Raw genomic sequence first — 56,031 nt, 5'->3', positions numbered from 1 at the left:
AGCTATGTACTTCCGCCACCTCGCGGTGTACTAGAGACTTTCACTCATTAGTCCATTGCGCTGCCAAGCGCACAAAAGGCCGTCCCAATAGTCATCGTAGATGACAGAGGGGCAGCCTTTTTGGGCTTCAGTAAAGTTAGTTACGTTCAGGTAACTATTGAAAAACATACATATAAATATATACTTAGTATATCAACAACAAGTTAGGGTGAATCGGATGGAAGGGCATTTATACGAACAGCTTTATAACCATATCCTTCACGAAATTAATGAGGGGCAGATGAAGGCAGGAGATCGCGTATCCTCCGAGAAAGAATTGGCCGAACGGTTTGGCGTCAGCCGAATCACATCCAAAAAAGCGCTGGAGAAGTTGGCCGAAGCAGGGATCATCAAACGCATTCAAGGAAAAGGGTCATTTGTGGCACATGGCGTCAGAGATGGATTGGATCACAAACGTCAGTCGGAAGAAAGCCCCCGTCTCGTATTCGATGATAAAGAAAGACCGCTCATCGGGTTCATTATTTCTAATTTTTCCGACGAATTCGGCCTGCAGCTGCTTCGATCGATTGAAAAGCAGAGCGCTGAGCTCAAATACGATCTGATCATCAAGCGTTCTCGTGGGAGCAGGGACGAAGAAAAACGTGCTATCCAATTGCTTGTAAGTCTAGGCATCAAAGGATTAATCGTGACTCCCATCCATGGCGAACATTATAATGCTGAGCTGCTTCGCCTCGTCTTGGACAAGTTTCCGGTTGTATTAGTCGACAGATATTTAAAAGGAATCCCGGTTTGCTCCGTCTACACGGACAATAAGAAAGCCGCCCAGGATCTTACGCTTCATCTGATCGGGAGGGGCCACGATAAAATCGCCTACTTGTCTCCGCCTGAGGAAAACACGTCAACCTTGGAGGAAAGGCTGCTCGGATATACGTTGGCCTTTACCCAAGAAGGATTGAAGTTAAATCAGGACTATTGCTTGACGAATTTGAAAGGGATTCTTCCCAAGAACCTGGACGGAAGCGAAATTGAAAATGACAAAAAGGCCATAGAACATTTTTTGGAAAAATACCCTGATGTGAAGGCGTTTGTTGTCTCGGAATTTCTGGTCGCAACCATGCTGACTCAGGTCATCCACTCGCTTGGAAAATCACTGGACGAATACGATATCGTCTGTTTTGATTCACTCAATGATTACCTGGGGAAGCCGATATTCACTCACATTCAACAAGATGAGAAGCGCATGGGCGAAGAAGCAGTGGACTTGCTCGCCTCACAGCTGATCGGAGAAGCTGTCCCTGAGCAGAGGATTATCGAGCATCGATTGGTCGTGAAGGAATAACTGGTAAAACGGTAACTGAACAGCGATTGAAAAACCATGGGTTGCACTCATGGTTTTTTGTTTTGTCCTCACCGGAAAGGCCATTTTCCCGGCGCAAAACGTCAGAAATTAAGCAATTTTAGGAGCATAGATGTCGCGATATTGAAGTTGACATGGTATGTTTGACGCATTAATATACTTAGTATATCTAGATATACTATTTTTTTGAAAAAGAGGTGAATCTTCTCGGTACACACGCAGTAGCGAATCAAGAAGAATCAATCGTTGAAAGCTGCACATCCTTTATAGTCAACTTCAATGTAAACGCATACATAATTGAGTTCGTCATCCTACTCCTTTTCGTCTCCTGCACATCGGAACTTGATAGAAGGTGAAATGAGTTTTCAGGACGGCAAGTTGAAATAACAAAACCAACCTTAAGGGGGATTTATGCATGAGAAAATCTAAAAAACTCGCATTTCCAACACTGGTATCCGTTGTTACTATTTCAGTACTTGCAACCGCTTGCTCATCGACTCAAACTACGGGTGGTTCTACTTCGACTAATCCTTCAGCCGCTCCGTCAACCAAAGCAACCTCAGAAGCTAAAGGCGCACAAGGCGGCGTTTCCACTGTCACGATGTGGCATGGTCTTACCTCCATTGATTTGGATAATATGAATAACGTCGTAAAGGCATTTGAAGCGAAAAATCCTACGATCAAAATCAAATTGGTATATACAGAATCCAGCGAAGGCGCCGATCAGAAGCTGCTTACTTCGGTCGCAGGCGGCAATCCGCCCGACATTGCCTATTTCGATCGCTTTAAGGTCGGCTCTTGGGCTGCGCAGGATTCATTGACTGACCTGTCCGCAATGGCGGCAGCGGCTGGAATTAACAAGGATTCGTACTATCCTTTTGCATGGGACGAGTCCAGTTATAAAGGCAAATTATATGCCATTCCGCTCGGAACGGACTCCCGCCTGCTCTTTTACAATAAAGATCATTTCAAAGAAGTGGGACTCGATCCGAACAATCCGCCCAAATCGATTGCCGAGCTCGAAGCTGCCGCTCAGAAGCTGACGATTAAAGAAGGAAAACGTTTCAAACGGATCGGTTTTATTCCATGGTATTCACAAGGGTGGCTGTACGGCTGGGGATGGTCGTTCGGAGGGGATTTCCAGGATAAAGCAACCGGAAAAATCACGGCGAATGATCCTAAAGTCGTAGATGCGCTTCAGTGGATGACCGATTTCGGTAAGAAATACAATGTAGAAGACATTGCAGGATTCACAAGCGCAGCAGGCACCGATGAAATGGACCCATTCATTGCCGGGCAAATCAGTATGAAAATTAGCGGAAACTGGACGGTAGCGGGTATCAAAAAATTTAAACCGAACCTGAATTATGGCGTTACACCGATCCCGACACCTACAGGCTCCAACTTCACAACATGGTCCGGCGGTATGTCATTAATTATCCCTAAAGGCGCCAAAAACGTAGAACCGGCTTGGAAGTTCCTTGAATTTTTAGGTAAAGAAGAAGGGCAATACTTGCTGAACTCCCAGTCGGGAATGTCGGTCATCGATTCGGTTAACGCCAAGTTCGGGTACAAGGACGATCCAATCATGAAAGAATTCGTTAATATTCTTCCGAAATCACACAACCGTCCGGTTATTCCTGAAGGACAGCTGCTCTGGAATGAATTAGCTTCCGCAACAGAAAAAGCCACTCGCAGCAACGGCACCCCTAAAGAAAATCTCGATAAAGTAACAGAAACCGTCAATAAAGCGTTAGAGAAATATAATAAATAAGATGCTCCGCAGGCAGGGAGAGTCCCTCTCTCCTTGCCTATTGGCGTTTTATATTCGGAAGGAGGATATACATGGCAAAGTTAACTAATTCTGTTCATGTGTTAGGTCAAGCAACAGCAAGAAGAAAACAAAGATCTTTTCGCACATCAAGCTTGATTGGGTGGCTCTTCGCTTCACCTTGGGCTCTGGGTCTCATTTGTTTTTATGCAATTCCAATGTTCGCATCCGTCTACTTCAGCTTCACCACTTACAGCATCCTTCAGCCTGGTGAATTTGTCGGTTTGGGTAATTATAAAGATCTTTTTAACGATCCTTTGTTTTGGAAATCCATCTACAACACGATCTATTTCGCCGTATTTTTTGTTCCTTTAAGCATATTTTTCGGTGTGGCGCTCGCGATGATGTTGAATATGAAAATCAAAGGGATGGCTGTGTACAGAACGATCTTCTTCTTGCCCACCCTTGTGCCGCAAGTGGCTTTGGCCGTTCTATGGATGTGGCTGCTGCACCCAAATTTCGGTTTAGTGAATGGCATGCTGGCAAGCATCGGTATCGATGGGCCCCCTTGGCTGGGTGGCGAAGCGTGGTCCAAACCCTCCCTTATCCTGATGTCGCTTTGGGGAATCGGCCATGCTGTCGTTATCTACCTCGCTGGATTAGGGGACATCCCCGATGAGTATTACGAAGCTGCGGAAATCGATGGCGCCAATTGGTTTCAGAAAACGAAAACCGTTACGCTGCCATTACTAACTCCTGTTATTTTCTACAATCTGGTTATGGGAACGATCGGTGCTTTTCAACAATTCACCCTCCCTTACACAATGACCAAAGGCCAAGGAACTCCTGCAAATTCCATGACATTTTACGTCATGTATTTATATGAGAACGGATTCAAATATTTCAAAATGGGCTATGCTTCCGCCATGGCATGGATCTTGTTTGTTATCGTCATGGCACTAACGGCGTTGATTTTCGTGTCGTCCAAACGCTGGGTTCATTATCAAGGAAAATAAAGGAGGCAATAACGGAATGAATCCTATCGCTGTTAAAAGAATTAACCGAACTTTAGCTCATTTATGCTTGCTTATTGCTTCATTCTTTTTCATTATTCCGTTTATCTGGCTGGTCTCAACGTCTCTGAAGCCGCTTACGCAAATTTTTACATTCCCTCCGGAATGGATACCGCATCCTTTTCAGTGGAGCAACTATTCCCGGGCGGTAGAGTACATTTCTTTTTGGACCTATTTAAAAAATACGGCGATTATTACCATCGCAAGTACGATCGGTGTTATCATCTCCTGTCCTTTGGTTGCATACAGTTTCGCCAAGTTGGAGTGGCGAGGCCGTGGCGTGATGTTCTTCGTCACCCTCGCCGTTATGATGATTCCCGGACAAGTCACGATGATTCCCCTTTTCCTATTGTTTACGAAGCTGGGCTGGGTTGGAACATCGCTCCCGCTCATTGTTCCCCAATTTTTCGGAGTGCCGTTTTACATTTTCTTATTGCGGCAATTTTTCCTTGGCCTGCCCGATGCCCTTCGCGAAGCGGCCCGAATCGATGGAGCCAGCGAGTTCCGCATTTATCTGCAGATCATGTTTCCGTTAGCCAAGTCAGCCGTCTTAGCTGTGGCACTGTTTCAATTTATGGGAAGTTGGACCGATTTCATTGGTCCCCTGCTTTATTTAACCAATGAGCCGTCCTATACGGTCTCGCTCGGATTGCAGCAATTCCAGAGTCAAAAAGGCTCCGAATGGGGCATGTTAATGGCCGTATCCACCATGATGACCGTACCGGTTATTATCCTTTTCTTTTTTCTACAGAAAACGTTTATTAACGGAATTACTTTTAGCGGTATAAAAGGTTAGAGAGGCAGCTTTTACGAAGAAGGCGAGGCAAGCTAAAGGGAAAATTGCTGCTAGAATAAATCTCCTACTCTATGGCTCGAATGATGGCCTTGAATTAGTTGCAAACCTCCCGCTAATTTGACCGGATTCCGAGCATTCACATGAAATCGACTCAAATAGTGGGAGGTCCAGCCTTCCTGTTAAAAGGATCTGGCAAGCTTCTGCAATCAAATTATAGGGAATTTTCCCCATACTTTGACTACAGAAGCATAGTTGTTCGGAAGGCTGTCCCACAAGTCGTAGAAATGACTGGGGACAGCCTTTCATTTTGCCGACAGACAAACATGTGGTCGTACTTCATGCGCGAAAGGGAACTTCAGGCCGCTATTCGATGAAAATCGTCGATTTCAACAGTTAGTGGGAACTCCAGGGCCTTATTCCCCCCAAAACAGCCAAATTTCGGGCGAAACGGGGAAATAGCGGATTATTGTTCCCACTAATTATCCCATTCACTCCTTTCTGCCAAAATAACGGACCATAGTTCCCTCCACCGCTCCACATCCCAGTGAACTTCCGTGAACTCGCCGCAAACTCAACCGGCGGCCACTTGAGCACCGGCCTTGACCAGCCGGATTCTCTCCCCTGGGGAGGTAGACAGCCGCACCACCGCATCATGGACGGTCACTTCGCCGGCAGCTTGCTTGCACACGGCCCCGTGCTTCCACGGATTGTACACCTTCAGCTCAGTACCGGCTTCGCTTACAATATCCACCCACTGCACTTCGCCGGCGGCAAATGATGCGCTTACCAGAAAAGCCCCAACTGCCCGCAACGTGGCAAATTCGGCTTTTTGCTCGCCGGGCCAGTTCGGGAACAGCCGGAGGATGCCGTTATAGCTCTGGAGCAGGCATTCGTTAATAACAACCGGCAGCGCGAAGTTCTCGAACCAAATACCGACTCTGCTCATAAAATCAAAGCTCAGCGTATCGCTGTACCGCCCGCCGGACAACAGAACACGGTCGGTGCACGTACCGTTAGGGAGCAGGCAGTAGGCGATTTGCCGTTTGAATTTTTCCAGATCCAAGCGCCCTAAACGGGCTCCGGCCAGATGGTAAAAAACAAGCTCGTTGCCGCCTTCGTTCCGATGATTCAGATAAGAATTGAGCGCGATCTGGTACTGGTCTTCCGCTGAATGAAGTCCATGCTCCTCGCCCGGAAAAATTGTCATAATGCCGTTAGGCGTGTTATAGACGACCTCGGCATCCTCTCCGGGAACGGACACAAATACAGGACCTCGCTGGGATTCAGCCCTTGCATATTCCGGGAATTTGCTCAAAATCTCCTGAACACTGCCCAGCAGCTCCTCCTCTTCCTGCTCAATTCCGAGCGTCTCACAAGCCGCCCCATAAGCATGAAACACGAATTTGGTCAGCGTCAGATCGACGAGGCAATCGTAATTTTTGGTAAAGCCCGGCGTCAATTCATACAGTTCGGGAACGACCGTCGGGAAAATATGATACCGGTCATCCCCCCACGCCTCGCCGTGCGTATCCGGTCTTATCATGTAATCGACGAGAAAAAGCACGGCTTCTTTGATCGGCCCAAAAGCTCGCTCCGCCAGAAAGTCCCGGTCCATCGTATACAGATAATGCCACCAGAGGCTTTGCACGGTCCATGGCGTTTCGCATACTTCCCAGCCCCAGTGCGGCACGGGATAGGGCATCATATTCATTTCAACCGGATACGCGGAGTGCGGATAATAAGCTCCCCGCATGCCGTAATATTCGCTCGCCCATTTGCGGCTTACCGGCAAAATATGATCGACCATGTTAACGTAAGCCAGATGCTTATCGACATGATTGCTGGAGAAAGCAAGCCAAAACGGCTGCTGCGTATTGTAATTCATATGATAGTCGCCATGCCATTCCGAGCCGATGGAGCGGTAGCTCCAATTCGCAAACAAGCCGGGACAGGTGGCTTCGGGTTTGACCGAGCAGTGGTAGAAGTATAAATTCCAATACCATATCCGTTCCAGGAATTCATCGCCGAGGCTCACGCCGGAGCAGTTCCAATAGGATTCCCAATTCTGCTCGCAAACCGTGAAAGCAGCGGCCATCCTATGCTCTGTAGGAGCCTCCATCTGCTGCAGCCCTGCCACGACCCCAGCGACCCCACCGTCCGCACCTTCCGTCAGCTCCACACAAGCAAGGAACGGAGCGGACTGGAGCAGCTTTGCCTGCACCCCGCCTTTACTATCCGCTGCCTCTATTCCCTCGGCTAGCCGAACATCCAGGCGGAACGCTCTATCCTTGGGATGACGCTCTTTGCCGTCAGGCATAAAAGGGAGGATCTGCCTGAAGCCAAGCTGCCTCAGCTCGGCATCTGCAGCCATCTGAGCAAGCGGCAGCTCCTTCGGTGTATCGGGATCGGGGATGAGCTTCACTCTGTCGAACAGTCCGGATGCGGCGCCTTCCGGCGAAACGAGCTTCAGCCACATCCGATCGGCCTCGGGCTCTATGAACAATTGCAGCGTCGCATAGCCGCCTTCAAGCTTGAAATACACCTCACAAAGGCCATTGTGTGTATGGATTTTATGACCCAGCACTTCCGCTTTGCGCCTGTCATAACCAAGCAGCAAGGAGCCGCATGGCATAGGGCGGGGGTACGGCTTGCGATAGTTTTCCTGTGTCATGTCGCAATATTCGCGATACCACTCGTTCTCTTGAAACGAGCCCAGCTCTTTCGGAATCTGCTTCAATTGAGTGAGGACATCTTGAAACGTCCCGATCTTGTCTTGATTATCCTCTGCGATTCGGATGTCCCACACATTGTTATGTCCATAATGGATGACAACCGCATCCGGACGTGTTGTGACAACGGCGCCTAAACCGCCGTTCCCCATCAATGCGCCCTCAAAAAAATCCGGCGCCGGCTTCTCATAGCAAATAGGATGCCGTTTCGCTTGTTCGCTTGCAATCATGGCTATCCGCTCCCCTGGTTATGGCGAAGGCAGCGCAGAAGATCCTGTACGACCGCCCGGGGCCGTACAGGATCAACGCCGCTTGCTCCGTTATTTTTTGAACGATTTATCGTAGGATTGCTGCATAATTTCCATGTAACGTTTTAGATTTAATTTATTTAAACCGGCTACATAGGCATCCCAATCCTTGTTCAAATCTTTGGCACCCGTGACGAACTGCAGCGAATTCTGATCGATGTAATTCTTAATGTTCGTCTTGAGCATGGCCGCTTCGTCCGCTGTGGACGGATCGATCCAGATCGCCCAGTGCGGGAACACGTCTTTGGGCTGCTTGCCGTCGTAGAGATGCGTCGCTTCCTGCAATCTGCGCTCGTAGCCTGTTGTGTCATAAATATCGGTAGCGGCAACCCAGCCGTCCCTGAACGCCTTCGGTTGGAAATACTGTGCCATCGCGCCCCACGACGAGTTATGCGGAGCTTCCCCTGTCGGCGTCGGAATCGTTGCCAGAATAGGAGTCGCTGACTTCTCAACAGGAGAATCGCCATCCTTCGGTTTTCTCCAGTCTTTTCCCTCCTCGCCGAAGTGACCGCGAATTTGGCCTTCCTGTGTGAACATATAATCGACTAGCTTAATGGCAGCGATTTGCGCCTCCTTACTTGCTTTATTCGTAAGAACGAAGGTCGCTCCCGGATCGCTTGGATAATTATAAGTCGCATAAGCGCCGTTCGGCCCTGTCAGCGGTGGAACGGGATCGTACGTTTTGGAGTTATCCGAACCGCCCGTTACGAAAATATAAGGATGCATCGCAGCGCCGGCGCCCAAAATTTGTGCATCGGCATTATCGCCGATTTTCTTATAAGCTGTTGCATTTTGCGTAAACGCACCCTTATCGATTAAACCTCCGTCATACATGGACTTCACGAATTGCAGGCCTTGTTTCCATTCGTCTTTATTAGCAGCTATATCCACTTTGCCATTGTTTAGCAGTAGATACGTTTTATCATCGTCATAGATGTAGCCGTTCATAAAGTACGGGATAATATGAACCCCAAAATCCTCAATGGAACCGCTGAGGGGCACCTCATCCGCTTTGCCGTTGCCGTTCGGGTCTTTCGTCTTGAACGCTTCCAGAACCTTCTTGTAATCGTCCAGCGTTTTGGGCATGGTCAGGTTCAGCTTCTTCAACCAGGACGAATTGATCCACATTTTATTCGGATAGGAGCAGTGGTAACATTCGACCAATTGCGTTAATCCGTAAATTTTACCGTCAGGTGCGGTGTTCATGGCCTTAAAGTAGGGGTATTTGTCCAAAGCCGCTTTGACATTCGGCGCATACTGGTTAATGAGATCGTCAAGCGGGAGAATCACGCCCTGCTGCGAGTAACGCAGGATGTCTGTTTGCGAAAATTTATCCACCCACGGAATCAGCATATACAGATCCGGATAATCGCCGCTGGCCAGTGAAATCTGCCTTTTCTCGGCTGCTCCGTCGAACGGAACCGTCTGCCATGAGAACTTGATATTAAATTTTTGCTCTGCCAGTTTTGAAAAGCTGTTTGTCGCCAGATCCGTTTTTTCATCCTGCTGCGCAAAAATTTTGATTGCTACCGGAGCGCCCGTGCCCTGTGATTTTGCCCCATCCGAGGCAGCCGGCGTGTTCGTATCAGAAGCAGTTGGGGATGTACAAGCCGTGAGAACCAGGCTGATCGTAAGCAGCATTATCCACAATGTTGAAACTGTTTTTTTCAAATGCGCCCTCTCCCTTTCATTGTCAAATGGTAACCCCTGCATGTGTTTGCTCAAAGTTCGTATGGCCAATCTCCGTCATACATCCATTTCTCCCCTGACAGCACCACCTCCTCTAATGACTGTTACTTACCGTTACTTACCCCTTCACAGAACCAATCAGCATCCCTTTAACAAAATACCGCTGCACGAAAGGATAGATCATCAAAACAGGCAAGCTGGCTATGACAATCAGCGAATATTTGGTCAAATCCGCAAACTGCTGCCTTCTCAGTTGCTCCGCCGCATCAATATTGCTTGACGCCGCTGAATTCAGGATGAGAATACTGCGGAGGATCAACTGCAAGGGATAGAGGCTCTGCGTTTTCAAATAAATCAACGCATCAAAGTAAGCGTTCCATTGCCCGATCGCATACATCAAAATCAGCACGGCGATGATCGGTTTGGACAGAGGAAGCACAACGCTCCACAGAAAGCGCAAATCGCTGCAGCCATCCATTTCGCTCGCTTCCGCCAGCTCCTCCGGAATGGACGAGGCAAAAAACGTCCTGGCGATAATAATTTGCCACACCCAAATCGCTTGCGGAATAAGCAGAGCCCACCTCGTATCGAGCAGCCCAAGCTGTTTGACGACCAAATACGTCGGAATCAAACCGCCGGAGAACAACATCGTAAACGTGATGAACATCATCAGCGCATTGCGGCCAAAAAACGTTTTTCGCGAGAGCGGATAGGCCAGAACAACCGTAAGCGTGACGCTAATGATCGTGCCGGCCACAGCGTAAAACAGCGAGTTTCCATACCCTTTCAGCACTTGCGGATTGCTCAAAACAACCTTATACCCGACGAGTGTGAGATCCACCGGCCATAACCACACCTTCCCCGACGAAACCGCCAGTGGACTGCTTAACGAGGAACTGACAATGAACACCAAGGGGTAAAGAACGGCGATCAATGCTATCCCCAGAAAGATATACACGCCTGTTAGGAAAATCCGGTCTCCCGTCGATTCACGAATGCCGCGACCCATCTTGATCATTTGGCGCGTCCTCTCCTTTCTTTTACCAAAGACTCGTACTGGAAATTCTTCGTGCAATGGAATTCACCAGCAATAGCAGAATCAAGTTAATGACGGAATTGAAAAGGCCGACCGCCGTAGCGAAGCTGAAGTTCGCGTTCAATAGTCCGATCTTATAGACATAAGTAGCGATAATTTCAGACGTTTCGAGGTTCAGCGGATTTTGCAGCAAATAAATTTTTTCGAACCCGACCGACATGATGTTGCCCACGCTTAATATTAAAATGATGACCGCCGTCGGCATAATGCCGGGAATATCAATGTGAACGATTTTCTGAAATCTGGAGGCCCCGTCGACCTTGGCCGCTTCGTAGAGCGACGGATCTACCCCTGCAAGCGCTGCCAAATAGATGACCGCCGAGTAACCTGCCCCCTGCCAAACGTCTGACCACACATAAACGCTTCGGAACATGCCGGGGATGCCGAGAAAGTTGATGGATTCTAAGCCAAAGCTTTGCAAAATCATATTGATCACGCCCAATCTCGGAGAGAGAAGCAGCATAATCATGGAAACCATGACAACCGTTGAAATAAAATAAGGCGCATAAGTAACGAGTTGAACCGTTCTTTTGAAAATGCCGTTCCGGGTTTCATTCAGTGCCAAAGCGAGCAAAATCGGAACGGGAAACCCGATGGCAATTTGAAATAAACTAAGAAACAGCGTGTTCTTCATCAGCATCCAAAATTGCGGGTTATTGAAGAACAGTTGGAAATGCTTGAATCCGGCCCAAGGGCTGTGCCAGATTCCTTTGACGACACTGTAATCCTTGAATGCGATAACAGCGTTCATCATCGGAATGTACTTAAAGATCATGAAATAAAGGACTGCCGGTATAATGAGTAAGTAGAACTGCCAGTGTTTCCTGAAGCTCTTGCCCGCTTCTATCCACAGCCTGGACTTCTTCGCCTTGGTCACACTCGGAGCGCGCGTTTCTCTGACTGATACGGTATCCAGAACAATCCCTCCTGTTTGGTAGCGCTTTCTATATCTACAAGACCACATTTCCCCCTCCAGCGTAAAGGTACACTTCAACATGCGGCGTACATATGCCCAAAATAAGCAAGGTACACTTCCATCCGGCAGGTACATTTCTCAGAGGAAATACTAAACGGCGGGTCCATAGGGAACCCGCCGCCATCTAATGAGATCTTATACGCTGCGAAGCGTGTATATTTGGCCTGCCTCCGTCTCGAAGCGGATGACACCGTCCGTCTCAACTTCATGAGGCACGCTCGCGCCCTCCGAATCGACCGAGAGCGCACCGCACTTCGTGCGAACGCGGCAGCTGCCGCCGGCGTGCGCTTCGATTTCCGCTTCCTGAAGCGAGCCTCCCTCCCACGATAGACGAACTTCAAACGCGCCTCTTGCGCGAAGCCCCTTCACGGAGCCCGACGGCCATGCATCCGGCAAGGCTGGCAGCAGCCAAATTTCGCCGGCATGGGATTGAACCAGCATTTCCGCTACCCCTGCGGTAAACCCAAAGTTGCCGTCGATTTGAAAAGGCGGGTGAGCATCGAACAAGTTGGCGTAGACGCCGCCGCGATGGTAGTTCGTCTCGTCCTCCTTCACCAGCTGAAGCAAATTGGAGATGAGCTGCAGCGTTCGGTTCCCGTCTTGGAAACGGGCCCACAAACATATTTTCCACGCCAGACTCCAGCCTGTCCCTCCGTCACCGCGCCGCTCCAACGATGTCCGGGCTGCCTGAAACAGCTCCGGCGTTTCGAGTTCCGTCCATTGTCGGCCAGGGTAAACTCCGAACAGATGCGAGACATGCCGGTGATGAACATCCTCGTCCTCCCAATCTGTCGACCATTCCTGAAGCTGGCCGTGCTTCCCGATTTGCATCGGCTTCAGTCTCTCGCGCGCTGCCGCCATCTCAGCTCGGAGGGGCTCGTCAACGTTCAACACGACCGAAGCCTCCATGCTGCTCGTAAACAAATCCCATATTAACGACATATCCATTGTCGTTGCTTGACTTACCGCGGCCTTCTGCCCGTCCGCAGTCACAAACTTATGCTCCGGCGAGGTGGAAGGCGATGTGATCAGATGGCCGTCCTCGTCCGGATGCAGCCAATCCAGACAGAAGAGCACCGCTTCCCGCATAATCGGATAAGCCTGCTCGCGAAGATAACGTTCATCTTGGGTGAACGCGTAGTGCTCCCAGAGGTGCTGGCTCAGCCATGCTCCCGACATCGGCCATAGCGCCCACACCGGGTCGCCGTGGCCATAATCCCCGACAGGCGCCGACTGGCACCAGATGTCTCCGTTATGATGCGCGACCCAGCCCCGGCATCCGTAATTCACTTCGGCCGTTTTCCGCCCGTTGCCCGCCAAATTCCGTATGTATCCGAGAAGCGGCTCATGGCATTCGGATAAGTGACACGTCTCCGCAAGCCAGTAGTTCATCTCGGCATTAATATTCAGCGTCCAATTGCTGCTCCATGGCGGGCGCAATTCTTTGTTCCATATGCCCTGCAGATTGGCCGGCTGCGACCCGGCGCGCGAGCTTGCGATCAGCAAGTATCTGCCGTATTGAAACAGCAGCTCCACGAGCCCCGCATCCTTCGCCCCGTACTCGGCGATCCGCTTGTCGGTGGGCATCCGCTCCTCCGCTTCGGCAGCGCCGAGCTTGAGCTCCACACGATTGAATAAGGCCGTGTAATCATCAATATGATCTCGCCGCAATTGCTCATAGGATTTGGCCAGCGCCCGCTGCAGCCGCTCCTCGTTAGCGGCGGCAATGTCGCTGCCGTCCCTGGCAGGCGGCTTATCATAGCCTTGAAAGCTGGTTTCCGCGCTGAACAGCAGCGTAACGGCATTGGCTTTTTGAATATGCAGTCCGTCATGATCAATCGCAAACACGCCATCCTCAAGCCGAACGCCAAGACGCCCTTCGAACCGCATGGCTTCCGTCGATTCAGGATCCCCGTATACGACGGGATGATCCTTATTGTAGTAATTAGGATCAACGTGCTCCGGGCAAATGCCATGCAAAAGCAGTCGATCCGCCGCAGAGCTTGTTCGATACGGATGCGGGCTATCGAGCCGCGCGGTAAAATTCAGGGCGCCTGGAGCGCTTGCCTCGATACGAATCACAATCACTTGGTCCGGAAATGAAGCAAACATCTCACGCTTATATTCGATATCTCCAATCCGATACGTGATTCGGCTAATGGCATCCGTCAAATCCAAGCTTCGCTCATAATTCCGAATTACGCCCCCGTGCCGGAACTTCAGGTGAAGATCGCCAAAGGGCATATAAGATTGATTGTATGGCCCCATCATCTCTTTGCTCTTTTTGTCCGCTTCCTCATAACGGCCTTCTGCAATCAGCGCACGCACTTCTGCGAGAACGTTCTTCGCATTGAGATTGTTTCCGTCAACAGGACCGCGGCCCGACCAAAGCGTATCTTCATTCAATTGCAAACGCTCGGCTTCCGGATCGCCGAAAACCATCGCCCCCAGTCGTCCGTTTCCGATCGGAAGCGCTTCCGTCCATGCTTTTGCGCAGCTTTGATAACGTAATTTCATGGCAAACAGCTCCTTAACAAGTAGAATTATGCCTACTCCCACTACATCACAAAATCACGCTCTGCAATAAGGACATTTCTAAGGTGTTTTTGAATAAAATCAACATTAATTGACCGTTTTTCGGTAAATGCTCGGCGACACGCCGGATACCCGTTTAAAAGCTCTCCGAAATGCATGCGCACTGTTATAGCCGACATATTGCGAGATTTCATCAATCGTATGATCGCTGTTAAAAAGAAGATCTGTCGCCTTTTTAATCCGGATTTTCTCCAGGTAGTCCGATAAGTTCTCGCCGGTGTGATCTTTGAACAGCTGTGAAATGTACTTCTCAGGCAGCTCGACAGCCGTGGAAATTTTATAAAGATTAAGGTCGGAATCCGAATAATGGCTATCGAGGAAGGTGACGATTTTGTTTATCATTTCACCTGTGCTGTCCTCTTTCTTCTTTAACACCCTGCTGCAAAATGCTTCCAGAAGACCTAGAACTTCATTGCGGAAGCGATCCAAGCTTGTCGACAGCTGCAGCTGCTCAACGCGGGGCTTCAATCCTTCGGATACCGCTTGATCCGTAAACGGACTATGCTGCAGCAGCTTAAAAAAGGTCCCTTTTAATTCGCCGAACAACTGCTGAACCATTTCCGCTGACAGCTGCCGTTCGGAGAAATTGTGCTCCAGCAGCTGCTCAAAAATACGATGCACCTCTTGAAGCTCGCCAATCTTGACCGCATTCATCATGCGCAGCTCCAGATCGATCGGATAATAGTACGTCGTTGACTCCTTGATCACGTCCCGGTACCAGATCGTCTCGGCCTCTTCCCTAAACAACGAATAATCCAGCGCGTCTCTTGCTTCCTCGAAGGAACGACTGCTGTCGGAGAGTGCCTGGAAGCTGCCGCCAATGGCGACGGTCATCTGAATCCGGTACCCCTCTCTGACATGTTCGCGCAACTGCTCGAACAGATCCGCAAGGCCAGCCGTCCATTCATCTGCTTCTGAACCGTCCGCGTGTTCGGTTAACGTGATGAGAATCGCAATTTTATCCGAATCGATGTCGGTCACATTAAGCTGAAAAACACCGGTCAAATCGTTCAGACTCTTTTTGATCAAAAGCCGCGCCGCATTCAGCTCGTGAATAATTTCTTTGCTGACCAAGCCGCTGTAGCCGTTAATTCGGATCATCGCGACATAGCCCCTTTCACTTTTCAAATTCAAGTTTGGCAGCGAGTGCATTAACGTTCTCATTTCCTGGAGAGAATCAAACTCCCCTTTTAACAGCCTCTTAACGAAAGCATCCTCTAATAAAGGCAGCTGGCGCTTAAGCTCCTCCTCCAACGTCCGTTGACTGGCCAACAAATGCGATATATTTCCTTGCAAAAAATCAAACGCATTCTTCCCTTTGTATCCGGCCTGGCCCGTTTGCTCCCGAAAAACCGTAAAGATTCGGTTAATAGGCGCACTATTCCTGTATGCAAATAACAAGGCTGCTACGATGCCTAGCAATAACGTTGAAGCCGTGATCGTCCAGGTCACCCTCGCAATAAACTCGGACTGCTTCATGACAACGCTTTTCGGCAGGCCGACGACATACCCCCATCCGTTATAGGTCGATTTTGTGGAAATGAGCAGCGTTTTATCTTTTACAAACGTATTGCCCGGTTTACGACTGATCAGTTCCTGGATGTTCATCTCTTGGATTTGTGCATCCTCAATGCCAATTCTGGCAATCGGATGACCGTCTTTATCACTGATATAAGCCCAACCCCCGTATTGCTTCGGTATTCGCTCCAACATTTTGGCAATTTCATTCTCGTCAATCAAAATAACCGCCGTACCGAGCGAGTGCTGGAAACTATCGAACGGAATCGACTGCAAATAAGTGATGACATTCGTTTTCTTGCCATTATTCATGAACGGCTGTGACGGCAGCGTCTCTCTGCGGTGGATTTTGCCCGAAATATTCTGCTTCCATTGGACCGGGTCTACATCCTGATAATGATACAGATCAAAATAATCGTCAGGGCGAATAAACACGCCCGATGGCGTAAAAATAGCCTGATAATTGTTCAGATAAATGTAGAAGTCCTCCAGAAAAGTGTTCGTCAAGCTGTATGCCGACGTATTCCGCCATGATTTCCATATCGCATATACATCATAATGATCGGCATCCACCTGTTCGTTAAGCACGTAATTCAGTTCCTGATCCAGAGAAAGCTGCCGCGTAATATTTTCAACCTCTTCCATTCTACGGTCCAGAATATCCTTGCTCTGGTTCAGCATCATGGCACTGGCATCGAGCGAACTGGACCTAATAATGTCGGAGGAGACATAATAGGAGATGAAGCCTGTGAGCATCGGAATAATCAGAACGAGCACATAGGAAATAAGAAAGCTTCTGAAAATGGGGGAATGCTCCAGCTTCAAATTGAACTTTAGCTTCATCACCACTGTTCACCTCATCTACTCGTATGCTCTCCCTCTTTCAGGAAAGCGTTTACATATCTGTACTTATCATAAAATATACGCTTAATTTTGTCTGTCGAAATATGTCGATTTATTAAAATCGCGGACAGGCGTGTTGGATATAAGGCTGGCTGCCCGTTTCCGGCTGAACGAATTTCAATTTGCTCCCAACGGACTAGTTGATGTGCAAATAAGAGCCTCCAATTCGAGCCCAATCCGCGCAAATAAGAGCCTCCAGAGACTTCTATCCTCCGAAAATTGGACTTTTCGGCTGGGATAGAAGTCATCTAGGGCTCTTATTATACTGAGTGAGGCTGGAACCGGGGGCGAATCCCCCCTTCATTGGATGATTTCCAATTTTATCCCTTGAAGCTATCGCGCCATTTCAACAGCTTCTTTTCCAATACCCGGACCAAAGAGTCGGAGCCTTTGCCGACGAAAGCAAAGATCAATATCCCGACAAACACGATCGCCGTCTGCGAGAACTGTCTGGCATCCAAGATCAAGTACCCAACCCCCTCGCTTGAGCCCATCAACTCCGCCACGACCAAGCCCAGCCAAGCCACGCCGATCGAAAGCCGCAAGCCCAGCAAAATGTTCGGCAAAGCCGCCGGCAGCACCAGTTTGGTAATTTGCTTCAACTTGCTGAATTCCAGCACTCTGGCTACATCGAACAATTTGGAGTCAACATTGCGGATGCCTAGAAAAGTCTGCACATACAACGGGAAAAAGGCCCCTTTCGCAATAAGCAATACCTTGGAAAATTCGCCAAAGCCAAACCAAAGAATAAACAGCGGCGTAATCGCCAAATGGGGAATCGTACGAAGCATCTGAACGGAGGGGTCAACCGTTTGCTCGAATTTGCGGAACAAGCCGACAAGCAAGCCAAATCCCAGCCCTAAACTGCCGCCAATCAGAAACCCTACGGCCGCACGCCAAATGCTGATTTTCACATGCCTGAAAAGCTCTCCGCTTATGAGCAGGTCATAAAAAGCCTGCCATATCGCATACGGCGTAGGCAGCAGTGTTTGGGACACCACGCCTAGCGAGCCGAAGATTTGCCAGAGGATTAGCACCGTAATCGGCAAAATGCTCCCTCTGACGAGGAGCTGCCATTTACCTTCCTTCCTTAGCTGCGGCGTTGAAAAGTTAGGCTGTTCGGACGAAACCGGCTGTTCCACGGCCTTGGGCCGGGAAAGGGGTTGATTCTGGCCAACAATGACTTCCGCTTGACTCATCGCTGCTCCCTCTCTTTCTTTTTCAATAGTAAAATCGTTTAAATACCCGAGCTGTCTATCAGCTCTAATTCCTCGACGGGCTCAAATTCGCTGAGCACCAGCTTGCGCAGCTCTTGGAACGAAACGGTAGTTTTTTTACGCGGATAAGGCAGATCGACAGCAATGATGTTACGGATCGTACCCGGACGCGCATCCATCACGACGACCCGGGTAGCCAAAAACACCGCTTCATCAATGTCATGCGTGACGAGAATCATCGTTGTCCGATTTTTCTCCCAGATATCGAGCGCCACCTCTTGCAAATGCGAACGCGTAAAGGCGTCCAATGCGCCAAACGGTTCATCCAGCAGCAGCACCTTCGGCTTCCGCAGCAAAGCCCTGGCTATGGCCACACGCTGCGACATGCCCCCCGACAGTTCTCTCGGATACGATTTCTCAAATCCTTTCAGCTTCACAAGCTCGATCAGAGCATCCACACGCGCCCGCACGTCCGGATCCTTCAAGCTGAGGTCTGCGGCGATGTTTTTCTCGACAGTCAACCAAGGGAATAAACGGTGCTCCTGAAAAATAAATCCTTTATCGATGCCCGGCTTCTCCACTTGCTTTTGTTCGAGAAGCACTTTTCCGTTATGCTCGGTGTCCAGCCCTGCAATGATTTTGAGCAGTGTGCTTTTGCCGCAGCCGCTTGGTCCGATAATGGTGATGAATTCGCCTTCTTTAATTTTCAGCCGAATGTTATGCAGCGCTTCGACACGGTGCCCTTGAGGCGTCTGAAACCATTTGCCCGGCAAATCAATATCTAGTGCAATTACGCTCATCAAGCTCTCCCCTTTAGGCCAATTTTTCTAAAAATAAAAAAGAGACCTCCGCAGCAGCCCCCTTTGCGGGGAAAGTTAGGAAGTCTCCAGATACCTGGTGGACTCGATTTAATTCATAGTGATTCACTTGGATATACACGGATCATATCACCACAAAATTTGGAAGTCAATCCTTTAATTCTTACATTACCCACTTGTTTTATCGGATTTAATATGCTAGCATAACTAATCAATAACCCAGACAGCCCATTGGTCCACCAACGGCTCTCCAGGCACTGCCCGCAGCGGCAGCTTGGAGAGCTTTTCTTTTTACCCGGGCCGCTTCGCTTTATCTGATCAATCATGGAGGGATGAAGAATGAGTACACCTGAGCACCGGCAGCTGCGCTTGGGCGCATTTCTTTTTCAAGTGGGTCACCACGTAGCGTCTTGGCGTTATCCGGAGACGGATGCGCAGGGCATTTTGCAGCATGCGTTCTATGAGCATTTTGCCCAAACGGCGGAACGCGGCAAGTTCGATATGATTTTCCTCGCAGACAACCTCGCTGTCATCGATCGTTTTAAAACAAACATCAAACATACGGTGACGATCCGGCCTGAGCCGATTACGCTTCTCTCCTATTTGGCAGGAGTGACCGAGCGTATCGGTTTGGCTGCAACCGTATCAACGACCTATCATGATCCGTACAATTTAGCGCGTGAATTTTCCTGCTTGGACCATTTGAGCGGTGGCCGCGCAGCGTGGAATGTCGTGACCTCCGGCCGGGACGAAGAGGCTCATAATTTCAGCCAACAGCGTCATCCCGCTCATGAGAAGCGGTATGAACGAGCGCGCGAATTCGTCGGTGTCGTGACGTCCCTATGGGATAGCTGGGAAGATGACGCCATTGTGGCCGACAAAGCCAGCGGCATTTTCGCTGACCCTGACAAGGTACACGAACTGAATCACCAGGGCGAATTTTTCGCCGTACGCGGACCCTTGAATTTGCCGCGCTCGCCGCAGGGCCGACCCGTTGTCATTCAAGCGGGAGCTTCCGAGACCGGGAAGCTGCTCGCCGCACAGACGGCGGAAGTTGTCTTCACGGCATGGCAAACGCTGGAGGAAGCCCAGCTCTTTTACCGCAGCGTCAAGGAGCTGGCTGTCGCTAACGGAAGAGCGCCGAATGACATCCTCATTATGCCGGGCATCTTCCCCGTCATTGGCGCAACGGAAGAGGAGGCCCGCGAGAAGGAGGCGCTCCTCCAGTCCCAAGTGCTGCCGGCCGTCGGATTATCCATGCTCTCCGCCTCGCTGAATGTCGACCTGACCGGCTATCCGCTGGACGGCCCGCTGCCCGATCTCCCGGAGCTGCAGCAGGTGAACGGCGGCAAAAGCCGCTTCCAGCTCGTCTCCGATATGGCGCGCCGCGAAGGCTTGACGATCCGCCAGCTCATGTACCGCGTGACGGGCGCCCGCGGGCACCGCACCATTAGCGGCACGCCGGTACAAATCGCCGATCAGCTCGAAGAGTGGTTCAGCAGCGGAGCTTGCGATGGCTTCAATATCATGCCGCCTTATTTGCCCGGAGGTCTGGAAGAATTCGTCGATCTCGTCATCCCCGAGCTGCAGCGAAGAGGGTTGTTCAGAACGGAGTACGAGGGCACGACCTTGCGCGATCACCTCGGACTGTCAAGACCGGCAAGCCGCTTTCGAGCGGCTGAATCTGCAAGTAGAAACTGAGGGGAGCATGCCGATGGGAACGAACAAGACGAACAATCAACAAAAACAGCTTCATTTGGGGGCTTTTATTTATGGCGTAGGCCATCATATTGCGGCTTGGCGCTATCCGTTGACGCATACAAGCGGACTTTTGAAGCTTGATTTCTACAAGCAATTCGCGCAGACGGCGGAACGGGGCAAATTCGATCTCATTTTTATCGAAGACATCCCCGTGCTTCCCGAGCCGCTGAACAGAGCCGTTCAGTACACTCTCCCCGTTCGGGCGGAACCGCTCACCCTGCTGTCTGCGCTGGCCTCCGTCACTAAGAACATCGGACTTGTCGGAACGGTGTCCACAACTTACAGCGAGCCTTTTCATGTTGCGCGCAAATTCGCCTCCCTCGATCATTTAAGCGGAGGGCGAGCAGGCTGGAATGCCGTCACAACGAGCATGGAAAATACGGCCAAAAATTTCGGACGCGACCATCACTTGGACCACACGCTCCGCTATGAGCGGGCGAAGGAATTCGTGGATGTCGTCACCGCGTTATGGGACAGCTGGGAAGATGGGGCGCTCCTCATCGATAAAGCGTCCGGCCAGTTCGCTGATCCGGATAAAGTGCATGAGATCAATCATGTGGGCGAGCATTTTTCCGTGCGCGGTCCGCTGAACGTCCACCGCTCCGTACAGGGACGACCGGTTGTCGTGCAGGCCGGCTCATCTGCGACAGGGCAAGCTTTTGCCGCTCAGACAGCGGAAGTTGTTTTCACGGCGTGGCAGACGCTGGAAGAAGCGCAAAGCTTCTATGCGTCGCTCAAAGGCCAGCTGTCCGTTTATGGACGATCGCCGGATGAGCTCAAAATATTGCCCGGCGTCCTGCCCTTCATCGGGGCAACGGAGGAAGAGGCGAAGCAGAAGGAAGCCGAGTTCCAGGAGCTTGTCCTCCCCGCGGTCGGACTGGGGATGGTGCAGAACATCCTGAGAGTGGATCTGTCGGGCTATCCGCTGGACGGACCTCTGCCTGATTTGCCCGATGCAGCCGATGTCAACGGCGGCAAAAGCCGCTACCAGCTTCTGCTGGATATGGCGCGCCGAGAACAGCTCACGATTCGCCAGCTGATCCACCGGGTAACCGGCGCCCGCGGGCATCGAACCATTACCGGAACTCCTGTCCAAATTGCGGACCAATTGGAGGAATGGTTCGTGCATGAAGCTTGCGACGGCTTCAACATTATGCCTCCCTATTTGCCCGGCGGGCTGGATGAATTCGTCGATCTTGTCATTCCTGAGCTGCGGCGGCGCGGCTTATTCCGCTCGGATTATACGGGTCGGACCTTGCGCGATCACCTCGGCTTAGCTAAACCGGCGAATCGCTTCGTAAAGCCAGCAGCGTCAGCATCACCTGTTCATTAATCATCTATTTCATTTAGTAGGGGGTCATGTCATATGAAAAAGAAATCATCTAATAAGATAAGTTTATCCTTATTCACGCTTATCACGTTGGTTCTGCTATCAGCCTGCGGAGCAAAAACGGCGGGCGCTCCGACAAGCGCAAGCACTACGGCTCCAAGCGGCGCACCCGCGGCGCAAAGCGCCCCTGCCAATGCCACTTCCACTCCCGCGGCCGCTCCGAAAGAGAAGGTCGTTGTCAACATAGGCATTCAAGGCAAAACAGGCGTCCTTAACTATGCGCGGGATAAGGGATATTTTGAAAAGGCCTTTAACGCTGTTGGCGCTGAAGTGAAATGGAATGAGTTCGCCAGCGGCCCTCCTCATTTCGAGGCCATTGCCGCCGGAAGGCTCGACTTCGGGGCTACCGGGGGGACTCCTCTAATTTCCGGCCAAGTCGGCGGGGTTGATTTTAAAGGCATAGCCGTTACGAGCGACGGGAAAAAAGGCAACATGATTGTCGTGCCAAAAAACAGCACCATCAAGGAATTGAAAGATCTCAAAGGCAAAAAGATCGCCGTAGCAAAAGGCAGCAGCGCCTATAACTTCCTCTACATGGCAATCGACAAAGCCGGACTGAAAGGCGATGACGTGAAAGTGATTCAGCTTCAGCCCGATGAAGCCAGACCTGCTCTCGACAGCGGCGCCATCGACGCTTGGTCGATTTGGGAGCCCTACGCGACTACAGCGGTGTACCAATCAGGAGCATCTATTCTCGTCTCCGGCGAGGACCTGAACATCAATGCGCCTTCCTTCCTGATTGCGAGGACCAAATTTACACAGGAGCACCCCAATCTTACCGTACTTTTCCTCAAAACTTACGAAGAAGCCCGCAAATACTACGTCGATCATCAGGACGAAATCGCCGACGAGCTGTCCAAGTCCCAAAAGCTGGACAAAGCGGTCATTGTGGATGTCTTGAAAAACACATTCCCGATTCTCTCTTCGATAACGCCTGAGTTCGCCAAAGCGCACCAGGAGCAGGCTGACTTCCTGCAATCCGTCGGCGCGATTCCGAAGAAGCTGGATACGTCGCAAGTGCTTGAAAGCAAATTCATCGATCAAGCGCTGAAGAAGTAGAGGTTTTGCAGCAATATAGCTAGAATCGCAAACTCTAGCCGAAAAAACTCCCACTATTTGTACCGATTTCGTAAGAATCTACTACATCCGGTCAATTAGCGGGAGTTTTCCCTTGTACTTCCACGTATGGCGATATTCCGAGCCATTTAGAGGGAGTTTTTCCAGTTATTTTCCTTCAGGTTATTTCCAAGCAAATTTCCTCTACCTCTCTGTATGCTACCGCACAGCAGCCTTCTCCGCCGCTTCCTGCGCCAACTTCTCCCGGATCTCCGCTTTGCGCGCCTCGCGATCACTCGGTTTCAACCGCGGACATGTGTAGCAGTAATAGCCGCCTTCCGTCCGGTAAAACATACAACAAGCGCTCTTCATCCGGATTTGCTTATCCGGTTCGCCCGGGGCTCCGGGATAATCCAAGGAGATGAATTTCACTTGCAGCGGATTCCCGGCACGACCGAAGACTTGGCCGCTCATACTTTGCGAAACGAACGTCCAATCTTCCTCGATGCGCAGTTGTTCCTCCTCGGAACCCGCTTGCTCCTTCATACTGTCGAACATATAGCGAAGCCGCATCGGAAAGAGCTTCCATAGATGATTGATATCCATCTCCGCTGCCAAAGAAGCAGCTTCCACCATCGGGCGAATATGAATGCCGTACCAGTGGTTCAGACGCTCTTCACGCCATGCGCTGCGCTCTCCAGCCCGAGGACCCTCAAGCTGCCGGATTTCATGGAGCGCATAGCGGAACTCGGCATGCCCTTTGTCGTGCTGATAGATTTGCAGCGTCCAAAGCTCCGGCGCCAAATCAATCAGCTCACCCTTTGTCAGCATATAATGCATGGCATTGTTCAAAACACCAAGCCGGCTGATCACATACGCACCGGCCGCCGCAGGTTCAAGTGCCTTCATTAGCGGTGAATAGGCGTTAATCAGCTCCTGCATGCCGGTCTTAGCCAGGAGACGGCTGCCTGCTATTTCAAATAACGGCTGCGGGTGCAGCTCCGTCGTAGCTCCGAACTGCTCCGCGATAACATGCTGCAAAGACGAACTCATTTCCATGCCTCCTTCTTCCTCTTTAGCGGGATGCACCAGCCGCAACCATGGTTTGTGGCGTTTCCGGAGCTTGCGTCTTCGTCTGCGCCTGCTTCTGCGCAATCTCAGCGCCTACAAGATCATAAGGGATACAAAGCGGCACACCCGTACGCGGATCCGCAACGATATCCGCCTCAATGCCGAATACTTCGCGAAGCACCGGCGCGGTAACAACCTGCTCCGGCGTCCCTTCGCTGACCACCTGCCCTTGTACGATCGCGACCATATGATGCGCATAATGGGTCGCATGGTTCAGATCATGAACGACCATAATAATGGTCCTTCCCTCTTCCTTGTTCAGCTTCTGCAGCAGCTTCAATACTTCCAGCTGATGCGCCATATCCAGGAACGTCGTCGGCTCATCCAGGAAAAGAATGTCGGTTTGCTGCGCCAATGCCATCGCAATCCAAGCCCGCTGCCGTTGACCGCCGGACAGCTGATCTACCGGACGATCGGCGAACGGCGTCATGCCGGTAACCTCAATCGCCCAAGAGATCGTCTCCTTATCTTCCTTCGTCATGGAGCCGAAGCCTTTCTGGTGCGGGAATCTTCCGTAAGATACCAGCTCGCTGACCGTCAAGCCTTCCGGCGCAGTCGGATTTTGCGGCAAAATCGCCAGCTCCCGGGCGACTTCCTTCGTCGTCCGCTGGTGGATGGACTTGCCGTCAAGATACACCTGGCCGCCTTTAATTTTCATAATACGCGCGAGCGATTTCAAAATAGTGGATTTACCGGAGCCATTGGCCCCGACAAGCGCTGTAATTTTGGCATCGGGAATGGACAAATTCAGGTTACTGACGATCAATCGATCGTCGTACGCGATATCTACTTGCTGTGTATACAAACGAGTCATGGGGACGCTCCTCTCAGGATCAGCTTGCTCAAGCTCCTGTTCATAAAGGCCATTATACCACAGGTGATAATGATTATCATTACTATTTTAGGATGAAAATAAACCGCTTATGCCTCTGGCAACAATTTTATTACGCCCACATTTTTGTAAGCGTTTGCAATACTATTTAAAAAAGGAGACCACCCGTTCTTAGCGTAGGAGCTCTCCTTTGAACTATCAAATTTAATAATCCAGCAAATATTGTGCCGTAAACTGATCGGTAATTAACGTATTGGTATATTTCCCGCGAATGGCACCGTAAATCGCATCAACTTTCGTTACGCCGCCTGCGACTAGGATCGATTTTTCTTTCTTGCTCAGCTCATTCAGATCGATGCCGATGGTTCGGCGGTCCAGCTCTTCACTACAAATAATGCCTTCCAAATCTATGAATCTGGAACAGATGTCTCCCACACCCTTCTCTTGAATAAGATCCAAATCCGAAGAGGAGAAATAATCCGCTTTTAGCAAAACTGAGTCTTCTGTCGGAACCCCGACCGTGAACACGGCTATATTGGCCTGCTTGCCCAAATCAAGAATTTTGCGAATATGCCGATCCGCTTCAATAGCCTGCTTCACTACGATATGATCGACAATGGCAGGCAGCGGCAAAAGATGCGGATTCGTATGAAACGCCTCGCCAAATAGATGAAGAATCTCCGACGCGTATGTATTGCATTCCGAATAGCTGATCCCGCCGTTTAGCTGAACAACCGTGACATCTTTCACATGTTTGTTTTGCAGCTTCACAGCTACTTCATAAAGCGTCGTTCCCCATGTAGTCGCAATGGTATCGCCATCTTTCACGACTTCACACAAATAGCCCGCCGCAGCCTCGCCTAAATACTTTTTGACGATATCTTCCAAGTACTGGGGAACTGAAACGACGACCGCCTTCTGCAGCTGGAACTTTTCCTCTAACTGTGCGGCTAAACTCTCATTTTTTTCAGTAGGGTCTGTAATCTTAATTTGAACGATGCCATCCGCTCTTGCTTGCTGTAGAAACTTCGAAACAGTAGGGCGAGATACGCCAAGATGCTTTGCTATCTCATGTTGACTGTAGTCCAATTGGTAATACATTCTGGCTGCATCCATGATTTTTTCCAGCTTGTCTCCGCTCATACGTCTCAACCCTTTATTTTATATTAAACTAGTACTGCTCCTAATTTCACAATAATTATAGGGAGAATCCCAATAAAAGACAATCTTTTTTAGAGATAGCCCCATTCAACTACAAGAAAAAGAGGAGCTTCGCCCCTCGCTCTTCCTATGTAACGACCGCGTTCGTTGGGTAATTATCCTTATCCATTCAGAAAATGATCCATGATTCCTTCTTTGGCTTCCTCCAAAGCCGGCAGTTCATGTGCCAAATAAGCCTCTAGTTCGAAAGCATGCAGAAGCTGTCTCAAATAATGAGCCACATGTTCGTTGCATACCCATATACCATTGGGAATGACTTGCATTTTATCGAAAATGTCAAATAAACGCTCAGCCATCTTTTTTGGCACTTCCGATTTTTCAGCTAAACCGAAATGAAGGATTTGTCCTGATTCATGATCAACAAACAAGATCATCATCGGGTAATAGGGCCTTCCGCCCTCGTCAATAGGCATCGGCATATAAAAGCAGTCGATCTCCCAAATGGCATCTACCCTTTTGAGCGACTTTTTCAGTTTGGCGACTCGCAATTCATCGATGAGGTCCGCCGTATTCGCCAATACCACCTCTATAGGCAATGGTTCTATCCACTCATTTGACCAAGTCAAATTCAACAGGTCTCCAGTCGAGACTCTTGTTAAAAAGGTATTTTTCCCTTCCAATAGAGCGTCGGGATTGTGTTTATATGCTTCGGAAACTTCTACCGCTTGCTGCAGCGCCAAAGTTAAAAATAAGACGTGCTCCTGATCCTCAATCGGCCATGGAAGAAACCCAGGTTCATATAATCTGAACGTTGGCCAAGCATTAGCTCCCCGAAATTTCAGCCCAAGCTCTTTCATTTGTTTATACTCGGCGGGATACAACTCCGTTCTATTATCGAAGGAAAGCATCAAGCAGTGCTGCGTAAACATCGGATCTTGATTCGGATCCCCTTCGAACATGCTCATCAAGGTTTCAAGCCCCTCTGTCCCCAAATAGACAGCCAGACCATAGAGATCGCCTCCGCCGCCCATGACACAGCAGTATCCAATCTCCCCGTTTAAAGGATTCTGCACTCCGAAAATATGGCCGTTCGACAGATGCTCCCAACACGCTGCTCTTTTAAATGCTGCTGCTGCCTCGTACAGGTTTGTCCATTGCTCCATTGATTGTAGATTCATTTGTTTCTCCTTTTCTGGCTAATCCGACTATTTACTCATCATTTTAGCATAACGATTCTGAAAGTCGAATATAGGACGTCACTATTCACGATAGTTCTTTTCAACACATGTTAAAAAGGGCAGCCCCCATAAGGAGCTGCCCTTTCCTATAAGACCTTGCAGCAAAATCACTAGCCGAGAATCATTCTTGCGATGATGGCCAAGTCGGCAATGTCAATTTTGCCGTCGTTGTTCAGGTCGGCTTTCTTATACAGATGCCAATCCGGATCGTCGGATGTTTTGCCGTAATAAGCTGCCATAATCGCTAAATCACCGATACTGTAAGTGTTATCTCCGTTCAAGTCACCTGGCATTTGCGTGTTCATGGATGCCCGGAAAATTTGCTGCGCAACAGTCAAGTCAGCTGCGGCTTGATCCACTTGGGCTTGGCTGGCTGCCGCGTTGTCCGCTACGGCTTTGGCGCTATCTATCGCTCTTTGCAGCGCAGCCTTCGATCCGGCCGGATATTGGCCCATGCCAGTCCCTTCCACGGCTGCATCATGCAGGGATTGCGCTTCGGCGATAAGGCCAATCAGCGATGCTTTGTCTACGCTGTTGATTTGAATAGCGTGAGCAACGCCAGCTACAGTGGTTTCCACACCCTCACCGTCTGCAATAATTACATTGGACAGCGTTATGGCCGTGGATACCGATGCAGCAGCGGGTTTGGCTTTCCATTGCAAGCTAAGCAAACCGCTAACGAGAGAATCCTTTTTGGCCCCGATACTTGCTGCAAGAATGCGAACTTGGCCCGGTTTTTCTTTCTTGTCTATGACGATGAACCCATCTTGCAGCGATTTCACGGAGATAAACTCCACAGCAGACGGGTCATACGTGAAGATAAGGTCTTGGGCATAGATGCTTGGGTTCACGCTGTGCAAATCGTAAATAAGCTCAAACGAAGCGCCGGAGAGGACATGATCAACGCCAGTCAAATGCACGGTGTTGCTGTCAGGCGTTTCTTTAATCTTAAAGTCTATCGTATACGTTTTCTTCGTAGAACCGTCTTCCGCCGTAACCGCGATCACGGCTCGACCCGGCAGGCTTTCCGCTTGAGTCACCTTCAACGTGGCATTCGAATCTGCCGCCGTTGCAGCAACGGATGGTACTTGGACTGTTCCTTCCGGCAGTTCCACCGTATACCCTGCCGTATCTTTATTAAAGCCGGACAACGGATCCCCATTGATTGTGATTCCGTTTAAATCCGCATTGTCATTTAACGGTACTTCGACATCGCCTAACGCAGTGACAGTAACGGTAAAAGTTTTCGTCATGCTCCAAGCGCCGCTGCTGATCCTAGCAGTCAACACTGCCGTAACATTCGGATCGCCGTAGCAAGGCCGCACGATTTTGCCATGGAAATCGATCACTTCCGAGTCTGAGCTCGACCACGTAATGACCACTTCAGGCATCCCGGGTATGCGGATGGGCAATATCACATCACGGGAAACGGCATGCGTATTCCCCAAATCAAGGACTGCCGCAGCTGATATTATTCTTTCTTCATCGGCGCTTAACGCCTTAACCGTGAAGGTAAACACCTTCGTTGCGCTCTCAGAACCTTTGCTTAGTGTCGCAGTGAGCGCGATGACGGCATCCGGCTGCCCGACACCAGGGCGATGGACTTGCCCCGTTTCACTGAATACGGCCGGATTCGAACTTGCCCAGGCTATTCTCGAACCGAATCGACCGGTCGTCGGCAAGTACACATTTTTGGTCACCGTACCGCTGCCGCTAAGCTCAAGCTCGGCTTGGTCTGCGGCCAAATCGCCTTTATCTCCTTGGGCGACCACAGTGATCGTGAACGCCTTGGTTGCTGCTGCCGATCCGCTCGTGATCTTGGCCGTTAAGGTCACCACAGCGTTCGGCTGACCCGCGTCTGGACGTGATACATGTCCGGTCTCATCAACCACGGCAGGATTCGATGAGCTCCATGTAATGGTTGATCGATATTTGCCTTTAGTCGCCAGTTTCAAAGAATCCGCTACAGCGCTTGTGTCTCCAAGTTGAAGGGCTGCCTTATCCAGCTCGACCGCTTCCGCGTCGTCCATCGGGAGCACTTTAACGAGAAACGTCTTCGTCGCGACCGAATCGCCTTTTCTTATCGCAGCGGTCAGCTCCACCTCGGCGCTCGGTTCACCTTGAATCGGTCTTGACACAATCTTGCCTGCATCGCTCAATACAAGCGGATTCGAGCTCACCCACGTAATCGTTGTTTGCTGCTCGCCTGCCGCAGGCAGAACTAAATCATGTGAAACTGCGGAAGTATCGCCTAGCGTAAGCGCGTTTTTCGCCGCATTCACTGCTCTTGTATTGATTTCCCCGACAGTCGAATCATGTTCAATGGTTATATCGTCAACAGAACCACGGAAAAATCCTTGGACTGTCCCGCTGGAATCAAATCCGAACAAAATTTTATCAATGTATTTTCCATTCGCTACCTCGCCAATATTGGTCGTAATGAAATTCCATTGATCTTCGACGACATAACCGCCTTTCCCTTGGGCATTCGGATGAAGCACAACGCCATGTTGATCTTTAGCCCCCAAATCATGCAAGTAGGTTCCATCGGTAAACAAAATGTCAAGGGCCACATATTTGCTTGTCGTTCTCACATAGGTTGACAGAACATCGGACTCCTTCTCCGGGAATACCCAGTAAGAAAGCGTAGTAGAAGGTTTAACGGCAATTTCCGTGTCGAATATTTGGTTATAAGCGTAGGATTGATTGGCATTCAAAGCATTTCCGGAAAACTGGAGAGCAGCCGCTCCATTATGAGCGCCGGTTCCTTTTTTGGACTCCATTCCGCCGATTCCGCAGCAGAACTCTCCGATATTTTTCGTCAACGACAACAGCCGGTACGTATTGGCCGGGCCTGTCGTATCCGTCGGGGAGATATCCTCCGATTCAAAGCCGGTGTCAAAATCAATCGCCGCCTCATATTGAGAGTCGGCCTCTCGCATTGCCAGCACATTCACATTAAACTGCTTGGTTTGTACGGCATTGCCCTTTTTCACCGTCGCCGTCAATGTGAGCCCTGCATTCGGCTGACCGAGCTCCGGGCGCTTCACCAACTTGCCCGCATTGCTGAGCACGGCTGGATTCGAGCTTGCCCACGTGATTGTTGTGCCTTTTCGATACGTTGTGGGGAGTAACAAGCCTTTCGTTAACGCGCTCGTGTCGCCCAAATCGAGGGCTGCCGCCGCTGACGCTACGGAAGAGCTGTCATCAAGCTCCACCGCGTACAATTTCCAATCGGCTAATTGCGTATTCGTCGACTCGCCGTTGTTATTCAGAATGAATAAACGGTAATACCCGTATTCCTTCACTTTGTCGTCTGCAATCGTATACTCTTTCGTTTGGAAACGCGCGCTGAAAGTTTGATTGCTTTGCTCATCCAGCACATTCCAATTCACGCCATCATTAGAACCTTCAATCCGCCAGTTCTTCGGGTCCCTTGTCGGCGCATCGTTGGCTGACACCATGCCGTACTTTTTGACCGCTTGGGTATCGCCAAAGTTGAATTGGATCTGCACCCACACGTTCGTTGTCTGCGCCCCAAGCCACTTCGTATTGGCATTATTATCAAACAATTTCACCGCTGTTTCACTAGGCGGGTTTTCTTTGCTGAACTTTACGGTCAGATTGTTAGCCAAAGCGACATTGACCAAATCTCCGGGAGCCGCTTGCACGGATAAAACCGGAAGCAGGCCGGCCATCAGCACGCTGCAGAACAGAAAATGCAACATATATAAAAGCCTTTTCCTCATTTTCCAGGAACCTCCTTGAACAATAAATAACAAGATTTGTACTTCTTCCATAGAGAGGAGCTATTCCGGAATCTCAATAAATCTCCAAAGCTGAGCATTATTGTACGCGCTGCTTCCGGTGATGTTGACAACGCTGCCGTCCGCGGTTCCCGAATTTAAGACGTTGAGGTACATTTTCTGCTGACTGGCATTAAGGAGCGCTGCATTTGTAACTGTAAAGGCGTTGGCAAACACAAAGTCGATTTTCCATTTCTGATAGCCTAAATTGGTATTCGCTTCGATAAGCGTTCTGGTAGCATTGGCGTTGCTGCCACCCGAAACACTAAGCACCTTGCCTGCAGCCGGGTTCCATAGCTGATAGCCGCCGCCCGTGGCTGGAATGACCTGCCATTTCTGGTTGTCACCGCCACGATCGGTGCCCAGCTGCTGTTCTCCGGTCGGAGACACTTCGAGCACTTTGCCGCTGTTGGCGTTGATGATCTTATACTTGGCGTTGGATTTTGGCGTTTGGACCATCTTCCACTTTTGCGCCTCGCTGCTGGCTGCTGCTTCGGTCGTTACAGCTCCGCTTGATGAAGTGACACTCAGCACTTTCTTCGTTTTCGTGTTCAATACTTTGTAGTAACCGTCCTCTGCGGCAACAACGAGCCATTTCTGTTCTTCATTCGTATTCGGGGATTTAACCAGTGGCTGCGTGCCGTCCGAACTGTTCACATCCAGCGCTTTTCGGGCACTTTCGTTGATCAATGTGTAGTTCGTACATGCAGCACCGTTTAGCGACCATTTTTGATGACTTCCGTCAACATCCGTTCCGAGCTGCAGGCTCGCTCCCTCTGAGCTGTTCTCAGCAGGAACCTCCAGCACTTTCCCGGTCAACTTATTGACTAATTTGTACGTCCCGTTATCTACAACCTGAGAGCCGAGATCTCCATTGGAAGGCGGCGCCTGCGGCTCCGGAGGATTCGTTGCCCAGCTTGTATTCGGCGTAGTACCGAGAGTAAAGTCAAGAACGGCTCCGTCCTTAATGAGATCGTAAGGCAGCCAAGTGCTGTCATAGTTATGTCCGTTCAGCTTTAAGCTCTGGATATACTTCGCATCTTCCGAGGCGCCGTTGCCGATCAGCTTAATTTGTTTGCAGTCGCCTAAATTAATCGTCGTTTCCTCGAATAGCGGAGCATTCATCGAGAAGCCGCCGATTCCCGGAATGGACGGATACAACCCTAGCGCCGCCAATACATACCATGCAGAGCCCGCTCCCAAATCGTTGTTGCCAATCATTCCAGCCGGTCCGTCATGGAACAGCTCGACCATCCCTTTACGCACAATTTCCTGCGTTTTCCAAGGCTGTCCGGCAAAGTTATACGCCCAAGGGATACCGTAGCTCGGTTGGTTGCCCAAGAATGAGTACGGCTCTGTCGATCCTGCGTTTAATTTCTGGAAAAAGAAATCAAGACGCTTTCTTGCTGCCTCCAGGCCGCCCATTTTCTCGAATAATCCTTTGTAGTTAAAAGGAAGCACCCATGTGTATTGTGCTGAATTCGCTTCTTGGAAGCCGTGTTCGCTAGCCGGATCGAAGCTGCTCTCGAAATTTCCGTTCGCCAGTCGCGGCTGGATGTAGCCGTCTTTGAACGAAAGCATCCAGCTCTGCGAGCGGTTCAAGTACGTATTGTATTTCTCATCGTCGCCTAGCGCTTTGGCAAACTGAGCGATCGCAAAGTCCGCATTGTTGTATTCCGGAATATACCCGGTCACCCATCCGCCTCTTTCGATCGGAATGTAGCCAAGCTGCAAATAGTCGGCCAAATTAAACCGGCCATTCAAGCTGGACGGCGTCGATGCGTGGAAATCCATGACCTTCAGAGCTTCTTGCAAATCGAAGTTTCTTGCCCCAAAAGCGTACATGTTGGAGATCGTGATCGATGCCGGATCGCCGTTCATCACATTCGTTTCGGAGTTGGCAATGCTCCATTTCGGCAAAAAGCCGTTTCTGCTTTTGGCGTCATCCACAAAGGATTGCGCGATATCCGAGCCTATTTCCGGATACAGCAGTCCGATTAACTGCATCTGCGTCCGATACACGTCCCACCCGGAGAAAGTCGAATAATGCGTGTAACGGCCTCCGGTATTATAAATCTTTTGATCAAAGCCTCTATAATCGCCGTTGACATCGCTGTACACATTCGGGTGGATCAATGCATGATACAAAAAGGAGTAGAGCATCCGCTTATGTTTGTCCGTGCCGCCGGAAACTTGAATTTTACTGAGCGCCATTTTCCATTTGGCCTGTGCGGATTGTTTGACAGATTCGAAGTTCCAGCCCGGATTTTCCGTTTTTAAATTCAGCTTGGCATGCTCGATATCGGTATAGGAGATGGCTACCTTGACGTACACTTCTTTCTGGTCCGTCGTATCGAATCTGACATAGCCTCCCACTTTACGGTTATTCGGAATTTCCGATGATTCAGATACGCTATCTTTTGTAATTTGCGAACCTTTGTACGTGCCGACTTCGGTGAACGGTTGACTGAACTCTGCCGCAAAATAAACGGTATAATTGTTCGTATTTTCAGCTAACGTACCGCCGCTCCCCTTGCTGCCGCAAAATCCGCCGGCATTCACATAACCCGTGACCAAGGAGCTGTTTTTATCAATGTTGACGTTGGCATCTCTAACGCCCGTGCCGTTAATGCCCGTATTAATCAGCATCATCGCCTGCGTAGACGAAGGATAAGTGAATTTGCCGATACTCGTTCTTTCTGTTGCCGTAAATTCGGTTTTAATGTTGTATTTATCCAACAGAACACTGTAATAACCGGGTATGGCCGTCTCATTCTCACGTTGAAAAGGCGACGCATAGTCCTCGAAATTCGTTGCCGGCGATTTGCCCATTTTACCTACGACAGGTAAAAACGGGATGTTCTGCGCACTATCGCAGCCGGGTCCGTCAATATGCGTTAAACTGAAGCCTGCGATCGATTTGCGGTCGTAATCATACCCCGATCCCAAGGGTGACTTGCCGGAGCCAAGGTCGTTATAGCCGGTATCCGGACTCCATTGGATCATACCGAAAGGGACGACCGCTCCCGGGAATGTATTTCCTCTGTTGCCCCCGAAGCCGACGATGTCCAGCTTATTGTTTTGCGAGCCTAACAGCGGATTGGCGTACACGGACGGATCGAATTCGGAGTTTCTAATCTGAATGTCATCGATAAATCCCCGGTATGTCCCCGCATTGCCGCTCTGTTCGTAGGAAACGAGAATACGTTGAATCGTTTTCCCCGCTGTGGCAGCTCCGACATTCGAAGTCACAAAATTCCATGTGTCCAAAATCAATTGATCGCCTTTGCCCTGCTCTTCAGGCTGCATAAGAATGCCGTGCTGGTCCACTGCTTGATACGTGTGCAAATACGTGCCATCGTCAAAAGCAAGATCGACAGCGACATAAGTGCTGTTTTTTCCATGGTTTGCCGTGCTGCCGTCCAGCGTTGACTGGCTTTGGGGATAAATCCAGTAGGACAATGTCGTATTGGATTTTACAGGAATATTCACCGCAAACACTTTATTGTAAGCGTAGGCCGTACTTGTTCCTGTCGCTTTACCGGCAAAAAGCAGTGCCTTTTTACCGGATTTGCGCATCTCGCTTGAAATTTTGGATTGGGCTTGGCTGACATGATCGCTTGCTTCGGATTCGTCCTCCCAATTGGGCTGCATAGCTTCTTGGCTTTCAAATCCCGCATAGAAGCTTGGCGCAGCAGCATCTGCGGTCTGATCGAATCCCGGCGGGATAAACACGATGCCCCACAGCAGCACAAAGCTAAGCAAAAGACTGAATAATTTCCTCATAGCCTTTCTTTTCATCGCGATGACCTCCAAATTTTTTCCATGTGAAAAAATCGGGAGGAAGACGTTTGCCGCCCGCCAACCTCCCGACATGTAGAAATTACTCTAGAATCTTTCTTGCCATGATCGCAAGATCGGTGATATCGATGATGCCATCATTGTTCAGATCCGCTTTTTTGTACAAGTCCCAATTCGGATCTTGCGAAGTTTTGCCATAGTAGGCGGCAACAATCGCTAAGTCACCGATACTATACATATCGTCACCGTTCATATCCCCAGGCAAGCCGGTATTCACCGATGCAAGGAAGCTTTGCAGCGCCGCATTCAGATCGGTCACCGCTTGATCTACTTGCGATTGCGTAGCTGCGGCGTTGCCTGCGATTTGACCGGCAGCGTCGATAGCCGCTTGCAGAATGGCTTTCGTGCCAGCCGGATATTGACCGGTTCGAGTGCCTTCGACGGCTGCATCATGCTTCGATTGCGCTTCTGCGATCAATGCGCTGAGTGCCGTTTTGTCCACGATGCTGATGACGGAGTTCTTGAACGTTTGCAGAGCTGTGTTCAGCTGCGCTCTCGCTTGATCTGCTTCCTCTTGCGTAGCTTGCGTGTTCGCCGCTACGGCTTTAGCTGCGTCAACAGCCGTTTGCAGAACTGCCTTGGAACCAACAGGATACTGACCGAATTTGGTTCCTTCCACAGCTGCGTCATGTACGGCTTGCGCTTCCGTGATCAGGCTGTTCAGCGCCGCTTTATCCACCGCTTTAACGCTGATTGTTTTGGAAATGCCCGGCAATTCCATCTCTTTGCCCTCTCCATCGGCAATCACAAGGTGAGAGACCGCGATGGTTCCGGTGGCTCCAAGCTCGGATGCCTTCACTTTGAAACGAAGCGTCAGCAAGGCTCCATTAGGCTGGGAAGCACCCGCTCCAACGTGAACGGCAAGGTATCTGCTTTGACCCGGTACTTCCTTTTTATCCACGATAACAAAATCATCTTTCAACGATTTACCGGATACCAATTCAAACAGGTTCGAATCATAAGTAACCGTGATATCTTCGCCATACACGTTTTGCGCCACTCCGCCTAGCCCGTAGGTCAAATCAAAAGTTTGACCGGCCGTAACGGCTGAGCTGCCGGTTAATAAGGCTCCTGGCTCGCTTTTCGCGTGCTCGATGGAAATATCGTCGAAATAGCCGCGTGAGTATCCGGTTTTGCCCGTGGCGTTAAAGGAAATAAGAATTTTATCTACCGTTTTCCCGGCAGCCACTGCACCGATATTGGACGTAACGAAGTTCCATTGATCCGAAATGAGTTTACCGCCATTTCCTTGCGCCAGCGGACTGAGTCCGACGCCGTTTTGATCGACGGCACCCAGATTGCGCAGATACGTTCCGTCAGTGAACTGTAAGTCAACCGAGTAATATTGACTTGTCGTTCTTACGTTGCCAGGCAGTACGGTTCCTGCGCTGCCTTCCGGATTGATCCAATAGGAAAGCACAGTGGAAGGTTTAATGTCGAAATCAACATCAAACATTTGATTATACGCGTAGTTCTCTACGGCACTTGTCGCATTGCCGGAATACAGAATAGCGCTTGTGCTGCCGTTTCGTCCTGGTGTGCCAACCTTGGTTTCAACACCGCCGATTCCGCAGCAGAACTCGCCGATATTCTTCGATTCGATGGTACGGTTTTCCCAAGTTGGCATCACATCGCCCGGTTCGACCCCTGTTTTGAAGTCAACGCCGGCGCCGTAGCTTAGATCTGCTTCATTGATAGCAAGCACCGTTACCGTAAAGGTTTTCGTTGCGCTTATCGCGCCTTTTGTCACCGTTGCTGTCAACGTTAGGCTTACATTCGGCTGTCCGAAATCCGGACGCTTCACAATTTTTCCGTCGTTATTGACAACAGCCGGATTGGAGCTTTGCCATGTAATCGTTGTACCAAAGTCGAAATTGCCGTTAGGCAGGGTCAACTTTTTGGTTACAGCGTTGGTGTCGCCCAATTCCAAGGCTTTCACAGTCTCCGCTACCGCTGTATCATCGCTCACCGGAGGTGTCGGGTAGCCCAGAAGCTCGATTTCAGCGAATGAAGTGGTGGCGGTTCCCGAATTCTCCGTAACCTCTAGTCGGTAGTATTCGTATTTACCCGGACTTTGGATGGTGAATGGACGGGTATACAAACGCCAAGCAAAAGTTTCGTTCGTTCTTTGATCGAGTACGGTCCAATTCTTGCCATCGTTCGAGCCCTTCAGCATCCAGCTCTTCGCATCGCCATCCGTATTGCCTGAAGTCAGCGTATACATGGCCGCCTGCTTCTTCGAGCCAAGGAATTGATATTGAATCCATGGCGTCTTGCTGTTAAACGTCACCCGCGTAGATGAGCTGTTATCGAACAGGTTGCCGATTGTGGAGCTGTTTGTGCTATCGGTCGCTTTCGCTAAGCCTTGCGAGATCAATTTATCCGTCAGATCTTTCAGAGGTGCAGGAACTTCCGATCCTTTGGTAATGGATGACGGCACATCGTTCTCGCCGCTTCCCCATGTCGAAGGCTTAGGTCCCATATCAAAGTCCAACGTAGCGCCGGCAGCCAGAATCGCATGCGGCAGCGAAGTTTGCGTGTAGGCTTCGCCATTCACTTTCAAGCTTTGAACGTACTTGTTCTCCTTGCTGTTGTTTGGCGCATTAACCACAAGTTTTTTGCCGTTTTCAAGTTGAATCGTCGCTTTTTTGAACAATGGCGCGCCGACGGCGTATTCCGGACTGCCCATTTTGAGCGGATAGAAGCCTAAAGCTCCGAAGATATACCAAGCGGACATTTCGCCGTTATCCTCATCGCCCGCATAGCCTTGGCCGATTTGGCTGCCGAGGTAAAGGCGGTCTAGAGCTTCACGAACTTTCTCCTGCGTTTTCCAAGGCTGCCCTGCGTAATCATACATGTAAATAATATGGTGGGACGGTTGGTTGCTGTGCCCGTACTGACCCATTCTTACATCTCTGGCTTCTGTCATTTCATGGATGACTCCGCCATAAGATCCGGCATTTGAGCTGGAAGCAGGCTCCGGTATGCTGAAGAACTGATCCAGCTTCTCAGCCAGCTTCGCTCTGCCGCCGTACAGATTTGCCAAGCCTTGACCGTCTTGCGGCGCATGGAAGGCCATATTCCAAGCATTCGTTTCCGTATAGTCGCCGCCCCAATTTCTAGGATCGAAATTAGCAGGTGTGTTTCTCCAAGCGCCGCTTGCGGTTCTGCCGTTGAAGAATCCGAGATTAGGATTAAACATGTTGACATAATTTTGTGCCCGGTTAATGTAATATTGTTGATCTTCTTTGTAATAAGCGTTATAAGGATCGCTGGTGTCATTTTTCTTCGCGAGCGCATCCGCCAGGTTTGCAATGCCATAGTCATTGATGTAACCATCCACGGCCCATGACAATCCTTCGCCTGTATCCGTATTGGTAAAGCCATCGAAAACAGAAGTAGCCATCCCTTTTCTGCCTACATTGGCATTTGGCGGAGTGACCGCAGCGTCTTTCAACGCGGATTGATAGAAGCTTTTAACGTCGAAGTTCGTAACACCTTTCAAATATGCATCAGCAAAAGCGACATTCGCGCTAGTGCCGACCATCAAGTTGGCATAGCCCGGAGAAGACCATCTGGAAATCCAGCCGCCATCCCGGTAGTGCTGAACGAAGCCGTCAATAAATTCCCCGGCTTTACTCGGCGTCAGCAGCGTATAGGCCGGCCAAGCCGTCCGGTACGTATCCCAGAAACCGTTGTTGACATAAATTTTGCCGTCATTGATTTTCGCGCATGACACAGTTGCCGTGCTCGTTGTGCATGTCGTAATTGGCGTTTGGTCCGCATGCTTGTATACCGGAGCATCATTCGTGCCGACATTCTCAAACGCCGAGTTAGGATACAAGAACAAGCGGTACATGTTGGAGTACAACGTGATCAACTGATCCTCTGAAGCGCCTTCAACCTGAATAACGCCCATTTGTTGATCCCACTGCGTTTGCGCCTTTTCTTTGATCGTTTCAAACGTATCGGCAGGGCTGATTTCCAATTCCAAGTTTTTCTTGGCTTGATCCACACTGATCAAGGATGTCGCAATCTTCATCGTAACCACTTTATTCGACGTGGTGTCGAATTTGTAGTAGGCCTGCACATTTGTTCCACCGCCGCCGCTGCCTGTCAATTTGCCGCTTTCCTTGACCGGCTTATCGAAAGTAGCATAGATGAACATGCGCGTTGCGCCTGTGGAAAGACCGCTTTTTTGATCGGAGTAGCCAGAAATGGCATTGTTGGCTGCATCCAGCGTAATCCCACCACTGTTGCTTTGGTTGTCAAAAAGCAGGTTAGACGAGTCCCCGGCAAACGTGAACCGGAACATAGCTGCATGATCCGTTGGCGTAAATTCCGTTTTGAGACCATTTTCAAAAGTCACGCCGTAGTAGTACGGTTTCGCGATCTCGTTAGCATGCTTGAATGGCAAGGCCCGTGTTGTCCGGCTAATATTCGGAGTGCCTACTGTGTCGGAAGGCATAACGTGGAACGTTTGCCGGTCTCCCATCCAAGGACTTGGCTCATGGCTCAGTGCAAAGGCTTGAATGGTTGGCAGGTTGTTCGCGTTATTGCTTTGATTGTAATAGTAAGCCCAGTCGGAACTGGCGTTTGTTTTGGGTATCCAGAAATTAAATCCGTGAGGTACGGCAACGGCAGGAATATTATTGCCTCTGGAGAAGGTACCGTTGGATTGCGTGCCTCTCAGGATGTTGGCATAATCGGAAAGCCGGCTGTAGTTGGCAGGAGTTGGATTGCCTTCGATTTTGACATCATCAATCGTTCCTTTGAAGCTTGTTCCGTTTATCGCTGCCGGATTATCGTACGCAATCAGAATGCGCTTGATCGTTTTTCCGGCAGCGACAGCTCCGATATTGGATTTTTTGAAATTCCATTGGTTGTTATAAAGCGTCTTGGAGTTTCCTTGATCCTGCGGATTGAGCTTAATGCCATGTTGATCCAGAGCACCTAGATCATGCAAATAAGTGCCATCGGAGAAGGCGAGATCGACCGCAGCATAGGTGCTGGAATAATCCATCTGCGCTTTATCCGTAAATTCAGGAGCGATGTAATAGGAGAGTTCGGTATTTGGCGTCACCGCAATGTTGGTATCATACACTTTATTGTAAGAATACGCTCTGCCGTCAACCAAGTGGGTTCCGGAATACGTAAACCCTTTTAAGCCGCTCCACCCCGCATTTGATTTCGCATTGTAGAGACCCGACGGACCGTTCGACACATACGACTTCATATCCGCCGGAGGAGGCGGAGGGAGAACAATGCCATTGGAAATTTGGAACTCGGACAATTGAATATAGGAATCGCCGTTGTTCGCCGTAATGTTAATGCGGTAATAGAGATAAGGCTTATCATTCGCGAAGTCATATACTTTCGTCTGAAAACGTTCGCTAAAAGATTGATTCGTTCTCGTATCCAAGGTCGTCCAAGTGCTTCCGTCATTGGAGCCTTCGAACTGCCAGTTCTTAGGATCCCTTCCAGCCGAATCGTTCGCAGAGGTCAAGGCATATCGGACGACCGTCGATGCTTCGCTAAGCTTGAATCTTACCCAACTGGTCGAGTTCGTATCCAGCCATTTGGAATTCGTGTTGGAATCGATCAGATTGATGGCTACTTCACCTGAGGATGCATATTCTCCTCTTGCCGTTACTTCAACGACCTTACTCGTAATGCTCCCCGGGATGCCTGCAAAAGGCGTGTTGCCGTCGATGCCGGCAATCAGGCGAGTTCCGTCTTTGTCTGACTCCACGGTATTTTCCCATGTCACAGGGGGATCATTAGCCTCGAATGACGAGAAAAAGTCGGCTCCTTCAGTTGCTGCAAACGCCTGGTTATTCGAAGGTGTATAAAATGCTCCTGTTAGAAGTGTAAAGCTCGTTGCCATAGCCAGAAACTTCCTAGCTTTCCGGTTACCCATTCCAGAAAACCTCCCATTTTTGTTTTCAAAGCAAATCTGTTCTTGAAAATCCAAACAGCCTCCTTTCGAAGAACAACTGTAAGCGCTTCCCCATAAACATCTTACTGAAAGAGCTTGGCTTTAACTATGCGGTAAATCTATCTTTTCTTCCGAAAAAATAATCACATTTGACTCCCCTCCCACGATATGTGCCTTTGACGAGGCATCAATGACTGCCTGTCACTGCCTATGTTCAAGCATTTTTTAGTACAAAAAAACGCAGACCCGTCAAGTCTGGCGTTTTTCTGATGATCAGCCTTTAATGGAACCTGCGAGCAGACCGCGAATAAAATATTTGCTTAAGAAAATATAAACGAGCAGCGTCGGCAATGCGGCCAAAATCGCTCCGGCCATCTGGACGTTCCACTGGACGATTTGACTGCCGGACAAGTTTTGCAGAGCAACCATGATCGGCTGCTGCTTCTGTGTCGTAAGCGTTACGGCAAACAAGAACTCGTTCCATACGCTCGTAAACTGCCAGATGCCGACTACGACAAATCCCGTTAACGAAAGTGGAATAATGATGTACCGGTAAATCCCGAAAAATCCGGTTCCGTCAATTTTGCCCGATTCCAGAACCTCCGTCGGAATCCCGACGTAAAAGTTGCGGAACATCAACGTACAAATGGGCAGCCCATACACGACATGTACGAGAATTAATCCAGGAATCGTGTTATACAGCTTAATCGATTGCAAGAATTGAATTAACGGAATAAGAATACTTTGGTAAGGGATGAACATCCCGAACAGCATGAGCGAAAAGAGTAAGTTCGATCCTCTGAATTTCCATTTGGACAGGATGTATCCGTTTAAAGATCCGAGCAGGGACGATAACAGCGTAGCCGGAATGGCCAGCAAAAAGCTGTTCGTCAAATTGGGAATCAGTTTCTTAAACGCCTCTTGATAGCCCTTCAAGTTAAAATACTCCGGAAGCGCCCACATTTTATCGAGTGTAATCTCGTTCAGGCCCTTAACGCTTGTAATGAGCATGACATAAACCGGAACCAGATAAACAATCGCCAAAACGATTAGCACCACATACATCAGCGTACGATTCACGCGCTCCAGCGACATGTTAATCCTCCCCCTTGCGCAAGTTGGAAACCAAGTAAGGAATGATGAGCAAGGAAACTAGCAGCAGCATAATCATCGCGATACCTGCACCTTGAGCATAATGATTTCCACGGAATGTCGTTTCAAACATGTACACGCCGGGCACATCCGTAACAAACATGGCTCCCGGTCCTGTCATCGCATACACCAAGTCGAAAATCTTTAATGAGATATGCGCCAAAATAATAATTAAGCTCATCGTGATCGGCTTCAGCTGCGGCAGAATCACCTTCCGGAGCACCTGCCATTCCGTCGCGCCATCTACTCGCGCAGCCTCCCGCAGATCCTCGGATATGTTCCGCAGGCCAGCCAGATACATTGCCATTGCAAATCCGGACATTTGCCAGATCGCTGCAATTGCAACGGCAATAATCGCTACAGGGAAACCGAAATCAATTTGCCCGATATGGATTTTAGGGATAATTTCTGTGCTTACAAACCAGCTCGGCACATTCGTTACACCCAGCGATTTCAACAATAAATTGACTCCGGTCGTCGGATTCAGAATCCACTGCCATACGACCCCTGTCACGACAAAAGAGAGCGCCATCGGAAATACGAATATATTTCGGAAAAAGGCTTCCCCCCGTACTTTCCGGTCTACCATAACGGCCAGAAACAAGCCAACAAGCATCCCGCCTGCGATAAACAGAGCGGTAAACATAATCGTATTCCTTAAATCCGATTGAAAGCGGAAATCGTTAAACAGAAACGAATAATTGCTGAATCCGGCGTAAGTCAGATTTTTGACGAGCGTGTTCCACTGCGATAACGAAACGTAACCGGTCCAAGCTATAAAGCCATAAACAAAAATAGCAATTGCCGCTACGGAAGGCAGAAGCATTAAAATGGGAACAAGCTTTTCCGATTTCCAAATACTGCGCCTGCGCAGCGCAATACTAGGTTGATCTGTATTCAATTGTTCTTTTGTACCGATAGCATTCATCTATTCACACTCCAGAAAAACAGGGTCAGATGCCTAATTCGTCATCTGGCCCTGTCGATTTTTCCTTATTTTTTCATACCGTTGGCATCTTGTGCTTGTTTAAGCGCTTTTGCCGTTTGCTCTACATCGCCTTGGGTTACGAAGATATTGATCGCTTGGTTAGCCTGTGTTGTGAAGCCTTCAGGCGCTGCGGATCCGTGAGCCATACTCGGTGTGAGCTTGCTCTTCTTGAAATCTTCGATCGTCGTTTTACCGTATACATCGTATTTGGAAGTATCCGCATCAACCCTTGCCGGAATAGATCCTTTCAGCGGGTTAAACACGTCTTGACCTTCTACAGAGCCAAGAACCTTCAAAAACTCCTTAGCTGTCGCTTGGTCTTTGGAATCCTTAGGCAGAGCAAAGGTATCCGTTACGACCATGAACGTGCCGTCCGTATTCGGTGAGGCAACCCAGCCGAAATCTTCATTCGCTTTCAGTTTCAAATCCGTCGTGAAATAGCCTTTTGCCCAGTCACCCATATTGTTCATAGCCGCTTCGCCTTTGGCCACCAATTGGGCGGCGTCCTGCCAGTTGCGGGCAGCATGGTCCTTATTCACATAGGTCAGCATCTTTTTGAACGTTTCCAGCGATTTTTTCACACGGGCATCGTCGAACGGAATTTCGCCGGTCCACAGCTTCTTGTAATCGTCAGCTCCAAATTCGCCGAGCAAAACATTTTCGAACAACATCGTTGCTGTCCATGGCTCCTTATCGCCGAGCGCCAGCGGAGTAATGCCCTTCGCTTTCAATGCATCGGCTACTTTAATAAACTCATCGAAAGTCGTAGGCGCTTTCAAACCGTTTTGGTCAAAAATTTTCTTATTGTAGAAAATCACGTTGCCCCGGTGAATATTGACCGGAACGGAATAGATGTTTCCATCCTTGCTGACCATGTCAACCAGGTCTTTCGGGAACTTATCCTTCCAGCCCTCTTTGTCGTACAGATCATTCAACGGGCTGACCTTACCGGCAGCAACCCATCCCGTATTCAGCTCCGCACCGCCGTGAACTTGGAACGCTGAAGGCGGATCTCCGCCCTGCATGCGGGAAGCGAGAACGGCCTTCGCATTGGTTCCGGCGCCGCCGGCTACAGCGGCATTAATGACTTCGATGTCCGGATATTTATCTTTGAACAATTTAATAAGACCTTGAAGTCCCGCTTCTTCACCTGCGCCCGTCCACCAGCTAAAAATTTCCACCTGTTTTTTGGTTGCCGCCGGAGCCGGAGTAGCAGGCGCTGCCGTTGCGGCAGGCGTGTTCGCAGCCGCAGACGGAGCCGGGCTGTTATTAGCCTCATTGGTGCTCGAGCTGCATGCTGTAAGAAGTGAACCCGTTAATGTTACAGTAGAAAGAATGATAGATAATTTACGTTTCACAGTACTTCCCCTTTCAGATCGCTTTTGTATGAAACCGCTTTACAAAATTATCTTACTCAATTGGGGAAATACTTTTAATGAGGTAAATCTATCTTTTCTTCCGTTTTTTTGCACAATCGGCGCCCTGCCTGTCTTTAGGCTGTCTTTAGGCTGTCTTTAAGCTGTCTTTAGGCCCTCCTTGATCTGTAATCGCCCGGCGACATGCCCATTTGCTTTTGAAACCATTCGCTGAAATACCGGGGGTTGGGATAGCCGACGGCCTCCCCAATCTGATAAATCTTGAGGGTGCTGCTGCCAAGAAGCTCGCAGGCTTTCTCGATGCGCAAATGCGATAAATAATCACTGAACGATTTGCCCGTTTCTTGACGGAACAACCGGCTTAAGTAATTCGAAGTGACGAACAATTCTTCGGCAATTTGATGAAGATGAAGGTCCTCCGTGAATCTGGCGCCCATCATCTGAAGCGCTTTTTTGATCAAGTACGAGCTGGGCTCCTCCGATACTTTGGGTTCGAGGGCGGGTTTGTCCGGTTGAGTGTCCGGTTGAGCCGCTTCTTTCGTGCAGATCATCTTGGCTTTCTGCAAAGCAACTTCGATCTCTTCCACATCCGACGGTTTGAGCAGGTAATCCACAGCTCCTAATCGCAGCGCTTCTTGGGCGTATTTAAAATCGCCGTATCCGCTGAGGAAAATAACCTTGGTGTTCGACAGCAAGCGTTTCTCATTTTCCATTTCACGCAATCTGGCGACCAGCTCCAGCCCGGTCATATTGGGCATGCGAATATCCGACAAAAGGATATCGACGGGGTGGTCCTCCATATAACGGATAGCTTCCAGTCCGTCTTGAAATACTTGGACCAGATCGATCCCCAGCATCTCCCAATTGATATGCTCACTCAAGCCTTCCCGAATCCAAGTTTCGTCATCTATAATAACGGCACGGCAAACGGTCGCGTTCATCGAGGCATCCTCCGTCCTACTTCGAATTTCCATTCATTTTCCTGGTAAGCTGGCGCAGTTCACTCGCCGCATCTTTAAACGATACTTCCGGCTTGGCGTAAGAGGTAATGATTTTGGCCAAAGCCTTTTCTTCGATTTCGACCATAGCCGGATAATAGCTAATCGAAGGCTCATTTTTAGCAATGTCCATACTTTTCAAAATCAGCGCAAAATCCGGTCTAGTCTTTTTAAAGGAAGGGTCGTCTAGAATAGAACGCCGTGCCGGCACTCCGCCCTGCTGCGCATAGATCATCCCTCCGCGTTTCCCCGTCGCATACTCGAGAAACTTCCAGGCATCGACGGTATTTCTGCTGCTGGCATTAATGGCGAGCGTCCAGCCATGCTGGAACGGAACGCGCCTGATATTCCCGTCCCGATCTCGGGTACCCGGGATTAAGGCAATTTTTATGGAATCCTTATTGGGGTCGCTGTTCTGTTTAATCATGGGATAGGCCGCATTCCAATAGGGAGCTGCCATAGCGATTTCTCCCGCTATTAAAGCGTCCCGGGTTCTGGCAAAATCCCAGCTCAGCAAATCCTGCGGAACCAGCTTCTCCTGCACCAGCTTTTCCATATATTTGCCGGCTTGAATCGACTCCTCCCGGTCCAATAAAACTTTGCCGTCCTCTTCGTTCAGCACATCGCCGCCGAATGACCACAACAGCGACGCGAAGATCTTGGATCTTTCCTCCGGTATGACAGCAGGCATCGCGAGGCCCCATCTCGTCGGGGAATTCGGATTATTGCTTTTCGTATACGTTTTAGCCAGCTCGAATAATTCGTCCCAAGTTTCAGGCGGATTCGGGATTAAATCGCTCCGGTAATACAGAAAATGGGTGCTGATATCCGTTGGCAGCGCATAGGTCATATCTTGGTATTGGTAAGTGGACAGAAAATCGCTAACATCAAACGACGGCATATCGGTTAAATTTTTATTATTCATGAAAGGATCTAAAGGTAGAATCGCATGGACGGAGGCGAATTGGGCGATCGATGTATTAGGAATAGCGACGATATCAAACGATTCTGTCCCCGCTAACAGCTGCGTACCTACCGAAGTAAAATACACATCTCTTCCCAGTTCGATAAACTCCACTTGGATCCCCGTGTCCGCTTCGAACGTCTGCGAAATTTGACGCATCGCCGTAGATTCCGTCCCCGTTCGAATTAACACTTTGATTTTTTTGGTGCCCGCCAAAGCCTTAGGCGGATCCACCGTGACCTGGTCCAGCAGCAGCAAGCTGCTTAACGCCCAGACTAGAAGCAGAACGAACGAAACCAACATCAGCCTGTTAAAATGCAGCAATTTCAATGTTATGCCCCCTCTTGATTCTCACGGTACGAAGACAATCGATAAGGGATCGTAACCGTTACCACCGCTCCTTGATCCTCGCCTGCCGCAACCTCGATCCCGTATTCAAGCCCGAATGCCGTCTGTATTCGCTGCTGCACATTCCGAAGTCCCACATGGGTGGCGTTTGAGGCGGATGGCTGCAGCAAAAGGCGGACGCGAGCCAAATCGATCTGCCTGCCCGTATTCGATATGACGATATGCACCTTATCCTCTCTTCTGCCGGCTTTAATCGTCACTTTACCGCCATCCTCGCTTTTCGATACGCCATGTTCTAAAGCGTTTTCAATAAGCGGCTGCAAAATGAGCGGCATCACATTGATGTTTGTAACTTCGGGATCCATGTCAATTTCATAATACAGCTTGTCCCTGTATCTGAAGGATTGAATTTGCAAATAGTTTTCTACATGCTCAAGCTCTTTCCCCAGAGTCGTCCATTCCTGTCCGGCATTTAAAGTAAAACGGAAGAACCGCCCCAAAGCCGTAACCAGCTTGGAAATGGAATCCGCTTTGTGCTTCTTGGCCATCCAATAAATCATATCCAGCGTATTGTACAAAAAGTGAGGATGGATCTGCATTTGCAGAGCTTGAAGAAGCGCCTCGCGCTTTTCTTTCTGCTGCCTTTCATTCTCATGAATCAGATACTGAATACGGTCCATCATCCGGTTGAAGCTGAATTGCAAGATGCTGATCTCTCGAATGGGTCCCTGCGTTTCCCGTACATGAAGATTGTCTTTCGCTGCGAAGGCCATTAAGCGGGCCAAATTAATAACCGGCTTGGAAATGGCGGTAGCCAGAAGAAACGAGACAATGACGGAGACAAGAGCTCCGATTGCCGACATGATCAACAAGTAGCGCAATATTTTCTGATTGGGGCCGATTAATTCGTTGATTGGGACGACCGCCGTCATCTTCCATCCGCTAATTTTGGAAGTGTCGTAAGCAAGCAGCCATTTGCCATCGACGGTCTGCAGTCCTTGCCCCTGAGAAGGCAAAGCATTGATCGCTTGGCTGATCTTATTCGTAAGCGGCAGCTGGGGGTCCTGCTGGTAAATCACATCCCCGGACGAGTCTGAGACTAATAATGACCCTGTTGCACCAATTTGAACGTTCCGCAAATATTCGCTAATAAACAGATCGTTAAATTGAACAAATAAATAACCGCGAAGCTTTGCCGTATTGCTGTCTATAAGGCGTCTCGCAGCCGTGACAGAAGCGCGAACCGGCGTTTCGAAACCGTCCTTTGGGCGGTAGATCGATTTTTTGTCGGTAAACCAGTTCATTTTCAACGGCTGATTCTCAATTTGATCCAGAACAATTTTGTAATTCTCGCGATCCACTTGGTCATAGGAATAAAACAAATTTTCTGTAGAAAGAACATCATGATTGGCCGTTATAAAATAGATGGCCCGAATATGCTCCAGCCTGCCTCGAAACAAATTGGAGTACACCATATTTTTAAACTTCTGATTCGCTTCAAACAATTGAAACGAGGAGTCCAAGGGACCGTTCAAAAAATCCAGCGACTGCTCGTACAGCAAAGTCCAAGTGAGCCGGTCGATTTCTGACAGATTGGCATCCAAAGCCCGCTGAGTCTGTCCAACCGTTTGCAGCAGATAATGGCTCATCTGCTTTTGGAACAATTCATTTTCCTTTTTATAGGTAATATAGGTTATAACTACCAAAGGGAAAATCATGAGCAGTAGAAAGACGGACAGCAAGATCGTGCGAATCGAAATCAGTTTGCTGACACTGTTGATAGCGCTCACCCTTCCTTCCGAAGCAATACACGAATAATCTAACACGTTCCATTTGAAATGTTTGTCGAAACAAGTGAAAGAGCACATAAAAAATAAAAAAATGTAGGACAACTGATTTTTTTGCCAGAAAAAAACCTTCAATCCCGCGTCGATCGCGGCCTGAAGGTTTTCAGACAGGAGGTTATTCAAATAGCTGCTCAAGCTCGTCTATTAACGATCCGATGTAGCTGACAGCGCTCTGGATAGGTTTCGCTTCCGACATGTCGACACCGGCCAGCTTCATCAAGTCAAGCGGACTCATCGTTCCGCCAGCCTTCAACACATTCAGCCAACGATCGACAACCGGCTGCCCTTCCTCTTTCATGAGCTGGGCAACCGCTGTAGAGGCAGTTAAGCCGGCAGCGTAGGTATACGGATAGAGGCCCATATAGTAATGAGGCTGTCTCATCCAAGTCAGATGAGCCCCTGCATCAAGCTCCACCGTATCTCCCCAGAATTCGGAAAGCACCTCGCCTTTGAGGCTGGACAGCTTCTTCGCCGTCAGCGCTTCTCCTCGTTCCGCAGCGGCGTACACTCTTCTTTGCATGTCGCCTTCCAGCAAATGCGTGACGAAGTTATGATAATAGGTGTTCAATAGTTGTAAAATAACCCAACGCTTCATCCTCGGTTCGTCCGACTGCTTCAGGATATGCTCTGCCAGCAGCAGCTCGTTCATCGTAGATGGCGCTTCAATGAAATATAAAGAAGGACGGAAGTTGGTATAGGTCTGATTCCGGGCTGCGAGCATCAAATGACCTGCGTGCCCAAGCTCATGCGCTAAAGTAAAGGCGCTTCGCATATTGCCGCCCCATGTTATGAGAATATACGAATGCTTGCCGTATGGCGACGCACAGAACGCGCCGGTCGACTTGCCTACGTTGTCCGCGTAGTCAATCCAGCGCTGGGATAAAGCTTGCTCCATGAGCGCCGTATACTCCGGTCCCATAACACGCAGCGCTTCAAGAATCGTTCGGCCTGCTTCCTCGGTCGTTACCGAAGGATTGAAGTCCGGGTCGAACGGCGCCTTCAGATCGCAGAACAGAAGCCGATCTAGGCCCAGCACCTTTTTCTTCAACTGCATCAACCGCCGCATATGCGGCGCAAGCTCCGCAAGAATAACATCATGGATGTTATTGTACATTTCCTTCGTCACTTGCTGGGGCTGCAGCAGCATATCCGTTGCCGAATCGTAGCCACGCAAACGGGCGGTTACGACTTGCCGCTTCACTTCCGTGGCGTAAACGGCGGCAAAGGTGTTCTGGTACATCGCGAGCGTCTTGCTGAACGATTGGTAGGAAGCCCGGCGCAGCGCCGTATTCGCTGAAAACTCATAGTCCGTTTCAAACAGGGCAAAGGAAACCGGGTGCGTTACCCCCTCCGCATCTTGGACGGAGTCAAACGCGAGATCGGACAGCTTGCTCCGCTGATAAATCGTATACGGCGCTCCCAGCACTTCGCCGAGTGAGGCCAAAACGGCTTCCGTTTCTGCGCTAAGCTTGTGCCGTCTGGTTTCGAGCAAGTCGTTTAAGCTTTTGCGGAACGGCTCTAAGCGGGCTTCCTCCTTCAGGTATCCTTCTACCGTTCCTTCCGGCAGCTCCAGGATTTCGGAACGAATGAACGAAATCGCAGCCCCGATCCCCGACATGACATCACCGGAACGTGCGGAATTCGCTTGGTTGAGCGGATTGGTGGAATCTTCCGAGAAACGCAGCCTTGCATAGGCCGCTGCCAGCGAGCTGCGAGCGAGCAAAGCCTCCTGCGCCTCTAAGCAGTCTGCCAGCTGATTTGCTCCTGTATGTAATGTTCCCTTGTAAAGCTCTAATCGCGCTGCTTCCGCTTGTATGTCTTCCAGTTCATCTTCCCAGGCCTGCACACTCGTAAATAGCTCCTCCAGATTCCAAGTGAGCTCTACAGGTACTTCCTCTCTAAGTCGGCGTTGTTTCATGATTGGATAGCGCTCCTTCCTGCTGATGGTAGATTAGCTGCTCTCATCCCATAGCCATCAAGTTAATAATTAGAACATACCCCCCAAACAGGAAAAAATCAAATTTTCTTCCTTTAGGGGTGCAATTTGTCCTTAGCTTTGAGCAAGGGGTACCGCCAGAGTCAAATCATAAATATCACTTCACTTCCACTTTGATAACAAATGCAACATTTCCTTCAGACCATTCAGCAGTGTAATAGTATGTGTGCATTCCTTCGGAATATGGAACAACTATTTCATTTTTTGAATTGTCCAGTACAACTGATTTTTCTTTATTAAAAACTTCCTGAATAGTACCAATTTTTTTAGGACTTCTATCAAACGAAATGACGATTTTTGAATGAGGCGGTATGACGACAGGTTCAACATCAACATCAATGGCTGCCGAATCACCATAATCCGTTTCTGCTCCCCAGCGGTAAGTATGATATTTAGCAGGAATGGCAATATCCGTGTTTTCAACATGTGCTGTAGAAGTAGGCAGTGGTTTATTGTGAATATTGCTAAACATCGATTCGCAGGAACTGAGAAGCAAACAACAACATATCCACAAGCTAAATAACATGATTCTCATTAATTGATGTCCTCTCTCATAAGTATAAAGAAGAGGGAAAGCAGACTTCCTCTTTCCCTCTTCTAGCTAATATTAAAAACTTAATTCTATCGCTTATTATCTAAGAACAATCATCTCTCCAGCTTGAATTTTCGCTGCAACACGATTTTGCAAAGTTTGATCTGATGTCCATAGAATACCGTCTGTGAGAATGTTCCAGCAATCTCTGCCTTTTTCATTATTGTGCAGGTCCATGTTTTTATGTTGTAATCCCATTGCGGGTTATTAAGAACGTCATCTACGGTTAGAGATTTTTGCTTTTGTACATTGGAATTCTGCTCCAATTCGTTGGCTGTAGCAATTTTTTCGCTAGATTCAGCAAAGGCAGTCATAGGCGGGATACTTGCAACCAACATAGTGACAGCGGATAAAGTAACTAATGATTTCTTTAAATCCAACATTACCATTTCCTATTTTTACTAGATTAGGATTTTATAGTAACATAGATTTACCGAAAATATTGTAGAATCGTAGATTTTTAATATAAATTTTAGCAAATATGTATATATAGTGAACATTAATTATGATGTTTCTGTGACCCCCTATCGTTACAAGGGATCCGGAGGAAGTTCTCATACGGCAGGTAAGAAAATTCAACTTGAATACGAGCTAATCGCCGGAGAATTTTTACAAGTTGAGGTTGGACCAGGAAAAAACAATGATGATCTTGTATGGTGAAAAACGAGCGAAAACAGTGAAAAAGAAGGATCTTGCATTCGAGATTTAGGATACTTTTGTTTAGATGACTTCGAAGAAATGGAGCGACAAGGCGCTTTTTACGTTTCACAGTTAACGAAGCCTCAAAGACTTATTTAAGCTGTTCAAAATCCATTTCTTACTAAATGATTTGGATCAGATGATGAACTGTAGTATATGATACTTTATCTTTGTTCTTAGCTTGATGGGCATGTGCTCTCATCCCAAAAACATATATTCTATAATGTAAAAAAAGTCTGCCTCATCTCCAGCGTAGCCGCGGGCAGATAGCGACAGACTTTATTAAACGCTAACTAAAACATATTCTTGGGCGATGAATTTGGTTGTAATACATGCTGTCTTGAATTTGATTGGGTGACAAAAGCAAAGCGGAATACGGCTTTATTTCGCAAGGTGATTGAACCGCTAACCCGAAGAGAACGCTATGAACCACTGACTCCGATCGTGCTTATTCGATTATTTTGGCCACCGTATTATTTAATGCTTCTTTGGCTACGCCAAAACCCCAGAAATACCAAGAGTTACCACGAACTGCATAACTCATGGCATTACTATGGATACTAACAACGTACCTAGGATTAATTTAAATGAATGATCGTCTCTTTATTAAATTGAAAATGCTCTCGCTCATTTTCACGTGCAGGATACTTAAATTGTAAATCATTTGAATACTTTGGAATTTGAAAAACTAGTTTCCCCGCTACAATCTCACCTGGGTCAATCTCCTTCTTAATAAAATTTCCATTTTTCTTTAATTGTCTATGTACGTCGAAATCAAGTATATAAGTATCAAACTTTTTGTATAGTACATAGTCATCGATCAAATACTGGATAGATTGTTTGCCAACATTTTTGAGAGAGACATCAAAAGCTATATAAACATATCCCTCTTCAGCTGACCTTCCATTCATCGCAGGGTATTCACCATAGCCTAAAATCGTGGTTGCAAGCTCTCCCGTAATGACAGATTGCCCAATATTATATACTTTTGTTTCTGGCTTTATAACAAAATCTTTATTCACTTGATACAACCGGTACCCATAGAAGCCAGCTAATAGTACAATACCTACAAAAATAAGTATTCGTTTTCCTTTTAACATGATGACACTCCCAATCAGCACTATCTTTCCAGAAGAAGAATTTGTTTTTTGGTATTTGCGCTCTGACCTTCAAAATCCTCAACAGGTATATCTAATAACAGTTTTTTTTCGTTTTGATTGACATAATAAGCTATAGTTAACTCTAGTTTTTGATTTGGCGATAAAAGTATAATTTCTTCTTTCTTTTGATCGTAATAGTTTTTCTTGGTTAAAAAATTTGTCGCCCCGATATCAAGATCATAGTGAAAGTTTTCTTGCGTTGTGCTGACATCAAAACTACCAAAATTAAAGGTTAGATTTTCATTCCCTTTATTTTCAATATGTAAAGTAACAATTATGAACCCCCAGCCGCTACTTTTGTGTTCATTTACGAACCCCTCAATTTCGGGTGCAATTTGGAACTTTTCCACGGTAGTCTGAACGTTCCCTGACATGAGGGGCTCGCCCACTTTTCCTATAACTACAGGGGTGGATGCTTTCAAACTATGTTGTAGTTGTGCGCCTCGTTGTGCAAGCAATGTATTAACAAGCCAAACCGAAACAATAAGCAATACAATCGCAATCAGTAAACCGCCCCATTTCTTATTGTTAATCATACTGTGAACACTTCCTTATCCACAATAGTTCCGTTGCTTAAAAGAAACTTTTCGTCAACAAGCATTTCCAACTCTTCTTTTACATGACTGGCAATTAAAATGGTCTTGCCCCTATCCCGCAATTCGAGCAGCATCTGTTTGATAAGCTGAACACCTTCCTCATCCACCGCATTGGTTGGCTCATCTAAAACAATGAGGTCCGGATCTTCCATAATAGCTTGTGCAATACCAAGTCTTTGTTTCATACCAAGTGAATATTTCCGATATTTTCTCTTATCATCCGGATCCATTCCTAGCCGCTTTATCGCTTCACGGATTGCTGTATCATCAATTTCCCCCTTGATTGAAGCCAACACTTGTAGATTTTTAAATCCTGTATATCCACCCCAGAAACCTGGCTGTTCAATAAGCACACCTAAACTCCGGGGGAATGAAATATCTTGGCCCACTTTTTCACCATTTACTATCACTTCGCCATCAGTCGGCAAGATCAAACCGCAGATGGCTCGAAATAGCATCGTCTTTCCCGAACCATTTTTGCCTTGAAATCCATATATTCTACCACGATTCAATTGTAAATTAATGTCATGAAGGATCGTAGCACCTCGTATTCTTTTGCATAATTGACGAACTTCAACATAACAGTTCAAGTATATTCACTCACTTTCCGCTAGTCTTCTCTAAGAATTCAAGCTTGCTTACTATTAACAATCCAATGGAGATAAAGGCTAGTGTCACTCCTATGTTATACGCGTAGCCAAAAGCAAGCGTTAACTCTTTGTTGGAGAACTCATCGTATGCCATCAAATTAGAATGGGTTGTTAGCACAAATCGGCTTGGAATAAAAAATGCTGCTGTATACATCATTGTAGTGATCATATAGGCTGGAATTGAACCTATACTTAGGCTAATCAAAAACTGAACAAGAATTATAGCGATAGAAGTCGTTACAAAAATAAAAAACAAGTGCAATAAGAAATAACCTGAGTCTATAGATTGAAAATCTAGATAAATAATACCCGAAAGGCGGACATCTGAATTAACAAAAACGATTTGGTGCAGTAAGCTGGCCCCAACCACGGTTGTGAAGGCAGTTAAATAATAAACTACCGTGTAGAATCCAATGGTTATTACCTTCGAGATCCACCAATATGTCCTGCTGCCTATTCGAGTCATATGGTATATAAGCGAAGGTGAAAGCACGTTACTTACGTAGTTTCCGCCTAGAAAAGTCAGATATAATTGAGGAAATAGCCAAGTAAACGATAGTCTCTTAGCGTCTGGATTAAAACCGCCAAAAACAGATAATAGCGCGGTCCAGATACTGTTTCCCCCAGTTTGATTTGCAATTCCAGTCGAAATAAAGATCAGTATAAAGAACAGCAGCTGCCCTACCATATACACCCTATAATTAATTCGCCAAAATAACGATATATCATAAAAGATAAGCCGACTAATCTTATGCAAAGGATTCGATACCTTTCTATCATTTATTTATCATCAACATTCCAACGACGAAGCGCTAAATAGTCTCTACGATTTACGAAGTATTTTCCAATTAGGTACATAATTATGCTAAGAACAATCAAATAAGTGATACTGGCAATAAAAGATTTCCAATCGAACCAATAAGTCAAATAAAAAAACGAGAATCGGTATAACACCGAAACAAAGGACAAATAGGTATCAGAAATCGAAATGAGAATGAGCAGTATAAAGGCGATTACCCTGCTGTTTGCCAACATATACAACACAAGCAGTGTCATACCGGTCGCCCAATAAGACGCCCAGCCCATGAGAATAGACATTACAAGAACCACGGGTGTAGAAAATCGCCATGATTCATTTTTCCACACATCTACCAATTGTGTATTTTTTATATTTCTATATATAAAGCCCTCATTTGAAGTCCAATAATTTTCTAAAAGTATATTAAAAGAGGCAGCTAGTAACGTTACTCCTAATGTAAGAACAATAAATACAAAGGAATGGAATAATAGGCTAACCGATAACTGCCTCCAATAATTTACCCGACTTTCAAATCTTGTTATATAGCTATCATCTTTTTCTCTAGTGATCAATCCGATACAAAGTACAGCAAACATTGGTGAAACGATCAGGGAGAGAGACGGAGCCTGAAAGAACCTATATAGAACATCAGTTACTCCTATCCTGTAGTCTGGGTTAAATAGGAATACCAATCTTTTAATGCTGAAATAATTTGCGATAAACAACAAAAAACAAAAAATTGCATATGCACCCGACATGCGCCGTATTTCATATCGTATGCCCTTAAATTTCCTCACGTCGATAAGCCCCCATATACAGCAAGATTCCAGAAATAACAGTTATAAT

36 protein-coding genes are annotated in these 56,031 nt (G+C 48.5%); 7 read left to right on the top strand and 29 right to left on the bottom strand.

Annotated elements, in window-relative coordinates; translation table 11 throughout:
* Positions 1-217: 217 nt before the first annotated feature.
* The 4 genes from AC3WRW_RS24670 (at position 218) to AC3WRW_RS24655 (ending at position 4,997) form a co-directional block, all read left to right on the top strand.
* Positions 218-1,339 carry a GntR family transcriptional regulator gene (locus AC3WRW_RS24670; protein WP_492548893.1) on the top strand — a complete coding sequence of 374 codons (1,122 nt, stop codon included), beginning with the start codon at positions 218-220 and terminating at the stop codon, positions 1,337-1,339.
* A gap of 433 nt (positions 1,340-1,772) precedes the next feature.
* Positions 1,773-3,131 carry an ABC transporter substrate-binding protein gene (locus tag AC3WRW_RS24665; protein ID WP_492548892.1) on the top strand — a complete coding sequence of 453 codons (1,359 nt, stop codon included), beginning with the start codon at positions 1,773-1,775 and terminating at the stop codon, positions 3,129-3,131.
* A 71-nt stretch (positions 3,132-3,202) separates the two neighbouring features.
* Complete coding sequence (locus tag AC3WRW_RS24660) at positions 3,203-4,144, top strand: carbohydrate ABC transporter permease (protein ID WP_492548891.1); 942 nt, start codon at positions 3,203-3,205, stop codon at positions 4,142-4,144.
* Between the two features lie 16 nt (positions 4,145-4,160).
* On the top strand, positions 4,161-4,997 hold the full coding sequence (locus tag AC3WRW_RS24655) for a carbohydrate ABC transporter permease (RefSeq protein WP_492548890.1): 837 nt from the start codon (positions 4,161-4,163) through the stop codon (positions 4,995-4,997).
* 571 nt (positions 4,998-5,568) lie between these two features.
* Here the strand turns inward: AC3WRW_RS24655 and AC3WRW_RS24650 are convergent.
* From AC3WRW_RS24650 to AC3WRW_RS24615, 8 genes are all read right to left on the bottom strand, one after another.
* The gene (locus AC3WRW_RS24650; protein ID WP_492548889.1) at positions 5,569-7,956 is read right to left on the bottom strand and encodes a glycosyl hydrolase family 95 catalytic domain-containing protein; all 2,388 of its coding nucleotides are present in this window, start codon (positions 7,954-7,956) and stop codon (positions 5,569-5,571) included.
* 90 nt (positions 7,957-8,046) lie between these two features.
* The gene (locus tag AC3WRW_RS24645; protein ID WP_492548888.1) at positions 8,047-9,705 is read right to left on the bottom strand and encodes a type 2 periplasmic-binding domain-containing protein; all 1,659 of its coding nucleotides are present in this window, start codon (positions 9,703-9,705) and stop codon (positions 8,047-8,049) included.
* 136 nt (positions 9,706-9,841) lie between these two features.
* Positions 9,842-10,741, bottom strand: coding sequence for a carbohydrate ABC transporter permease (locus tag AC3WRW_RS24640; protein WP_492548887.1), 900 nt, complete (start codon positions 10,739-10,741; stop codon positions 9,842-9,844).
* A 22-nt stretch (positions 10,742-10,763) separates the two neighbouring features.
* A complete protein-coding gene (locus AC3WRW_RS24635) occupies positions 10,764-11,618 on the bottom strand; it encodes an ABC transporter permease (RefSeq protein ID WP_492548894.1) in 855 nt (284 codons plus the stop codon).
* A gap of 312 nt (positions 11,619-11,930) precedes the next feature.
* The gene (locus AC3WRW_RS24630; protein ID WP_492548886.1) at positions 11,931-14,312 is read right to left on the bottom strand and encodes a glycoside hydrolase family 95 protein; all 2,382 of its coding nucleotides are present in this window, start codon (positions 14,310-14,312) and stop codon (positions 11,931-11,933) included.
* Positions 14,313-14,417: 105 nt separating this feature from the next.
* On the bottom strand, positions 14,418-16,751 hold the full coding sequence (locus AC3WRW_RS24625; RefSeq protein WP_492548885.1) for a helix-turn-helix domain-containing protein: 2,334 nt from the start codon (positions 16,749-16,751) through the stop codon (positions 14,418-14,420).
* A gap of 380 nt (positions 16,752-17,131) precedes the next feature.
* Positions 17,132-18,010, bottom strand: coding sequence for an ABC transporter permease (locus tag AC3WRW_RS24620; RefSeq protein ID WP_492548884.1), 879 nt, complete (start codon positions 18,008-18,010; stop codon positions 17,132-17,134).
* Positions 18,011-18,048: 38 nt separating this feature from the next.
* Positions 18,049-18,828 carry an ABC transporter ATP-binding protein gene (locus tag AC3WRW_RS24615; protein WP_492548883.1) on the bottom strand — a complete coding sequence of 260 codons (780 nt, stop codon included), beginning with the start codon at positions 18,826-18,828 and terminating at the stop codon, positions 18,049-18,051.
* Positions 18,829-19,185: 357 nt separating this feature from the next.
* On the opposite strand from AC3WRW_RS24615, the gene AC3WRW_RS24610 reads away from it, so the two are divergent.
* Genes AC3WRW_RS24610 through AC3WRW_RS24600 form a run of 3 tightly spaced genes read left to right on the top strand, consistent with a single transcriptional unit; the run spans position 19,186 to position 23,056 of the window.
* Positions 19,186-20,547 (top strand): LLM class flavin-dependent oxidoreductase, encoded by a 1,362-nt coding sequence (locus AC3WRW_RS24610; protein WP_492548882.1) that lies wholly within the window; start codon positions 19,186-19,188, stop codon positions 20,545-20,547.
* A 13-nt stretch (positions 20,548-20,560) separates the two neighbouring features.
* A complete protein-coding gene (locus AC3WRW_RS24605) occupies positions 20,561-21,940 on the top strand; it encodes an LLM class flavin-dependent oxidoreductase (protein WP_492548881.1) in 1,380 nt (459 codons plus the stop codon).
* 33 nt (positions 21,941-21,973) lie between these two features.
* Complete coding sequence (locus AC3WRW_RS24600; RefSeq protein WP_492548880.1) at positions 21,974-23,056, top strand: aliphatic sulfonate ABC transporter substrate-binding protein; 1,083 nt, start codon at positions 21,974-21,976, stop codon at positions 23,054-23,056.
* Between the two features lie 216 nt (positions 23,057-23,272).
* Here AC3WRW_RS24600 and AC3WRW_RS24595 read toward each other — a convergent pair whose 3' ends face one another.
* From AC3WRW_RS24595 to AC3WRW_RS24495, 21 genes are all read right to left on the bottom strand, one after another.
* Positions 23,273-24,106, bottom strand: coding sequence for a (2Fe-2S)-binding protein (locus AC3WRW_RS24595; RefSeq protein ID WP_492548879.1), 834 nt, complete (start codon positions 24,104-24,106; stop codon positions 23,273-23,275).
* 22 nt (positions 24,107-24,128) lie between these two features.
* Positions 24,129-24,998, bottom strand: a complete 870-nt coding sequence (locus AC3WRW_RS24590) for an ABC transporter ATP-binding protein (protein ID WP_492548878.1) — start codon at positions 24,996-24,998, stop codon at positions 24,129-24,131.
* A gap of 222 nt (positions 24,999-25,220) precedes the next feature.
* Positions 25,221-26,159, bottom strand: coding sequence for a DNA-binding transcriptional repressor DeoR (gene deoR / locus AC3WRW_RS24585; protein ID WP_492548877.1), 939 nt, complete (start codon positions 26,157-26,159; stop codon positions 25,221-25,223).
* Between the two features lie 179 nt (positions 26,160-26,338).
* Positions 26,339-27,355 carry a DUF7309 domain-containing protein gene (locus AC3WRW_RS24580; protein ID WP_492548876.1) on the bottom strand — a complete coding sequence of 339 codons (1,017 nt, stop codon included), beginning with the start codon at positions 27,353-27,355 and terminating at the stop codon, positions 26,339-26,341.
* Between the two features lie 170 nt (positions 27,356-27,525).
* Positions 27,526-31,164 (bottom strand): immunoglobulin-like domain-containing protein, encoded by a 3,639-nt coding sequence (locus tag AC3WRW_RS24575; RefSeq protein WP_492548875.1) that lies wholly within the window; start codon positions 31,162-31,164, stop codon positions 27,526-27,528.
* A gap of 60 nt (positions 31,165-31,224) precedes the next feature.
* Entirely contained in the window at positions 31,225-35,022 is a 3,798-nt protein-coding gene (locus AC3WRW_RS24570) for a GH92 family glycosyl hydrolase (RefSeq protein WP_492548874.1), read from the bottom strand.
* A gap of 82 nt (positions 35,023-35,104) precedes the next feature.
* Positions 35,105-41,002 carry a GH92 family glycosyl hydrolase gene (locus AC3WRW_RS24565; protein ID WP_492548873.1) on the bottom strand — a complete coding sequence of 1,966 codons (5,898 nt, stop codon included), beginning with the start codon at positions 41,000-41,002 and terminating at the stop codon, positions 35,105-35,107.
* A 291-nt stretch (positions 41,003-41,293) separates the two neighbouring features.
* Positions 41,294-42,085 carry a carbohydrate ABC transporter permease gene (locus AC3WRW_RS24560; protein ID WP_376768393.1) on the bottom strand — a complete coding sequence of 264 codons (792 nt, stop codon included), beginning with the start codon at positions 42,083-42,085 and terminating at the stop codon, positions 41,294-41,296.
* A gap of 31 nt (positions 42,086-42,116) precedes the next feature.
* Complete coding sequence (locus tag AC3WRW_RS24555) at positions 42,117-43,100, bottom strand: carbohydrate ABC transporter permease (protein ID WP_492548872.1); 984 nt, start codon at positions 43,098-43,100, stop codon at positions 42,117-42,119.
* Positions 43,101-43,165: 65 nt separating this feature from the next.
* Entirely contained in the window at positions 43,166-44,518 is a 1,353-nt protein-coding gene (locus AC3WRW_RS24550) for an ABC transporter substrate-binding protein (protein WP_492548871.1), read from the bottom strand.
* A 167-nt stretch (positions 44,519-44,685) separates the two neighbouring features.
* Positions 44,686-45,477 carry a response regulator transcription factor gene (locus tag AC3WRW_RS24545; RefSeq protein WP_492548870.1) on the bottom strand — a complete coding sequence of 264 codons (792 nt, stop codon included), beginning with the start codon at positions 45,475-45,477 and terminating at the stop codon, positions 44,686-44,688.
* 16 nt (positions 45,478-45,493) lie between these two features.
* The gene (locus AC3WRW_RS24540) at positions 45,494-46,828 is read right to left on the bottom strand and encodes an ABC transporter substrate-binding protein (protein WP_492548869.1); all 1,335 of its coding nucleotides are present in this window, start codon (positions 46,826-46,828) and stop codon (positions 45,494-45,496) included.
* Positions 46,829-46,830: 2 nt separating this feature from the next.
* A complete protein-coding gene (locus AC3WRW_RS24535; protein WP_492548868.1) occupies positions 46,831-48,672 on the bottom strand; it encodes a sensor histidine kinase in 1,842 nt (613 codons plus the stop codon).
* 136 nt (positions 48,673-48,808) lie between these two features.
* Positions 48,809-50,611 (bottom strand): oligoendopeptidase F, encoded by a 1,803-nt coding sequence (gene pepF, locus AC3WRW_RS24530; protein ID WP_492548867.1) that lies wholly within the window; start codon positions 50,609-50,611, stop codon positions 48,809-48,811.
* A 175-nt stretch (positions 50,612-50,786) separates the two neighbouring features.
* Positions 50,787-51,161 (bottom strand): hypothetical protein, encoded by a 375-nt coding sequence (locus tag AC3WRW_RS24525; protein ID WP_492548866.1) that lies wholly within the window; start codon positions 51,159-51,161, stop codon positions 50,787-50,789.
* 173 nt (positions 51,162-51,334) lie between these two features.
* Positions 51,335-51,661, bottom strand: coding sequence for a hypothetical protein (locus tag AC3WRW_RS24520; RefSeq protein WP_492548865.1), 327 nt, complete (start codon positions 51,659-51,661; stop codon positions 51,335-51,337).
* Between the two features lie 897 nt (positions 51,662-52,558).
* On the bottom strand, positions 52,559-53,080 hold the full coding sequence (locus AC3WRW_RS24515) for a DUF4352 domain-containing protein (RefSeq protein ID WP_492548864.1): 522 nt from the start codon (positions 53,078-53,080) through the stop codon (positions 52,559-52,561).
* A gap of 20 nt (positions 53,081-53,100) precedes the next feature.
* The gene (locus AC3WRW_RS24510; protein ID WP_492548863.1) at positions 53,101-53,676 is read right to left on the bottom strand and encodes a DUF4352 domain-containing protein; all 576 of its coding nucleotides are present in this window, start codon (positions 53,674-53,676) and stop codon (positions 53,101-53,103) included.
* A complete protein-coding gene (locus tag AC3WRW_RS24505) occupies positions 53,673-54,326 on the bottom strand; it encodes an ABC transporter ATP-binding protein (RefSeq protein WP_492548862.1) in 654 nt (217 codons plus the stop codon). Before AC3WRW_RS24505 ends, AC3WRW_RS24510 begins: the two co-directional genes overlap by 4 nt.
* A 10-nt stretch (positions 54,327-54,336) precedes the next feature.
* Positions 54,337-55,074, bottom strand: a complete 738-nt coding sequence (locus AC3WRW_RS24500) for a hypothetical protein (RefSeq protein WP_492548861.1) — start codon at positions 55,072-55,074, stop codon at positions 54,337-54,339.
* Positions 55,075-55,166: 92 nt separating this feature from the next.
* Positions 55,167-55,982: a hypothetical protein gene (locus AC3WRW_RS24495; RefSeq protein ID WP_492548860.1), complete on the bottom strand. Its 816-nt coding sequence runs from the start codon at positions 55,980-55,982 to the stop codon at positions 55,167-55,169.
* Positions 55,983-56,031 lie beyond the last annotated feature (49 nt).

The organism is Paenibacillus sp. FW126-R14 (genome assembly GCF_058789495.1).
Note: the sequence above shows the minus strand (reverse complement) of the source record. Positions and strands in the feature narration are given on the sequence as shown.

What these genes read in the sequence shown, in the direction of transcription:
- AC3WRW_RS24670 (WP_492548893.1), top strand. Translation starts at nt 218, where the DNA reads ATGGAAGGGCATTTATACGAACAGCTTTATAACCATATCCTTCACGAA.
- AC3WRW_RS24665 (WP_492548892.1), top strand. Translation starts at nt 1,773, where the DNA reads ATGAGAAAATCTAAAAAACTCGCATTTCCAACACTGGTATCCGTTGTT.
- AC3WRW_RS24660 (WP_492548891.1), top strand. Translation starts at nt 3,203, where the DNA reads ATGGCAAAGTTAACTAATTCTGTTCATGTGTTAGGTCAAGCAACAGCA.
- AC3WRW_RS24655 (WP_492548890.1), top strand. Translation starts at nt 4,161, where the DNA reads ATGAATCCTATCGCTGTTAAAAGAATTAACCGAACTTTAGCTCATTTA.
- AC3WRW_RS24650 (WP_492548889.1), bottom strand. Translation starts at nt 7,956, where the DNA reads ATGATTGCAAGCGAACAAGCGAAACGGCATCCTATTTGCTATGAGAAG.
- AC3WRW_RS24640 (WP_492548887.1), bottom strand. Translation starts at nt 10,741, where the DNA reads ATGATCAAGATGGGTCGCGGCATTCGTGAATCGACGGGAGACCGGATT.
- AC3WRW_RS24630 (WP_492548886.1), bottom strand. Translation starts at nt 14,312, where the DNA reads ATGAAATTACGTTATCAAAGCTGCGCAAAAGCATGGACGGAAGCGCTT.
- AC3WRW_RS24625 (WP_492548885.1), bottom strand. Translation starts at nt 16,751, where the DNA reads ATGAAGCTAAAGTTCAATTTGAAGCTGGAGCATTCCCCCATTTTCAGA.
- AC3WRW_RS24620 (WP_492548884.1), bottom strand. Translation starts at nt 18,010, where the DNA reads ATGAGTCAAGCGGAAGTCATTGTTGGCCAGAATCAACCCCTTTCCCGG.
- AC3WRW_RS24615 (WP_492548883.1), bottom strand. Translation starts at nt 18,828, where the DNA reads ATGAGCGTAATTGCACTAGATATTGATTTGCCGGGCAAATGGTTTCAG.
- AC3WRW_RS24610 (WP_492548882.1), top strand. Translation starts at nt 19,186, where the DNA reads ATGAGTACACCTGAGCACCGGCAGCTGCGCTTGGGCGCATTTCTTTTT.
- AC3WRW_RS24605 (WP_492548881.1), top strand. Translation starts at nt 20,561, where the DNA reads ATGGGAACGAACAAGACGAACAATCAACAAAAACAGCTTCATTTGGGG.
- AC3WRW_RS24600 (WP_492548880.1), top strand. Translation starts at nt 21,974, where the DNA reads ATGAAAAAGAAATCATCTAATAAGATAAGTTTATCCTTATTCACGCTT.
- AC3WRW_RS24595 (WP_492548879.1), bottom strand. Translation starts at nt 24,106, where the DNA reads ATGAGTTCGTCTTTGCAGCATGTTATCGCGGAGCAGTTCGGAGCTACG.
- AC3WRW_RS24590 (WP_492548878.1), bottom strand. Translation starts at nt 24,998, where the DNA reads ATGACTCGTTTGTATACACAGCAAGTAGATATCGCGTACGACGATCGA.
- deoR (WP_492548877.1), bottom strand. Translation starts at nt 26,159, where the DNA reads ATGAGCGGAGACAAGCTGGAAAAAATCATGGATGCAGCCAGAATGTAT.
- AC3WRW_RS24580 (WP_492548876.1), bottom strand. Translation starts at nt 27,355, where the DNA reads ATGAATCTACAATCAATGGAGCAATGGACAAACCTGTACGAGGCAGCA.
- AC3WRW_RS24575 (WP_492548875.1), bottom strand. Translation starts at nt 31,164, where the DNA reads ATGAGGAAAAGGCTTTTATATATGTTGCATTTTCTGTTCTGCAGCGTG.
- AC3WRW_RS24570 (WP_492548874.1), bottom strand. Translation starts at nt 35,022, where the DNA reads ATGAAAAGAAAGGCTATGAGGAAATTATTCAGTCTTTTGCTTAGCTTT.
- AC3WRW_RS24565 (WP_492548873.1), bottom strand. Translation starts at nt 41,002, where the DNA reads ATGGGTAACCGGAAAGCTAGGAAGTTTCTGGCTATGGCAACGAGCTTT.
- AC3WRW_RS24560 (WP_376768393.1), bottom strand. Translation starts at nt 42,085, where the DNA reads ATGTATGTGGTGCTAATCGTTTTGGCGATTGTTTATCTGGTTCCGGTT.
- AC3WRW_RS24555 (WP_492548872.1), bottom strand. Translation starts at nt 43,100, where the DNA reads ATGAATGCTATCGGTACAAAAGAACAATTGAATACAGATCAACCTAGT.
- AC3WRW_RS24545 (WP_492548870.1), bottom strand. Translation starts at nt 45,477, where the DNA reads ATGAACGCGACCGTTTGCCGTGCCGTTATTATAGATGACGAAACTTGG.
- pepF (WP_492548867.1), bottom strand. Translation starts at nt 50,611, where the DNA reads ATGAAACAACGCCGACTTAGAGAGGAAGTACCTGTAGAGCTCACTTGG.
- AC3WRW_RS24525 (WP_492548866.1), bottom strand. Translation starts at nt 51,161, where the DNA reads ATGTTTAGCAATATTCACAATAAACCACTGCCTACTTCTACAGCACAT.
- AC3WRW_RS24515 (WP_492548864.1), bottom strand. Translation starts at nt 53,080, where the DNA reads ATGTTAAAAGGAAAACGAATACTTATTTTTGTAGGTATTGTACTATTA.
- AC3WRW_RS24510 (WP_492548863.1), bottom strand. Translation starts at nt 53,676, where the DNA reads ATGATTAACAATAAGAAATGGGGCGGTTTACTGATTGCGATTGTATTG.
- AC3WRW_RS24500 (WP_492548861.1), bottom strand. Translation starts at nt 55,074, where the DNA reads ATGGTAGGGCAGCTGCTGTTCTTTATACTGATCTTTATTTCGACTGGA.